This is a genomic window from Psychrobacter sp. Pi2-51 (assembly GCF_904846665.1).
GTDB classification, from domain to species: domain Bacteria; phylum Pseudomonadota; class Gammaproteobacteria; order Pseudomonadales; family Moraxellaceae; genus Psychrobacter; species Psychrobacter glaciei.
In genome coordinates this window covers 1-46,644 of record NZ_CAJHBP010000024.1, presented here as the reverse complement: position 1 = coordinate 46,644, position 46,644 = coordinate 1, and the positions used below count along the sequence as shown (strand labels likewise).

The following is a 46,644-nucleotide window of genomic DNA, read 5'->3' as shown; positions in this document are numbered from 1 at the left end:
TGGGTTATTAATGTGTAATCTACACACTAGTTACTTCCAGCTCGTCTTGATGAGGGCGTATTATAGACGCTTTAAATCTCGTGTCAAGAGGTAATTTCTATTTAGTTTGAAGTAAATGTCTCATCACTCATTCTAAACAGCCTTCCCTTTCGACTAGGGCGCATTATACGGGGTTTTAGAGCTGGGTCAAGGGGTTTGATAGACTTATCTTATCTAAATAGAATCAGTTTATATATTTTAGACATTTGAGCTAGCGCACTGAGAGTATTGTATGCACAAAACATTGCTATCAAATGGCTAGTAGGACGATATAAGCCTTATAGGAATTAAGCAAAGCCAATTCAGAACTGGCTTTGCTTAATATTTAGATTAGAGAGGTATTGATTGATTTAGTCGTTTATTTACCAGCCAAAACCTACACCTACCCCTGCAGATGATTCGTCGTCACTAAAGGCACCACTAAAGGTCAATGACGTATTATCAGAAACTACACGCTGATAACCGATAGCTACTGCTTGCTCGCCTCCTTGAAAGCCCATACCTAGACCTATGCGATTGCGCTGATTCATTCCACTCACACTAGTACCCATGTTTTGAATAGCAGCGCTCATCGCTCCGACTTTATCGATACGCTGATCTTGCTCTTTGAAGCGTGAATCCACATCGCCCCTAAATGAGTTTAAGTTCTGATCGATTGTTGCAAAACGCTGATTGGTATAGTCATTAGCAGTATCTAAAGTTTGACTATCGCCCGCTTGGCTCTGTGCCAGATTGACTGCGTCATGGGAGTCAACACCAGCGGCAATATTGGTAATTCGGCGCTGGTTAGCCGCGCTACCCACCGATACGGTGTTATCAGCACTGGTCTGTGATCCTGCGCCTAACGCGACAGAGTTATCATTAGTCACACTGCTATTAGCACCGATAGCCACTGCATTGGCTGCTTGGACGTTCACCGACTCACCGATAGCAACGGAGTTTGAGGCATTAGTCTCGTTCGCAAAAGTTGGTGAACTATTGGTATCAACTGTTACCGCTGTAGCACCCACTGTTGCGTTGCTACCTAGTACTACTGAGTTACTGGTAGTATCACCAATGATGTTGTCGTTACCAACTGCATAATTGGCGTTACCACCAACAATATTAGGATCTCCAAATGCACCTGAGCGATCACCTGAAATGATGTTGCCATTACCCACGCTGGTAGATTGATCGCCAGTCACTGTATTATTAGTGCCTATGGCGATGCTGTCCTTACCTTTAGATTGAGCGTTAACTCCGATTGCTATCGCACCGTCAGCAGTAGCGCCATTACCGTTATAATTACCTGCATCTTCACTGTCACTAGAGCCATTAACGCTAAAGAATCGAGCTTGGCTGTCTTCGATTTTACTTTCTAATTCAATTTTAGCTTCTTCGCTAATACCTGAATCACCTTTGTCTCCTTTAGCGCCGTCGATACCATCCTGACCTGTAAGTCCTTGAGCACCATCAACACCGTCTTTACCGTTAGTGCCATCAGCACCATCTTGACCACTAATGCCGTCTACGCCATTAGTACCATTCTGACCGTTGATCCCATCAACACCATTAGTGCCGTTTAAACCATCTGTTCCGTTTTGACCTGCTGGACCTTGTGCACCATCTTGACCATTAATGCCGTCTACGCCATTAGTACCATTCTGACCGTCAATACCGTTTGTTCCATTGATGCCGTCAGACCCTGCTAGACCTTGAGGGCCAGTTTCACCTTTATCGCCTTTGTCCCCTTTAGGTCCAGGGGTTAATGCGATGTTGGTTATTTGTCCTTGCAAATCTGTCAACCTGCCATCCACTGCGGTAAATGCTGAACCGACATCACTGTAGTCAGTCTTATTGATACGATAAGTTGGTGCTTGAAAAGCGCCATTAGCACCAAAAGACGCACCACCTCCCAACGCTGTGCTGTAGTTGGTCTCTGTACGCTTGAGCTGAGCCACATTGACCGCATCGGTATCTGTCGTCCCTGCGGCGACGCCTGTGATTTGACGAGTCTGCCAATTAGCAGGATCAGCATTGCTAGTATCACCGACACTCACTGCGGCTAAGGTCGATTGCCATACTGGCGTGGTTCTGGTGTCTGCACCAAAGCCTTGTACGCCTGCGTCGACTGTGGTAATGCTTTGTGACCCTAAGGCGATACTGTTACGAATGTTGGCAGTCGATCCTGTACCCATCGCGATGCTATCGCGAGCGCTGGCGATTGATGAGTTACCAATCGCTGTGGCACGGATATCGCTCGCGGTGGCGCCTATGCCGAGAGCTTCATAGTCTGCTGCTGCGAACTCAAAGATCTGACCACCAGTACCATCGTCTTTAAAGCGTCGACCACTAAAGTCTGTTTGTATAGGGGTGGTCGCAGCAGTAAACTCAGCTTGTACTACTGCACCTACTACTGGCACCTGTGTAAAAAGGCTACCACTACCAACGGCAGTCGCGCCTGATTCTGAAGCTGTGTTACGGCTACCTAACGCTGAGCTATTAAAACCTGAGGCTGTATTACGATTCCCTAGCGCTGAGCTTTCATTACCTGAGGCTTTGTTGCCACGACCAACTGCTGAGCCATCATCACCTGAGGCTACATTATTAAGTCCTACTGCTGAGCTATTATTACCTGAGGCTGTGTTTGAAACACCAACCGCTGAGCTAAGGCTACCTGAAGCGTTATTGATATAGCCTAATGCTGAGCTAAAGTTACCTGAGGCTGTGTTATTACTACCCATTGCTGAGCTGAAACCTCCTGAGGCTTCATTAAAATAACCGACTGCTGAGCTGGAGCTTTTGGAGGCTTTATTAGAGCTTCCAATCGCTGAGCTGGAACTTCCTGATGCTTCATTCGAATAACCTACTGCTGAGCTTGAAAAACCTGAGGCTGTATTATCATTACCAACTGCTGAGCTGAAATCTCCTGATGCTTCATTAAAATAGCCCACTGCTGAGCTGAAATCTCCTGATGCCTGACTATCTACCCCAATCGCTACTGCATTTGTACCTGTCGCGCCGTCATTATTAAAGTTCGAACCTGTACTCGTATCAGTTGAATTGATACTGACGTAACGTGTAGGGTCACCGCTTGACTCTGCGACTTGCTTCAGCTGAGCCACATTGACTGCATCGGTATCTGTCGTACCTGCGGCAACGCCTGTGATTTGGCGTGTCTGCCAGTTGGCAGGATCAGCATCAGAAGTATCACCCACACTCACTGCCGCTAGCGTTGATTGCCATACTGGTGTGGTACTGGTATCCGCACCAAACCCCTGTACGCCTGCATCTACTGTTGTAGTACTCTGACTACCTAAAGCTATGCTGTTACGAATGTTAGCCGTTGACCCTGTACCTATGGCTAGGCTATCACGAGCGCTTGCGACTGAGGTATTACCGATAGCGGTTGCGCGGATGCCACTTGCGGTTGCGCCTATGCCTAAGTCTTCGTAATCAGCATCTGCAAACTCAAAAATTCGACCACCATTACTATCGTCTTTAAAACGTCGACCATTAAAGTCTGTTTGTATAGGGGTTGTCGCAGCAGTAAACTCAGCTTGCACCACTGCATTTGCTACTGCAACTCGTGTATCTTCGCTACCACTACCAATAGCAGCAGCGCCTGCCTCTGATACTGTGTTAGAACTACCCACCGCTGAGCTATTAAAACCTGAGGCTGTGTTGAAACTACCTATTGCTGAGCTAAAACGTCCTGAGGCTTCGTTGACAAAACCCACTGCTGAGCTAAAATCCCCGGCTTCATTTTCAAAACCAACTGCTGAGCTGTAAACTCCTGAGGCTGTGTTATTACTACCTAGTGCTGAGCTGAGATCTGCTGAGGCTTCATTTTCAAAACCAACTGCTGAGCTGTAAACTCCTGAGGCTGTATTACTACGACCTACTGCTGAGCTTGCAAAACCTGAGGCTGTATTACTACGACCTACTGCTGAGCTTGCAAAACCTGAGGCTGTGTTGTTGAAACCTAATGCTGAGCTGTCACTACCTGAGGCTTCATTATCACTGCCTACTGCTGAGCTCGAACGACCTGAGGCTGTGTTACTACGACCTACTGCTGAGCTCGAACGACCTGAGGCTGTGTTACTACGACCTACTGCTGAGCTTTCTATTCCGTTTGATCTATTATCAGAACCTACTGCTGAACTATCATTACTTAATGCAGTATTACCATACCCCACTGCTGAGCTACGTTCTCCCGAAGCGTTATTATAAGTACCTAGCGCTGAACTACGCAGCTTAGAAGCTACGTTCAGACTACCTAGTGCTGAGCTATTATTACCTGAGGCTGCATTGTCGTAACCTACTGCTGAACTGAAACTTCCTGAGGCTGTGTTACGACTACCCATTGCTGAGCTGGAATTTTTTGAGGCTGTATTGTCGTAACCTACTGCTGAGCTGTCACTACCTGATGCTTCGTTAGAACTACCTACTGCTGAGCTGTCACTACCTGATGCTACATTGCCAAAACCACAAGCTATAGCTTGACTACTATTGCCAGTACTGCCACCCGTTAGATTACCACCATCGAGAAAACATACTTCTGCCTGAGCGCTCATTGCTGTCAGTCCTAACGTCATTCCCAATGCGCTACCTATCGCCACCGCGATGGCACGGTGACGCAATATCGCACCTGTCGTACTGGTTGGCACCGTACCCACTTGAGTTAAACGGTTTGATTTGCCACCAGATTTGGCAAGTTCACTCACTGCCATGTAGCAGCCTGTTGAGCGGTTAAAGATAACGCGGTAGACATGGTTTAGCATTAGAGTATCCTGTATATGTAAAGCCACTATCGAAGCAACTGTATGATGACTATCCAAATAGACTGATCGTTGGGCTAGCACTATTAGGCATAGACGTTAGTGTTGATAAACAGTTAAACAAAGAAGCTATTGATTGGGGCATTCCATGAACGGCATGTCCAATAGAAGGTTGAGACATTTTTTTAAAACTTTAAGAGGTGAACCTCTCATCTCTAGAAATATTTATATTCTATTTGGATATAAAAAGAAACGTTATGGACACATATTGGAATATTATATGCTGATTGTAAAGTCATTGTTTTTAATGTGTAACATATAAATATATCCTTTGAAGAATATATCGTGATGCTAGAAAAAAATATTGGCTATGACATGTATGCGTACAGAGTTTTTATTTATTGAAGTTATCTGTTGAATATAGATAACTTCAATGACCTATGTATGACGATATACAAGTTATAAAGAGAATAATGATTTTTTATAAGACACAAAAGAGCCGCTTATTAATAAATAAGCGGCTCTTATAAAATATACTTAGATTTGTTTTAGCATTAACTAACTTAAATGATTAAAGTTTGAAAATAATTAATAGCAGTCTAAAATAAAATATGGAAGACATCAAATTTAGTGTTTAAAATTTGCTTTTATCGTAGTCACGATACCTGACAAAGCATAAATAATACCGATCGCTAAAATACCAACAGGGATGTCATAAAGCACAATACTCATGACTAGTACCCCAATGATAAGAACCACAAACGGTACTTTCTTTTTGTCAAATTCCTTAAAGCTGTAGTATTTAACATTACTGACCATCAGTAAACCGCAAATAACGACCCAAGCCGCGAACAAGAACATTACGAGTGTATCGTACTGTCCTATCCACTGATTATGGTCTATTGCTACCATAACAGCTGAGGTGACCAATATAGCCGCAAGTGGACTTGCTAAACCAACAAAGTATTTTTTGTCGACAGTACCAACCTGCACATTAAACCGTGCCAAGCGGAAAGCACCACAAGCCGTGAATACAAAGGCGCAGCCAAGACCAATACGACCCAAGGGCTGTAGCGCAAAACTATAAATTAAAATAGCCGGTGCAACACCAAAGGCTAGCATATCGGCTAAAGAATCATACTGCTCCCCAAACGGGCTTTGGGCATTGAGCATGCGTGCGACGCGACCATCAGCCCCGTCAAGAATTGCGGATAAAAAGATGGCTAAAGAGGCTTTGTAAAACTCGCCTTGTGTACTCGCCAAAATCGAGTAAAAGCCTGACAATAGTGACAAAGTAGTGATCAAATTGGGCGCTAAATACACACCGCGACTGACCACACGTTTCCCTTCAGCAACTTCTGCCTCAATCACCTCAAAGGTCAAGCCATCGTAGCTGTCATTATCCGCTAAGCGGATATTAAACTCATGCTCATCAACAAAAGGTGGCTGGGTGGCTGCATTATCTTGCAGCAAACCATCGTTTAGAGGCGCATTGTTTGGTTGGCCGATAGGTGGTTGCACGTTTGTCATCTTAATATCCTTGTTGGCCGACATTGCTATTCATTGACCCCGTTGTTTACTAACACCCTTATTTACTGGCGCTATTATTCGCCGACGAGCCAGCGCACATTGGTCGCACTATCAGGCGTTAAGTCTGGGGCATTGGCAACTTTTAGTACTGGCTGCAAGAAACGTAGAATTTCACGCGCATGGTTATCGAACTGCCATGGCGGATTGATAATCAGCATTCCTGTGCCGTTAAGACCTACGGCGATATCGTTAGGATAAATATTTAGCTCACAAACCAACTGACGTCTCATTTCAGTACGTTTTAGCTTTTTATAGAACAGCTCTACCGCTTCAATGTTTTTGATCGGGAACCATAATGCATATGTGCCTTGTGGCCACTTATTATAAGAGTGCACCAATAGGTCGATCAAGCGAGTAAAGTCTTTGTGTTCTTGCTCGTAAGGAGGGTCCAAAAATATGAGACCACGACGTTCTTGTGGTGGAATAACGGCACGAATACCTTCAAACGCATCACGATGATGAATGCCGATTGGCAATTTATGTAGCTGATAGTTAAGCGCATCGTACTCACTGGCTTTGGCTTCAAACGCTTCACCGCGCACGCCTGCATCTGGATTTTTTTCGATATGATGCGCAATCCACCAAGGCGAACCAGGATAGACTTTTTTGTCATAAGTGAAACGGGCTTGCTTGATACCTTCTATATAGTCTTTGACAGCAGGCGGTGCTTTTTCGACATCAGCCTTTACTAAAGATTGGATACCACCTTTAGCTTCTCCTGTCTTGCGCGCCTCTTCACTGGCAAGCGAATACAGTCCACGACCGCCATAAGCATCAAGCACATAAAAAGGTTTGTTTTTTTGCCCCAGCTGGTTGAGTAATTGTACCAATAAAATGTGTTTGACCACATCAGCAAAGTTACCAGCGTGGTAGGCGTGTTTATAGTTCATAAGTTCAAAAGTTTAAATAAGAAAAATTGCATCTATGGTAGCATAGGCAGAGTAAAAGATAACGATGGTTTTGGTAAAAAGGCATCGATTGGCTGTGTATTGTCAGCTAATTGAATGTTTATTGATAACGGCGAGACGAAATGACGAAGATTACTAGCAATCTTGAGGTGACACAATTGGTTGTCGATCAGCCAATCGGTCAGGATAATCCGCCTATGCTGTTTGTCCCAAGTGAAGACTATAGCGATGAGCCGCCAACTCAACACGTCCTGCAAACATCTGACTTTGACGTTGATTGGGAAAACAAGCTAACAGATACGAAGTTTGATAAGTTTGTAGAGGATGGCTGGCTAATCATTGATGATGTCTTTGACAGTACTGCATTATTGGCGCTACAAGCGGAAAGTGGTTTTATTGACTATCGTGATGCAGAGCTGACTGCTGGCATTCGCCTCAGTGATATCCGTGGTGATAAAATCCGCTGGATCACGGAAAATTTCTTTGCTGGTTATTATTATTTGCAAAGTATCAATACACTTGCCGCTTTGTTCAATCGCAGTTTGTTTGCTGGTATTCGTCATAGTGAAGCGCATTATGCTTGCTATCCAGTTGGTTTTGGCTATCAATGGCACAGTGACAATCCGGCTGGTCGTGACGAACGTGTTATTTCGGCCGTGTTTTATCTCAATGATGAATGGGCATCAACTGACGGCGGCGCACTAGAAATCGTCGATACACATGGCCTTCATCATAACGTCATGCCTGTCGCCAACAGATTGATCATATTTGCCAGCGATCTACAGCATCAAGTACAAATCGCTCATCGCCAACGCTACTCTATTGCGACTTGGATGCGCCGTGATGGCTTGGTACCGTTCGTTGAAGACAATATGTAAAGCCCTTAGAAAATACGAAGCAGCGACTGGCTCTATCTTAGCGTTTAATATCAAATATTTATCATCTTAATTTATAATAAAAAAGGTTTATTCATGTCTGACTCCAAGAAAGAAAACCCTACCCATCAGCAAGAAACTCTAGATTTAAGTATTGCGTTATTGGAACGACCTTCCGTCACCCCAGATGATGATGGCTGCCAAGATATGTTGTCAGAACGATTAGCGCAAGCGGGCTTTGACTGCGAGTTTATGTATTTTGGCGATAGAGATAAGACTGGCGAGCATGCTGAAGTCAAAAACTTATGGGCGCGCCGTGGCACAGCCGATCCAGTTATTTGTTTTGCTGGGCATACCGATGTCGTACCAACAGGCGATGAAAACAATTGGACTTATCCACCATTTACGCCAACTATCGCTGACGGTTATCTATGGGCTCGCGGTGCTGCTGACATGAAAACAGGGATTGCCGCCTTTACTGTCGCAGCCGAGCGTTTCGTTGCTAATCATCCTAAGCATAACGGCTCTATTGCTTTTTTAATCACCTCAGATGAAGAAGGCCCATCAATTAACGGCACCGTCAAAGTCATTGAAACCTTAGAAGCACGTCAAGAAAAAATCACCTATTGCTTGGTTGGCGAGCCATCAAGCACCGATACGTTGGGCGATATTATCAAAAATGGTCGTCGTGGCTCATTGGGTGCGGTGCTAACTGTCACTGGTAAACAAGGCCATGTCGCTTATCCGCATCTCGCGTCCAATCCCATCCATGCCGCTATGTCAGCATTAGCAGAACTGACAAACGCCACTTGGGATAACGGCAATGACTACTTCCCTGCGACGTCTCTACAAATTTCTAATATAAATAGTGGCACAGGCGCGACTAACGTCATTCCTGAGACACTCAAAGTCGTGTTCAACTTTCGCTTTTCAACGGAAACGACCGAAGATGAGCTGAAAGCAAAAACGCATGCCATCTTTGATAAGTACTTTAAAGATAGCCAGATTTTAGAGAATCATGCCAGTTATGATATCCATTGGAAATTGTCTGGTCAGCCATTTTTGACCCCAGAAGGTAAGCTAGTGTCTGCTTGCCAGTGTGCGATTAAAGCAGTGACCGATGTTGATACTACATTGTCTACGTCTGGTGGCACATCAGACGGACGCTTCATTGCGCCAACGGGTGCACAAGTGGTTGAGCTTGGCGTGCGTAATGCCACGATTCACCAAGTTGATGAAAAAGTCGAAGTTGATGACTTAGGAAAGCTTGCGCAGATTTATGAGGGGATTTTAGAAAATTTACTACTGGACTAATTGTAGTTATTTAGAGTAAAAAAAGCGCCATCTGATTTAGATTGGCGCTTTTTTATTTATGATTTTGATAGGCATTAATTCAATCACTTAAGTTAATTACTAACTGATAGCTTCTATCAATGCACTTTCATGTTTTTTGCAGCCAATTTTAGATAAAAACTGTCTTTTGGCTACTTATGACACGAATAGCTTTATTCAATACCAATATAAAGATCTATTTGCCCAAACTCTAGATTACCACCGATATACTGCTCAAAATCGACCTGATAAGTTCTAGTATGCTCACAGCTTGGATCGTTAAAGTAAGTCCAAGCATTCTCCCAAGCGTTCATCACTGTATTAGGCATTCGACCTTGTTCAGAGAATACCAAGTATTTCCCTGCAGGAATGCTGACCGTTACTAAATTGCCAGCGCTTTGCTGCTCTTGCTCGCTGTCTACTTTCCAACTTGCCACGACATCAAAAGCGCCTACTAAATCATCGCTCTCATAGTTATGAAAAACACCATAAATGTCTTCACCTTCAGAAAGCTGCTTCACATGGTTTTGATAGAATTTTTGCCATAAACGACCCAATTTAGCAGTGTCATGGCTGATTTCAGCGTTATTAGTGGTACGAGCACTGATGCCTTTGCAAACTATCGCTTCGGATAGCTCTTTAATTTGTGAAGTCATGATAGCGCCTGTCCTGTATATTTAGTCGATTTTTTATTTGAAATAGTACGTAGATTATAGTTAGTTGCTTATAGAGTACGTAACTTATAGTTAGTAGCGAAGTTACTCTAATCCGCTTCATCAATCCAGTTCATTTGAATGGCTTCTAAGATGCCTTCATTTGATTTTTGTGGATCATCATCAAAGCCTTCAAGCTCGGTCACCCAACGATGCAAATCTGTAAAACGTATGTACTGTGGATCGGTCTCTGGAAATTTTTCATAAAGCTCGATAGCGATATCCAAGCTGTCTGTCCATTTTAGTTTTTGTGGGATCATAATGGTACCTTCTTTTTTAATTTTAAGAAAAAATGTTATCGCTTTAATAGCCACCATCCTACCAAAATTCGTCTTATGATTATAGGCAAGTTCGTTAAGCTGTCTCTGTTGCTTCAGCTGGCTCAGCAGATTTGGTAGATTTAACTGCTACTTGGTGTTCATTCCACGTGGTAATCGTATTCGTCATCTGCTCGCCTGTCATATCCAATACCTTTGGTGTGCGCATACCGTTATCGTCTGTAAAAACAAACTTAGTCATGCCGACGCCCATTAGCTGATTTTTTACAAAGAAGCGATGCTCAAAATATACATATTTGTGATCCCATCCTGCGACCGCACTACTAAGCGTCATTTTGTCCAAAAACTTAATTTGCTTAAGATAAATCATCTCTTGCATGGCGATGACCCAGTTTAGGGGCTTAATGCCTTTTTGATGACAGTGCTTCATTACCCATCGCGTAATGTTTAGCTCAATAAAAGATAGGTAGCGATAGTTAGGTAGATGGTCGCGAAAACCCATATCATGCGGCAATATTCGATAATGGCGAACCGTCAGTGCAGTCAATGTCTCTATACTGAGCGTCTCACTCACTGATTGCTGCTTAAGTTGTTGTTTTAGCAAACTAACCATAATAAAAAAACGTATCAACATATTCATAAATAACCTTCTTAACTCTTATTTTGTATAAACTTATTTGATGTAAACAATGATTGAATATAAGCGAGGCGTACCTTAACGCAAAAAAAGCCACCTCAGTGACTTTTTTATTTAAAAGCTTATATTTAGAAGTAAATATTTAACCGCTTACTCTAAAGATTAATGAGCGCCATTGATACTACGTACCATCTCTTCTACCATCTTTTTCGCATCACCAAAGATCATCATGGTTTTGTCCATGTAGAACAAGCTATTATCAAGTCCTGCATAACCCGTGCTCATCGAACGCTTGATAACCATAACTGTTTGCGCTTTGCTGACTTCTAAGATCGGCATACCAAAGATTGGTGAAGTCGGATCATCTTTTGCAGATGGGTTTACCACATCGTTGGCACCGATCACTAAGACCACATCCGTACTAGCGAAGTCTGAGTTAATCTCATCCATCTCAAGAATATCGTCATACGGCACATCTGCTTCAGCCAATAGGACGTTCATGTGTCCAGGCATACGACCAGCAACTGGATGAATGGCAAAACGAACGTTAACGCCTTCTTCTTTTAACAGCTCATACAGCTCTTTTACTGCATTCTGCGCGCGACCTTGCGCCATACCATAACCTGGTACGATCACAACGTTGCTGGCATTGGCCATCAAGAAGCCTGCATCTTCTGCTGAACCAGCCTTGTAGTTCTTTGGCGCGCCATCGTCTCCGCCTGCTGCCACAGCTGACGTGCCCATACCACCGAACAGTACGTTGAGTAATGAGCGGTTCATAGCTTTACACATGATATAAGACAGAATCGCACCTGATGAGCCGACCAGCGAACCTGCGATAATAAGCATTGAGTTGCCGAGGGTAAAACCAATACCCGCTGCTGCCCAACCTGAGAATGAGTTCAATAGTGATACAACCACTGGCATATCGCCGCCACCGATTGGTGCAATCCACATCCAACCAAAGATGACCGCAATCACTGCCATTGCATAAAAGGCAGGTAATGAATCAGTGACGAAATACATGCCGCCAAACCCGATCATCGCAATAAACAGTAGCGCTTGGACAGGTTTGACCCATCCTCCGACCAATGTTTTGGCCCAGCTCTTCGCCGCCAATTTACCGAAAGCAAATACTGACGCTGAGAAAGTAATCGCACCGATAAAGCAACCGATGAACAATTCGACACGAGCAACCGCGCCATGCTGCTGCTCAGTATGCAATACGGTTGCCAAGGCAATCGCAACTGCTGCCAAACCGACGAAAGAATGCATCAAGGCAACGGTTTCTGGCATTTGGGTCATCGCGACCGTTTTTGCCTTCCACATACCGACGACCGCACCCAATACCATGGCACCAATAATCAACCAAAGAACAGGGCCTTCTGCTAAGAAGAATGTGGTCACAACAGCAATCGCCATCGCAGCCATACCAAAGCGGTTGCCACGAATAGCCGTTTTTGGACTAGATAAACCACGTAGGGTTAAAACGAAAAGAATAGCGCCGACTAGGTAAAACCAATCCGCATTTGCCGCAATCATTGTTGAAAAATCATTCATGCGTTGCCTCCATTTTCAGTCGTCCCAGTTTCAAGAGCGGGTGCTTTTTTCACTTTGGGTTTAAACATCGCAAGCATACGCTCAGTCACGGCAAAACCACCAAAGATGTTGACACTGGCTAGAAATACCGCAAAGGCACCCAGCAAGCTGGTTGGTGTAAATATAGAGCCATCAATCGTGACGGTCTGTAGCATCGCACCAACGATGACAATACTTGATAAAGCATTGGTCACAGCCATCAGTGGCGTGTGCAATGCAGGCGTGACGCCCCAAACGACGTAGTATCCGACAAAAATAGCGAGCACAAATACAGTGAAAATCGCTACAAATGGTGTACTACTCATGGCGGCACCGGCTGGCGCGGCAGCTAAAATAGTGGCAATCATCTTATCCTCCTAAAAATTTATTCGTTACTGGCAAATGTATGGTGACAACGTTAGTAGTAACAATGTTGTGATGACAGGCTGTAAAAACTTAGCCAGTCAAACTAGCGTTTGGCCAGTCGTACCTGACTGTCATGTGTCACCGCCAGTGCGCCCTGAATCTCGTCTTCCATGTCTAAGTTAAGTGCCAAGTTAGCTGATGTGTCACTTGCTGAAGCGTCATCGCCAGCAGGCGCAATTAAGGTCGTGATAAAGTTAACCAAGTTGTTGGCATACAAATCTGAAGACTGCGCCGCTAGCATCGATGGAATATTGGCAGCACCAACGATACGCACGCCATTATCCGTAGTGATGGTTTCGTTAGGCACACTGCCTTCTACGTTGCCGCCCGTTCCAGCAGCCATATCGATCAGCACTGAGCCTGCCTTCATTTTGGCAAGCGTTGCCCCGTGTACCAAGCGCGGAGCATTACGTCCAGGAATCTGCGCCGTCGTAATCACGATATCGGCATTGCTTAACGCTTTGTCTACCACAGCGGCTTGATCTTTGACATACTGCTCTGATGGTGTCCACGCATAACCACCTGTAGACTTAGCGGTCTCAGCTTCCTCGGCACTCATCGGCACATCAAGCCATTTACCACCGAGTGACTCCACTTGCTCGCGAGCAGTCGGACGTAGATCACTGGCTTCAACGACAGCGCCTAAACGCTTGGCGGTTGCAATGGCTTGCAAACCTGCAACACCAACCCCTAAGATGATCACCTTGGCAGGCTTAACCGTACCAGCTGAAGTCATAAACATTGGAAAAGGACGCGAGTATTCATTGGCTGCCAGCAATACCGCTTTATAACCGGCAAGGTTGGCTTGTGATGACAAGACATCCATATTCTGTGCGCGTGACAATGTGCGCGGCAATAACTCCATTGCAAAAGCAGTAGCGCCTTTGGCAGCATAAGCATCTAGCTGTGTATTACGATACGGGTCGAGCATCCCAACGACAATTTGACCTGTGGTCAAATGTTCTATCGCCGCAGCAGGTAAGTCATTGACCGTAGTAATAATTCGAGACTGTGTAATGACCTCGGCGCTACTACTGGCAATCTCGGCACCGGCAGCTTGATACATTTCATCAGCATAATATGCTGCTTGACCTGCACCTGACTGTATGACGACTTCAAACCCAAGCTTACGCAATTTTTTGACTGCGTCTGGGGTTATCGCTACGCGACTTTCGCTCGCGATATCTGCACTGATTACACCGATTTTCATACCGTCTCCTTACTTACGTCTTAATGACTACTTTTAATACCCTCAACGCACATTGAAAAAGCACAGGGGACAAAAAAACCTTTGGTCACTACTGGTTTAACATTAACGACCAAAGATTATCAATTTAATAAATGATAGCTGGTTTGCCATCATGCCTTTTTATTATAGAGATATCATCGGCTAACTTTCATTGACTAATGATGACCCACAAGTAAAATAAAAAGTTAGGCATTTACACCATCTGCATAACTTTTATTGTTATATTAAAAATTTTTATTTTTCAACTAACTTGTCAGCCCTTATGGTACATAGGCTAAGAGAATCAGTAACGACCTGTGACATAACTATAAACTACCAGTATACTGTTAAAAAATACAAAACCGCGACGAGTAAGTCAAGTTAAACCTGTGTATATCGTATAATGAGAAAGCTTGACACCTCAATAGGTCGGTCATTGATTTACTATAATAAGGAATAACGATGTATTTTGTACTCTCCCCTGCCAAATCTTTGAATGAAAAAGACACTGTGCCAGTCAATTTAGGCAACTACTATAGTCAGCCTGAGCTGATTGAGCACTCACAGGCACTGATGAAAATCCTGAAGTCGAAAGAGCCGATTGATTTGCAAGAGCTGATGAGCATCTCTGATGACTTGGCACAGCTGAATGCACAGCGCAATCAGGACTGGTCTTGGAGTGCTAATACTCACTTTACGGACAGTAATGCTAAACCCGCAGGCTATTTGTTTGATGGAGATGTTTATACGGGTCTTGATATGTATCACATGGACAAAGACACCGCTATCTACGTCAATGAACATCTGGGTATTTTGTCCGGTCTTTATGGCGTGCTAAAGCCACTGGATTTTATTCAGCCGTATCGACTTGAGATGGGTACTAAGCTTAAAAATGAGCGTGGCGATAATTTATACGAGTTTTGGGGCGAAGAAATCACTGAGATTATTAATAAGCGCATGGCTGATAGCGATGACAAAGTTTTGGTTAACCTTGCTTCTAATGAATACTTTAAAGCGGTAAAGAAGAAAGCCTTGAATGCGGAGATTATCACGCCAAGATTTGAAGATGAAAAGAATGGCCACTATAAAGTCATTAGCTTCTATGCCAAAAAAGCGCGTGGACTAATGGTGAAATATGCGGCAGATAATAAGCTGACCAATGCTGAACAGCTAAAGCAATTTGATTTGGCTGGATACTACTATTGTGAAGATGCTTCTGATGATAAAACGTGGACGTTTAGACGGGATGAGGCGAGTCAGTAGCAGTAATACCTTCAATCAACCTCTGCCTGTGATTAATCTCTAATTGTAAGACCCTAATAAATATAAAGTCTATTAGGGTCTTATTTTATGTATATAGAGTAAGTGACTCATAAAGTATGGCTTTTAAAATTGTTGATGAGAGAACGAATAAATTATAGAGAAATCTCAACCTCTATCTTAATTGGTCTTTTTAGATGAATAGTCACTTTAATATTAATAGACGCTGCTTCTGGCGGCTCATTATCTAAAGCGCCATTGACGATATGTGCTATTTTCATCGCTTCTATATCTTTGAGCTCAAAGCCGCTCGCTTTGGCACTTTTCATAACCTTTTCGTAAATCTCCTTTTCATTGGTATTGCGTTCTTTGTTATTAAACGACAGCTGCATCACTTGTGGCCGTTCAACCCGAGACATGCTCATCTCTTTTTGAGACGTTTGCATACTATTCTGAAATTTATATTCAGCTGAACTAGGAACAGAAAATAGAGCTAACGCTGATACTGCCATCACAATCGATAGTATTTTCATCTGTTAATTCCTTCTGGTTTGATTGGTTGCTTGTGACTCATAGCGAATATATTCGCTATAACAACTATATCTTAATAATCAGTTAATTGAAAATTTAAATTGATATTAGAAATATTAATCAAATTTGATATAGAAAACCCCAGTAAGCTCAGCTCGCTGGGAGTTTTCTGTGTGACGCTAACTATCGTATTAAACGCAAAAAAAGCCCTGCTATCTTTCGATAACAGGGCTTTAATGATTAAACAGACTTTGTACGTTGGTAATACTTCTAGCGAAAAGCGATTTATCGAGGAAGACTAGCGAAAATAGTACCTATTGTACATTAAGCGCATCTGACGAAGAAAAATCGCTTTGCAGCAGAAGTAAAATTACATCATGCCGCCCATTCCACCCATACCGCCCATTCCACCGCCAGCACCCATGCCAGCCATACCGTCATCGCCTTGTGGCAAATCAGTAATCATGACTTCAGTGGTTAGCATTAGACCGGCAACAGATGCTGCGTTCTCTAGCGCTGAACGAGCGACTTTAGCTGGATCAAGGATACCCATCTCTAACATATCGCCGTATTCGCCAGAAGCTGCGTTGTAACCGTAGTTACCGCTACCGCTCTTCACTTCGTTAACTACCACTGAGGCTTCTTCGCCAGAGTTGGTCACGATTTGACGTAATGGTGCTTCCATTGCGCGACGTAAGATATTGATACCAGCATTTTGGTCGTCATTATCACCACGTAGCTCAGACAATGCATTCATTGCACGAACTAGAGCAACACCGCCACCAGGGACAACGCCTTCTTCAACCGCTGCACGAGTGGCATGTAGCGCATCATCAACGCGATCTTTCTTCTCTTTCATTTCAGTTTCAGTCGCAGCGCCAACTTTGATAACGGCAACGCCGCCAGCCAGTTTAGCCATACGCTCTTGAAGCTTTTCTTTGTCATAGTCAGACGTTGATTCTTCAACTTGACGTTTAATAGACTCAACACGGTTTTCGATATCTGCTTTGTTACCAGCGCCATCGACGATAACGGTGTTTTCTTTACCGACAGTGACTTTCTTAGCGGTACCAAGTTGCTCTAGAGTCGCAGTCTCAAGGCTCAGACCAATCTCTTCAGAGATAACCGTACCGCCTGTTAGCGTTGCGATATCTTCTAGCATCGCTTTACGACGATCGCCAAAACCTGGTGCTTTAACGGCACAAGTTTTTAAGCCGCCACGCATGTTGTTCACAACTAGAGTTGCCAATGCTTCATTTTCTACGTCTTCAGCGATGATTAGCAATGGCTTGCTCTGCTGCATGACTTGCTCAAGTAATGGCACGATCTCACGGATGTTGCTGATTTTTTTGTCAACCAATAAGATATATGGGTTTTCAAATTCAGCAGTCAGGCTGTCTTGCTTGTTCGCAAAGTACGGGCTGATATAACCACGGTCAAACTGCATACCTTCGACAACTTCTAAGGTATCTTCAAAGCTTGAACCTTCTTCAACCGTGATAACGCCTTGCTTACCGACTTTTTCCATCGCTTGAGCAATCAACTCACCAATTTTGGTATCTGAGTTGGCAGAGATAGAACCAACTTGGGCAATCGCTTTTGAATCGTCAGCTGGGGTAGATAGCAAATGGATTTGCTCAACAGCAGCACGTACCGCTTTATCGATACCGCGTTTTAGATCCATTGGATTCATGCCAGCGGCAACTGATTTCATGCCTTCTTGCAAGATTGACTGAGCCAATACCGTTGCAGTCGTTGTACCATCACCAGCGACATCGTTGGTACGGCTAGCGACTTCACGGACCAATTGAGCGCCCATGTTTTCAAATTTGTTTTCAAGCTCGATTTCTTTGGCAACCGAAACACCATCTTTAGTGATGGTAGGTGCGCCAAACGACTTATCGATTACCACGTTACGACCTTTAGGGCCTAGTGTTACTCGTACTGCATTTGCTAGAACGTTTACGCCGTCCATCATTTGTTTACGGGCATCTATGCCGAATTTTACGTCTTTTGCCATGTTAAATTACTCCACTATTATAAGTATGAGAATGCAATTAAATGTTTCAATGATATTGTCAAAATGCGCTGAGTATAAATGAATACTCAAAAGGACTAGCCTTCTAACACACCCAATACGTCAGATTCTTTCATGATAAGTAGTTCTTCGCCGTCAACTTTCACGGTTTGACCAGCATATTGACCGAACAAAACTTTGTCGCCAGCTTTTACATCTAACGCGCGAGTTTCACCGTTGTCACGAATCTGACCGTTGCCAGTTGCTAGCACTTCACCTTGTGAAGGCTTTTCTTGAGCAGAACCAGGAAGCAAGATACCACCAGCCGTTTTTGTTTCTTCTTCTATGCGGCGGACAACAATACGATCATGTAAAGGACGAATATTCATCAATATGTCTCCAATAATTTAGTTATTTACAATAAGGGTTTATTTGAATTAATGGTCTCAATACCAATATCTATAAGCATTACCGCTTAAAAGCAGCATTAGATAAGCTTTGAGCTTGTATCAAAAAGTGGGGGCAAGATGGGCTAGCTTCAAGTGTAAACGCCAAAAATTTACAAGATTATTCTAATGATAATTCGGTATTCAGTGTTTTCTGCCATTTAATATTATTTGGCAAATATAATGTACGAACTTTGGAAAAATGAGAAGTGAATATATTGAGGAATTTTGGCTGGATAAAAGGCTGAATGAAAGACTGAATGAAAGACTGAATGAAAGACTGAATGAAAGGCTGCTAAATCGCGGTACTTAATGCGGCACTTAATATAAAACCTATGTTTTATTTGTCTCTTATTTCTGACTTTACAGCAAGTTACCTCTAATCGTTGGATCAAGCTTTATAGCAACATTTGCTACAAGCACTACACCTGCCAGTCTGCTGTTGCTCTTGAAAATGTAACAGAGTATGACCATTATAGAGGCTAGAAACATAAGCTATCAACATAATAAGAACTATCGATAAAAGCTGCTATATCAGCATCATATTAACTAAGGAACATCCATGAGTTTTTTATCAAAAAATAAAAAGTCATCAATAGCCGATTCTAATAACACCACACGCAGCAAGTCCAAACTCTTAACCGCCTTGACCTCGGGCGCCAGTATTGCTGCTATCGGAGCTTTAAGTATGACCGCACCTACCCTTGCCAGCGCAAAAACCATTCAACCATCGAACGCCAATTATAGCTTTACCGTTGAAGACAAATATAAAGGCACGGCTACCCGTACGCTCAACAAATCGGGCAATACATGGAAGTACAATGTCAATGCACGGGTGGCTGGCGTCGCAAGTGCGGCACAAAATAGTACGTTTACCATCAATGGTAACAATGTGATCCCAACTCAGGCCAGTACCACCTATAAGCTCCTAGGTATTGGACGTACACATAAATTAGACTTTAACCCAAGTAGCAAAAAGGTCACCAGTAACTATAGAGGCAAAACCTCAACCATGAGTATGGCGCAGCAAGCCTTTGATGATTTGAGCCTTGAGGTGCAAATTCGCCAAGATTTACTGAACGGTAAATTCTCAGGTAATTACTATATGGCGAAGAAAGATAAAATTGAGAAAACACCCTTTAAAAAATCTGGCAATACCAAAATCACTGTGCCAGCTGGTACCTTTGATACCGTGCGTGTCGATCGTATCCATGATGACAATAGCCGCTCTACCAGTTTTTGGTTAGCGCCAAGCTTAGATTATTTACCGGTAAAAGTAAGTCAGATTAACGATGGCAAAAAAATGGATTTAGAATTAACCAAAGTCAATTAAGGCTTTTATCACACTAGTAAAAAGACGAAAAAAAGCGGCGCTCTAATGCAGAGCGCCGCTTTTTTATGCTGGTAAATCAAGAATGAACGACTAGCGAGAACGAGGCTGCTTAACGACATTATTCATCGATGGCAGACGCTTTAGTAAAATAAATAACCAAACATTGATTGCAAATAGTAAGACAAAATCAAGTAAATAGACTAGAATTTCAATCACGCTGCTACCATAAAAACGAGTAAACAGCACGACCCCACTAGCCCCTAAGTATACTAAGGTCAGCATACTGCCAATCAATAACATATAGGGCGAGCGGCCGCGTAATATCACTGGTGTCAAGATAAAAGCCGGAATCAACCACAGCGTTTGCCAAGCAATGCCACCAATGATATCAGGGCTAGTCGGATTAAAAACACTGATCATAATCGGCAAGGCCAGTAACCGGTATGCCATCCAAACCAACCACGTGAGTAGCAAGCGTTGACGCATCGGTGCAATAGGCTTGCCAGCGTCAGTAGCTTTTTCTATTGGGGCATTAGCCTCGTTATCAGAACGGTTAATAGCCATTAGAAGTATCTTTTCCTTATAAGCAATATATCAGTGCGGCTTAGCGACCAAAGTTAGCCTGTGCTAAAGCCGTCGCCGTAATGGCAAGTCTACGACCTTGCGCAATTGCCAGTTCACGCTCATCAGCAGATACCGGTTGATCATGCAACGCGCCGCTAACATGACTCACACCATAAGGCGTACCACCACGATTGGTACGATTGAGGGCGGGTTCTGCATACGGTATACCCACGATCATCATGCCATGGTGCATCAACGGTAACATCATGGTCAGCAGTGTCGTCTCTTGACCACCGTGCATCGAGCCGGTCGCTGTAAATACCGAAGCTGGCTTGTTTTGTAGGTTGCCTGCCAACCAAAGGGTGACCGTATTGTCCCAAAAGTATTTCATGGGCGCGGCCATATTGCCAAAGTGCGTCGGGCTACCAAGTGCCAGACCGCTGCAATCTTTGAGATCATCCATCGTGCAATACAAATCACCGTCGTCCGGTATCGCAGGCTTGCTTGCCGTGGTTTCGGGTGCAACGGTAGGCACAGTACGGATACGTGCGGTCATGCCAGCATCCTCAATCCCTTGTGCAATCGCATATGCTAATGTCTTAGTCGTACCATAACTCGAATAATAAAGCACCAAAACATAAGGGGTGGTCTGACTCATTAGCAAAACTTCCTCATAAAATCATCGACGTTATTGTCTTTAGCAGTATTCGCAGTGTACCAGCGTTTTACGCTGCCATTAGGCTGTCAATTTTTGCGCAGCCACTTCTATGCCCATGTATCGTGCAGGATTAAACACCAGAATATATGTGCACATTATGCCCCAGTCATTGACTGACATGCAAACAAACGCTGCTTGACATTGTAGCGAGCCAAACCCGTTAACGGTTGCCGCTGTGCATTTTGACACAATTATTTGGCAGATGCGGATAGTACATTTTTGTTACACTATTGTCACTCTTATCGCTGCTAAATGGTCGACATGGAAAACTTATTAAAAAAAATCCCATTTTTACACCAACGCTGGTTTCAGTTCTTACGATTTTTGATTCGGCATTTTTTTGAAGACAACTGCCAACAAAAAGCGGCGTCACTTACCTATACGACCATGCTATCTATTGTACCGATATTAACGGTGCTACTGATGATTTTATCCTCAGTACCAGCATTGGCTTCGGTCAGAGCACAGATTTATGAGGTGATTTATAGCAACTTGCTGCCACAATCAAGCATGCAGGTCAGCGAGTATATCAATAGCTTTGCGGAAAAATCATCAAACCTCACCATCATCGGTGCGATGGTGTTGTTTTTTACGACCATCATGACTTTGACAACCATTGAGCGTGCTTTTAACCAAATCTGGCGCGTAGAAAATCGTTCAGGTGGTATCAAAAGCATGCTGCGCTATTGGACCATCGTTACCCTAGGGCCGCTGGTTTTGGGTACGGCATTTATCGCTTCAAGTACCGTGCAAAGCCTGAGTTTTTTAAACCGCCAAATTGCGGGTTATGGCATTGATTGGTCTTTTTGGGTACAAGCCGTTTCAATTGGCATCACCATCGCTGGTTTTATCGGGATGTATTGGTTTATCCCAAAAGCTCGCGTGCCAGCAAAAAATGCAGCGATTGCCGGTATCTTTGTTGCCATCGTCTTTGAGCTGATGAAGCATCTTTTTGGTACTGTGATGGCAAACTTTACCAGTTACGAGGCGATTTATGGTGCTTTTGCCGCGCTACCTATCTTTTTATTATGGATATATTTGTCTTGGAATTTAATTTTATTAGGGGTTGAGATTAGTTATACCTTGACGATTTTTGAAACTGAGGAAGTCTACCCGCGCCATCCGCTGCTTAGCTTGTTAGACATGCTAAATCTCGTGTATACCCATCACTTAGAGGGTGAAGCGGTTAGCGAGCAAGCACTGCGTAATGTGCTGGGCCGCAAAGAGCTACCGAAGTGGTATACCTATATTAACTATCTGCAAGATAGCAATCTCATTACTATGACCGAAGACGATGACTATGTGCTTAAAAAAGACTTGCGCAACATGACATTATGGGACTTTTATCGTACATTGCCTTATCCGCTACCTATCAAGGACGAGCTGGACGAGATGAATCAAGAAGATCAGAAACCTTGGCTAAGCTTATTGGTTACTCGATTTGAGAATACTGAGGCGTTTGCCAAAGCACAGCTAAACTTACCATTGGGCACCATCTTCACAAACAGCGAGCCTCGCAAAAAATCAGCAAATGACGACGCTGACTCTCATCCTCATAAGAGAGACAAACTGTTTAGAAAAACGATGACTACCCCAACTCAGCAATTAGCCAAAGATACTTCAGATGTTCATAATGATGTCCCGCATTTTGACCCTGTGGCGTATGATAAAGACAGCGATGTAGACTGCGACAATCATGACCATGAAATTGTTATTCCTAAAGACACTGGCGAACAACCAGTAAAAACCGATGCTGGTAGACGCGAAGGTAAAAACACTATCATTACTGAAGCAGACAATCCAAAAGCAATATGAGTAACATCAGTAATTGAGCGGTAATAGTACGGTTAGCAAGGGAAACCCACCCCGGCTGGATGTCATGCTTGCCGTAATTTCTTATATTGAACTGATGATGAATTTTAACCAACCAAGCCATATAACTGTCAAATAACTATTATTTTGGATACCTCAATACCTATGGCAGCCAATGACCATGCTAAAAACAGCCTCTTTACCCGCGCTGTCAATACAGGACAAAACGGATTAAAAAATCTCGCACAGTTATGGTCGCTAAAGACGCTAACCGACTTGCCTGATCGCTTTAGAAACCTTTGGGAGCATTTGATTGGCTCTTATTGGTTTATCCCGACTGCTTGTGTACTCGTGGGTATAATACTCGCACCTATCTTAGTCACGATTGATGAGCACTTTGACCGTGAAACCGTCAGGGAGCTCAGTTTTGCCTTTACGGGCGATGATGATGCGGCACGCGCAATTATGACCGCGATTGCAGGGGCGGTACTTGGCGTCGCAGGCACCACGTTTTCGATAACTATTGCCGTACTATCGATGGCCTCCTCGCAATTTGGGCCGCGATTGTTACGTAATTTTTTGACAGATACGCCAAACCAATTTGTCCTTGGTGCGTTTATCGGTACCTTTAGTTATAGTTTATTGGTCTTAAAGTCGATTCATAAGTATGACGTTGCGTTTGGTGTGCCGCAATTAGCAGTAACCTTTGCCATTATCATGGCGATTATCTGTGCCTTGTTATTGGTATATTTTGTCCAACATATGGTACATGCCATTCAAGCATCACATGTCATTCAAAATGCCAGCAACGATGCGATTAAAAGTATTTACCATTGGTATAGTGACCAGTGTGATATCACACATCAGCGTGATGTTGAAGACAATGACGTTGAGCAGTTTTACGCTTGGCCGAAGACGACTATCTATTCGCCAAGCTGTGGTTACTTACAACAAATTTATCTAGAATCGTTGATCACATTGACACAAGACTACGGTGGCGTGGTGCAACTCCATGCCAATCTTGGCGATTTTGTCACTGACAAAAACGTTATTGGCTATTTTTATCAACGCCCAGCTGATCATCCAAACAACCTAAAAAGGACGAAGACAGCACACTTGGCTGTTATACCGCGTACACCCGATGGCATTTTTTGGCAGCGCTTTGCCACCTGCATACGTATTGAGCAGCGCGTAACACACTCTAATGATATCGCTTATAGTCTAGGACAAATGACCGAGATAGCCGTGCGTGCCCTGTCTCCTGGTATCAATGATCCCAAAACGGCGGTTAATTGTGTACAGTCACTGACCACTTGCTTGAGTATTATCATGCGTCGTCAACCACCAAGTCCTTATCACTTTTATACGCCACCAACGCAAAACGACGACGCTGATACTGGCAGTGAGCAACGATTTACAATGCTAGCTGTCGTCACTCATACGCCAAGAATATCAGACTTTATTGATACCTCACTTGGTGAAATACGCCGTTACGCGACTGCCGACTTGATGGTATTAAAAGCCCTCTGTCAGGCAATGGTCGATCTGAACTACGCTCGAGTAAATACAGCACAACAGCAAACCCTGCTGCACGAACTGAAATTGGTTGCGCGCGCAGGCGAGGAAAATCTGAGCTATATCGAATTAATCGATGATCTAAAAGCCATGTGCCAACAGGCAAAGCAATTTATCCTTGACGACGACGCTGCCCATCAATATTTTGCATATGTTGGTGAGTTTGCTGCCCACATTGATAAGGCGTTACAGACAGAATCAAGCTAATGATCTGAGTTATTGGCACATCGAATGCCAGCAGATAAGAACGAACACTCTATTTACGCAACACTCATAAGCTTTTGGCTTAGAGATATCTTTACATTTACCCTGAGACTTCTTTCATGGCATCTACCACCAGTCTGACCATCCTTGAAATCAGCGCGATTTTTTTATCTATTACCGCCTTATTGACCTATGTTAATCATCGCTTTATTGGTTTGCCCACCACCATTGGTGTCATGGTCATCTCCATTCTCTTATCTATCGGCGCGATTTTTTTGGGCTTTTTAGGCTTTGACCAGCTCATTGATTATGAGGTCAGCTTATTAGAGCAGCTTGATTTTACTGAAGTACTACTCGATGGCATGCTTTCTATGCTGTTATTTGCAGCAGCGTTGCATGTCAATATTAGTGATTTAAAACGTTATAAATTACCCATTGGTATTCTTGCAGGTATCGGCACCATAGTGTCATCGTTACTCATTGCCACTGCCCTGTATTTTATGCTGCCCCTATTTGACTTTGGCCTACCCTTTCTGTGGTGCTTATTGTTTGGTGCTTTAATATCACCGACTGATCCGATTGCGGTCATGGGTATCCTTGCATCGGCTGGTGCGCCAAAGAGCATCGAAACGGTCATCGCTGGCGAGTCCTTATTCAATGATGGCATCGGCGTCGTTATTTTTGTCTTGCTGCTTGGGATTTTGTCTAGCGGTGATATTCCGACCGCCAATTACGTGGCACATACCTTGGCTGTCGAGGCTGGTGGCGGTGTTGTCTTTGGCTTAGTGCTCGGTGCGATTTTGTATTATTTATTAAAGAGCATTGATAGTTACCAAGAGGAGGTGCTATTAACCTTAGCAGGTGTCATAGGCGGCTACGCGCTGGCCAGTCATTGGCATTTATCAGGGCCCCTAGCTATGGTAATGATGGGATTAATGGTCGGCAACCGCGGTCGCGAGCTGGCAATGAGTGATAAGACTCGCCACTATATTGATTTGTTTTGGGAGTTAATAGACGAGATTCTCAACGCTATTTTGTTTGTTTTGATTGGTCTTGAAGTTGTGATAATCGCCTATTCGGGTAACTTATTTATCGCAGGTGCTCTGACCATTATCATCGCTCTGCTAGCAAGGCTGATCGTGGTTGGCATGACTACTAAGACCTTTAGCCGTCAACTTAACTTGCCAGCTGGTGCATGGAAAGTGCTGACATGGGGCGGATTGCGCGGTGGTATCTCGGTTGCCCTAGTACTGCAATTGCCTATGGGCACAGAGCGCGATATCTTATTGGCACTTACTTATGCCGTCGTCATTTTCTCCATCTTGGTACAAGGGTTGAGCGTCGGCAAAGTCGCCAAAAGCATTCGTACAGATGAGAAAACCGTTGAGCTATAGTCAAAGAACTCTAAAACGCTACGATACTGCTGATATTAATTTTTTGTAGCCTCTGTCTGCACAGGCACAGCAAGCAAGAAAAATTGATATCAGCAGTGCGTGATTTATTGATATTACTTTTCACTGACTATGTAAACAATAAAAATATCAATTATAAAAGCTTGTAGATAATAAAAACCCAGTATAAAGCCATTAACTTTATGCTGGGTTTTTTAATCAGTATCTATAGTCAAGGAATTTTAGAATCACTACAAGGCGACCGACCGCAGATATAGTCGGTTCAATTTTAAAGTGGTACAAGGCAACCGAGTGTAGATGTATATTTAATACCTCAAGCGAGGTTAACGCTGTAACGCTTTTATAGTGGATTGACTATAGTACACTGAGTACATCTAGGACGGGCAACACCGTAGCAGTTTAAAAGTGCTCTGACTATAAAGCTTTATATTAGACCTTTTTGCTTCATATTACGATACACCACAATAACGATGACAATGTTTAAAATAAAAATAGCCAGCTTAAACCAGTCAAAGGGACGGGCGATCAGATAATACAGTTCTATGGGAATAAATATTCCGTAGCCGATGACGCTGAACCAATAGGCCCATGTCTTATCTTGCCACAAGCCATAAGCTTCAATGAAACGTATCGCTGCATAGACAAATATAAATAATAGAAATAAAGGCCAATTTTTACTTGCCTGCTGGGCAATCCGCACGGTGCTGTCGATTTGCGGTGCAAGGAAATGACCAAAGTTCTGCTGCCAAGTTTCTGTGGCAGTGGCGAGCCAACGCTCAAGGTCAGTATGCCATAACCATAACGCGACTGCCCCGAGTAGCGCACTGACCCCTTTAGCCACTTCATAGACGGCCACCGCTTTAATCGACTCACTAGATTCACCGCGCAACCTATCGTCATGACTTGACCGGTCATGGCGATTAGCCTTCGAAGATGTCTGTAAATCCTCGTCCCGTTGGGGAAAATTAGCCAAAGAACGTCTCCACGACGCGCCCTTGCAATTTCTGATTAAAGAACGGCGTGTTTTTACCATTTGACAGCATCGATTGCGCAGTGACTTGCCACTCGATATTCGGATCGACCAATACGGCACCGCCAATGTGTTCATATTGCGTGCTAATGCCAGCGATTTTTGCAGGATTCAGACAGATTTTATCGACCAACTGCTCTAGCGTTAGCACGTCATCATTGACCAGTTGACATGCCAGCGCCATAAAGGTATCAAAGTTTGAAATACCGGGCGTACAATCGGCAAAGGGCGCTTTTTTGGCAGTACTGTTCAATGGCTCATGATGACTACAAATCGCATCAATGGTGCCATTTTTTAATCCACGACGGATGGCTTGCTGATCTGTATTACTGCGCAGTGGCGGTAACACGTAAGCTTGGGCGTTAAAACCCTCTAAGTTGTCATCGGTTAAATACAACTGATGCATGGCCACATCACAGGTAACCGGCAACCCTTTATCCTTCGCCCAGCGCATTAGCTCGATGGAAGACTTACATGACAATTGGCTAAAATGAGCGGCTATTCCAGTCTCTTCGACCATCAATAGCTGAGTAGACAAGGCCACAGTCTCTGCAATCCATGGAATACCTTTTAGTCCATGATATGAGGCAATATAACCCTCATGCGCCACCCCATCTCCTGACAGACTGGACTCGTCAGGATAAAAGAATACTTTCATCCCAAAGGTTGCAGCATATTCTAAAGTACGCAGCAATACCAAATCATTGGCAAAAGGTCTACGTGCATTAGAGACCGCAATACAGCCCCCTTTTTTGAGTCCTGCGATATTAGACGGACGCTCACCTTCCAAACCTGCCGTTAGTGCACCCAGGATATGCAAATAAATACCGCCATCTTCAAGCGCGCGCTCACGCAAACCTTTTAACAGCGAGCCGTTTTCTAAGATAGGATTGGTATCGGGTGGCGTCACTACATGCAAAAAACCATTGGCTCGAGCAGCGCAACCTTCTGACTTTAGCGTACCGTGTTGTTGTTGGCCTGGTTCACGTAGACGGGCACATAAATCAACCAACGGTGGCAGCAACCACATCTCGCGTCCAGCTTCTAGGCTGGCCAGCTTAGTTCTCGCAGTATCTGAAAGTGATGCTTTAAAAGTATCAGGGAGATGGTCAATGAGCGGTGCATCAGTATTGAGCATAGTAGACATGAGCGTTATTACCGTATCAATAAAATAAGTGAGAATAAAACAGCGCGGCAGCGATTACTTACTAGCTGCTTGATGAGCGCGTTGACCTTCCATCGCAAGCGACAATACCGCCATACGAATAGCAATACCGTTATTCACCTGCTTTAAAATCACAGATTGTGCCCCATCGGCAACGCTAGAGGCAATCTCCACCCCACGATTCATAGGTCCTGGGTGCATCACCAACGCATCAGGTTTAGCAAGTGCGACCCGCTCTGGAGTGATGCCATAGTGCTTATAGTATTCATTTGATGACGCCAGTAATGGCGAGCCAATACGCTCGTTTTGAATTCTCAAGCCCATAATCACATCGCAGTCTGTCACGCACTCATCCATATTTTCATAAACTTGTACACCAAAACGCTCAATACCTTTGGGCAATAATGTACGTGGTGCGCAGACGCGAATATCTGTAACCCCTAGCGTTTGCAAGGCGCTGATGTCCGAGCGCGCGACGCGTGAATGCTTTATATCTCCAACGATTGCCACCGATAATTCTTCAAAAGGACGCGGCGCTTCACGGTGAATGGTGAGCATATCCAGCATGCCTTGGGTCGGATGGGCATGCCAGCCATCACCGCCATTGATGATAGCAATGTCTGGTGTGACTTCGGTCGCCATAAAGTGGGCAGCGCCTGAAGCAGAATGGCGTACGACAAAAATATCCGCTGTCATGGCTTGTAGGTTCCACAAGGTATCTCGCAGGCTTTCGCCTTTTTTGGTGCTAGAGCGTTCAATATCAATATTGAGCACATTAGCACCTAGGCGTTTTTCTGCCACTTCAAAGGTCGTGCGCGTACGCGTTGATGGTTCAAAAAACAGATTCATCACCGTGTAGCCTTCCAGCTCAGGACGATTGATTAGTTGTCCATTATCATCAAAAAATGTCTCAGCTTTGGCAATAATCGCCTGCAATTGGGCTTTATTTAACCCTTCTACGCCCAAAAAATGCCGGATGCCGCCATCTATATTAAGCTGTGGACGACTCAACGAGGTATTTAGTTTTTGATGAATAGTATCGGGGTCGAATTTGGCATAATCTGTCGGTGAGATGGTGTGTGTTGCGCTACTATCAATAGAATTTGACATAATGACAAGTCTTTATCGTTGGTTTATATGAGTCAATAATAACGGATTATTCATCTTTGTTTGTTCATTTATAGCGGATACGCACAGATACAGGGACATTTAGGCGCTTATTTGCTACAATTTACCCTAATAGTATAAGCGATGTAAAACAAGTTCGGCAGCGCTATTAGATAATAGTCATAGACCTATACCCACCACAATAAAAAACCAGTACTCTAAAACTATCAATGAATAATAACAGAGATAGTGTAGCTGATTTTGTGTGTGGGACAAAGACACCGTACCACCTATTTAAATATTTACCTGCTCCAAGAGTGGCTAATGCTACCTGCAAACTGCTTTAGCGCTTATCTTTTTTCAAATTTCTAGGCCATTTATTAGGAAGCCTCATGACGACCTTAGCACACTATTTAAACGCCAATGCGACCAGCCCTGCACTGAATGACGTCATTATGACGGTCACAGACGTTGGCAAAACTATTTCGCAGTTGCTTAGAAAAGGAGCGTTGGCAGATATCTTGGGTGAAGCCGGCAATCAAAACGTCCAAGGCGAAGAGCAAAAAAAACTAGACGTACTGGCAAATGATTTATTGCTTGATGCGTTGGCAAAAAATACTCATTGCGCAGGTGTTGCCTCAGAAGAGCTTGATGATGCTACCGCCGCCAATGCTGATGGCAGTCTTTTGGTATTGTTCGACCCCCTTGATGGCTCATCAAATATCGACATCAATATGGCAGTGGGCACTATTTTCTCTATTTTACCGTATGAGCGTCAAGGTCAGACAAGTGAAAATAGCGATTATTTGCAAGCGGGTAATAAGCAGCTAGCAGCTGGCTATTTGTTATACGGCACCTCTACCGTCCTAGCATTGACCATAGCAGATAACGTTGTCATGTTTAGCTTAGATCCAGACACCAATGATTATGTACTCATTGAAGACCATGTCCAAATTGATGCTGATACAAGCGAGTATGCGATCAATAGCTCAAATTATCGCTATTGGCGCGCGCCCATGCAACAGTATATCGATGAACTGATTGCTGGCGAAGCTGGTGTGCGTGGTCGCGATTTCAACACCCGCTGGGTTGCCGCCATGGTTGGTGATGTGCACCGTATCTTATGCCGCGGTGGTCTCTTTACTTATCCGTTTGACACCAAATACGCTCACAAAGCAGGAAAATTGCGCTTGATGTATGAGGCCAACCCAATGAGCTTATTAATCGAGCGTGCTGGTGGCGGTGCTACTGATGCTGTCCATCGTATCCTAGATATCGAACCGACGGATATTCATCAGCGCGTCCCAGTGGTACTCGGTAGCAAGAATGAAGTCAATTATATTAAAGACTTACATGTAAAGCACACTGATAAATAAGTCAGCTGAACCAGTCCGGTAACACTCATTATAATGTCCATTATTGATGTGGATTTATAATGAGTGTCCAAATTCTCTATCTTTTTTTCTAAGCGATCCATTATGGTAGCAAATCCCACCGAGCTGATTACCTCAGATAAAAATACGACGGTCAAACTGGTCAAGGCACTATTGGCGCAAGCTCGACAGCGTAAAAAACAAGGTCAAACTGTCATCGAAGGGATTCATCTCATCGATGCAGCTCTGCGTAGCGACTACCCGTTTACCCAAATATTGCTAGCAGAATCCGCACATCAGCATTCTGAGGTGCAGCAGGTTTTAACTCGTCTGCCGACTTATACGCCTATTCTAACGCTATCAGACTCGCTATATGAGAGTATTCGTAGCTTGGGTACGGGTATCGATATCATGGCGCTTATTAATATACCGACGCCTAGCTTAGCGATAATCAATGATGACTGCCTGATTCTGAATGATGTCCAAGACAGTGGTAATGTTGGTACCCTACTACGCACCGCAGCAGCAGTTGGCATCAAGAACATACTCTGTACCGATGCCACAGCGCAAGCATGGTCTCCTAAGACGCTAAGAGCAGGTATGGGTGCGCAGTTTGCCCTAACTATCTATGAAGGTCTAAGTGTGCAAGACATCTTAGATTATGTCCAAGTACCACTTTTAGCGACCAGTTCACATACCGATACGATTATTTATCAACATGACTTAAAAGAGCCAATCGCTTGGATTATGGGACATGAAGGTCAAGGCGTTTGCGATGAACTGATGCAGTGTGCCACCCCTATCGCTCTACCACAGCCCAATGGCCAAGAAAGCCTCAATGTCGCCATTGCAGGCTCATTATGCTTATATGAAACGCTACGTCAAAGAAGCTACTCCTAAAGCGCACTGTCATTTATGTAGTACAGATAAAAGATTGATAAAAAAAAGACTGAATAAATATGTTTATTCAGTCTTTTTTTTATTTAGATCTTATTCACTCAACTCTACATACACATCAGTTTTGTGCTTCCATAAAGCTTGCAGAATAGTTATTCGGTGCATTAAAGTTAGTAAAACTAATACTAATAGATTTTTCCAGTCCATTCACACAATGCCACCACCCGATAGGAATGAATAATGCGTCGCCAGCTTCAATAGTGATTTCAACTGGGGTCACATGCCGCATCAAAGGATGTTTCTTCAGATCGAAAGTAGGAAAATCCACTTCACTATATACGTGCAAATCATTGTATAACCAAGGTACTTGCCATGCTGGAATCAATGTTACTTTCTTAGCACCATATACTTGAACCAGCATATTATTGGTCAAATCGTGGTGTAGCGGCGTAAATGTTCCTTTGGGTCCCATCCAAAAATACGTACTAAAGGCCGCATCATTGTCCAAAAGCTGTCGATAACCTTTACCAAAATCACCAATGTCATCAAGTGCCGGTTTAATGGTTTCAACGTTTTGTTGCGTGTTATTAGCAGTCATATAATAGTTGTTACTTTCACCGTCATTTTCTATCATATTGACAAATTCAGACATCAGCATTGATTTACGATACTTATCAGAATGACGTTCAAAAAGCGCATCATTCTCGCGGTTGAACTGCACCTGAATTTCTGCATCTCCCAACGTATCTGCAAAATACTGCGGGCTCCATTTTTTTAGTGCTGGCCAATGATCAATGCCTTTTTTTAGTACCACAGGCTTATGTTTACTATAGTAATCTTTAATAAACACCTCAAACGGTGGCGTATCGATCACATCAATTTGCTTGTTATAACCAGGATCTAACTTGGCCAAGTCATCGCAGGTGCTAAGCAGCCATTCTCGTTTTTTTAGGAGCTTAGCGGCTTTAACGCCTGCCTGTAGGTAAGGACTTTTAGAAGCCGTTTCTATTTCTAGTAATATCTCCGCATGACTAAACCCTTGCTGCGTCAATACGTTCGCAATACTGTTTTTACTCGTGCCTTCAAGCAAATTGGTAGCGACCCATTCTTTCCAGTTATTTGGTAGCCTACGAATAGGTTGTTTACTGTCGTTTGCTGCTACCTTCAAATCATCACTCAGTGCGACTTTTATTTGAGCATCTGAAAAGCGATTATCCTTTAGTGTTTGAACGATTGTCTCTGCTCGAACACCGCGCATCATATTCGTTGTTACCCAATCATTCCATTCCTGAGGTAAGCGTTCTGACATGTTTAATCCTGCCTCCATTAGTATCTCCTAATCCCTTAACGTACTAATTAATTGGTCTATCATTTAGTCATCTGTAGTCAGATCAATCTAAAAAAATACAAATCAAATGATAGTATCAGTATAGTAGCTGACATTTATCGATTTGACTAGCGTGTGCCCTCATTTTGATAGGTCTTATAAAATCGAGATAAACTCTAAGGCGTATTATCACTTTGAGAATAATAATAAAAATAAGCTAAATTACAGCGATATAAAAAGTGGCATAGAAAATATCAGCATCTAAAATATCCCATAAAAAAGCCCCCGATTCATTGAATCGGAGGCTTTACGATTTATCATAGATTAAGCGATATCAGATGCTTAATCGTTCAAGCTTACACCTTGCTGGTTAGCTCAGGCAATGCTTCAAACAAATCAGCTTCTAAGAAGTAATCCGCAACGCTAGCGATAGGCGCTTCTGGGTCATTGTTGATAGCAACGATGACTTTAGAGTCTTTCATACCAGCTAGATGCTGAATAGCACCTGAGATACCAGCAGCGATATATAGATCCGGTGCAACGATTTTACCCGTTTGACCGACCTGCATATCGTTTGGTACATAGCCTGCATCAACAGCAGCACGTGATGCACCAACCGCTGCGCCTAATTTGTCGGCTAATGGCTCGATGTACTTAGTGAAGTTCTCACCATTGGCCAATGCACGACCACCAGAGACAACAATACCAGCTGAGGTCAATTCAGGACGGTCAGATTTCGCCATCTCTTCGTTAACAAAGCTTGATTTACCTGTTTCTTGTACGTTATCGATTGCTTCAACTGTGGCTGAACCACCTTCGCTCGCGACTGGATCAAATGCGGTCGTACGTACAGTCAATACCACTTTATCTTCTGATGTTTTAACAGTCGCTGTTGCGTTGCCTGCATAGATAGGACGCTCAAAAGTTTGCGCATCTACGACAGCAGAGATTTCTGACAACATGCTCACATCAAGTAATGCCGCAACACGTGGCATGAAGTTTTTGCCAGTCGTCGTAGCAGGTGCAATGATATGGCTGTAATCACCAGCAATATCAGCAACCAATAGCGCTATGTTACCAGCCAATTGATGCTCATAAGCCGCATTGTCGGCCAGTAGTACTTTAGCCACGCCTTCAGCTTTTGCTGCTTCATCAGCCACTGCTTGCGCGCCGCTACCGGCGACCAATACATGGACATCACTACCCATTTGTTTAGCAGCAGCGATAGTGTTTAAAGTTGCCTTTTTTAGACTGGCATTGTCGTGTTCTGCATATACCAAAATTGCCATTGTTTTTATCCTTTATTTGTTCGTATCATCTATTCATGTGGTCATCTGTTCATAAAATTATTCGTACGCTTAGCTTTAAAATACACGAGCAGCGTCATGATAATTTTACGCAGAATACGCTATAACAAAGTACTAGATTACTTTTGCTTCGTTTCTTAGCTTATCGACCAATTCATCAACTGACTTCACTGTAATACCAGCTTTACGTTCAGCAGGTGGCACAACTTTAATAATCTCTTGCTTAGAAGCCATATCAACACCAAAATCTGCTGGCGTTTTTTCATCAAGTGGCTTTTTCTTCGCTTTCATGATGTTAGGCAGTTTGGCATAACGTGGCTCATTCAAACGCAAATCAGTCGTAATCACCGCTGGCAAGTCAAGTGCAAGCGTTTGTAAACCACCATCGATTTCACGCGTGACGTTAACTTTATCGCCTTCAACTTTCACTTCTGAGGCAAACGTACCCTGACCAATGCCCATCAATGCGGCTAGCATCTGACCAGTTTGGTTGTTGTCGTCATCAATCGCTTGCTTACCTAATAGGATAATATCTGTAGATTCAGACTCAGCAATGCTTTTCAGAATCTTAGCGATTTGCAGTGGATAAGGCTTGGCATCAGTCAATACTAAAACACCACGATCAGCACCCAATGCTAGCGCTGCACGGATTTGCTCTTGTGACTCTTTTGGACCAATAGACGCAACAATGATTTCATCAATCACACCCGCTTCTTTTAGACGAACGGCTTCTTCTACTGCAATTTCATCAAAAGGGTTGATTGACATCTTAGTGTTAGATAGATCCACGCCAGAGTTATCAGCTTTTACACGAACTTTTACGTTATAATCAATGACACGCTTGACCGCTACTAATGCTTTCATACGTTCCTCGTTTATTAATGTTATGAATTAAAAAATTGTCAGTTAAGAACCAAAGGTTCATCTTTTAAACTGTCGTTCAAATCGTCGTTCAAAGTGCTACTTAAGGTCGTTACTGCCTCAACAGCAAATTAATAGTCAGAAATGCCAAAACAATACCAAAGGGTATCGGTCTACTATTCCCTACTCATCAAATCTGTTAAAGCTAAGCCAACCGTTATTATCAGACCTATCTATCTTGCGCGAGCAGCGCCTTAAGGTCAAGGCAGTGCCGTGAATAATGCGTCATAAATTTGTCACTATTCTTAAAAAAATAGTTTATAGACCTATTATTTACGGTTTCATTCTAATAAGGGGCTTAACCTTTTGCCCTTTATAGCATTATCATCGCATTACTTACTTAACGTTTTGTTATTATTTATCACCTCAATGCTTTTTATGCCCTTAAAACAATTTATAAAGTGCTTTTATCAGGCTTAATCAACAAATCACTATCACGAATATCATCAAACAACGACCAATCGGGAATGGTGTTATCATTTTTAATGACACTCATGTCCCCTGTGGTTTCCATAATAACTGCAAAGACTTCGCTCTTGGATTTGAGCCCATTTTTGCGTAGTACTTCTTGCACATCACTGGTACTCAAATTCGCTTCTTTTAGGTTATCCAAAAAATATTCACCATGCGCCATTAATATGATGGCCTGATTATCAATCAAGGATTTCAAGGGTTTGACTTTACGTCTGATAGCTGAGATAACCCCTTGAATCATAAATAGCACAGCAACGGCGAATAAGCCTTGTAACAAAGACGGGCTATCGGACAACACTGTTGAGGCCAGTATGCTACCAATACCAACTGTCATGGCAAAATCATGGCTCGAGAGCTTAGAAAAACTTCGTAGCCCCATCAATCGCGTAAATAACATGAGTCCTAAATAAAACCCAAGCGCTGATAATGAAATACCCAATACTTGCTGCCATTCAATTGAAAACCATGTATGCCACTTCATAAAACACCCTCTTTCCTGCATTTTTATTACGTAAATACGTTACATTATCTGGAATCATCGACCGTTCAAACCGCTAGTATTTAACGACAGTTATTTTCAATGTGAAATAAATGGCACAAAAAAAGCAACCTGATGAGAGGTTGCTTTTCTTTAAAGTCTAAACAGTATTTTTATTGTTTTAACAAACAAAGAAATCTATACATCTTATTAAAATTAACATTGCTGAGAATACTGTTAACAGTGATACTCAACAGCCGTTAAAATTAGATGGCTTCGATTTGCTCAGCTTGTGGGCCTTTTTTGCCATCACCTAAGATGAAAGATACTTTTTGGCCTTCAGCTAGGGTTTTGAAACCGCCACCTTGGATAGCGCTGTAGTGAGCGAATACGTCTTGTCCGCCATTGTCTTGAGCGATAAAACCAAAACCTTTAGCTTCATTAAACCACTTTACAGTGCCTTCAACTTTATCTGACATAAATTTTCCTGACTCTTTAACTGTTGGCGAGACGTGTGTCATCACCGATTAATTGATATATACCCTAGATTCTTTGCTGAATGCGACGGCTCAAACTCATAATATATCAAAGAGATAACTTATGGTTTTTGCCTAAAATCCATTGAGTACAGCTTGATTATAACAGTTTTTTTTGACTGCAACATATTAAATTACAGAGTTTTGTAAACAATATAAGAAGCCTTTGATAACCCTTTGGCATCATATTTTGATGGCTCGTTATCTCTTCTAGACCCTGTTTATTACTGTCAATTTTAATATTCTTGTTATATATATTCAATAATAAAAATTAGATTTCACCATTTTTTGCATACATTTACTGTGCTATAGGTAGCCATGGTGAGGTCAACACCAGTAAACAAAGAGCAAAAAATATCAAAGAAAACGATTGGCTATAAGCAATATATTTAGCTGGTATGACCAAATCTTTGGGTGAATCTGGGATACCTTTACGCTTTAACAATCTGGTGCCGTAAACCCAACCAAACACCGTATAAATCCCGTATGCCGCAGGTACTGCAACCGCTAACGGCGTTAGATCGATCACGTATAACATCACCACAGAGATAAAAAACCATGAAGTGTCTAGCAGCGAGCTGATTTGAAAAAACTTAGATTGTGGCAGCTTGCCATCGGTGCCTTTGAGCATCTCACCTTCGATCCAAATCAAAACAGCCACGACAGCACTAAGAGTAATATACACGAATTGCGGCGTTAGCCAGTCTGGAAAAGATATTTGCACAACATACAACCTGTAATCTATGGAAAAAATAAGAAGAGAAACAACCACCGACAACCACCGACCAACCACCGACATAGTCATGTAACTGAACCGACGCTTGCCTACATTGGGTGTGGGTTACTGGTTTTCAACCGCTATAATGAGTGAAAGGTAATATCGAACCATCACGCACTACTGATAGCAATAAAAACCCCGTGCTATCACTTGATAACACGGGGTCTGTTAAGACTTATTAAGCCTTACCATCATAAGTATTGACTTAGTTTTTGTCTTTATCAATGATTTTATTACCACCAATCCAAGGCATCATGCCGCGCAGTTTAGCACCAGTCACTTCGATTTGATGCTCAGCGTTGTTACGACGACGAGCCGTCATTGATGGATAGTTGGTTGCGCCTTCACTGATGAACATTTTTGCGTATTCGCCAGACTGGATGCGTTTTAGCGCATTACGCATAGCTTCACGTGATTGCTCATTGATGACTTCAGGACCAGTCACATATTCGCCATATTCAGCGTTATTACTGATTGAGTAGTTCATATCAGCGATACCGCCTTCATACATGAGGTCAACGATAAGCTTAAGCTCATGCAAACACTCAAAGTAAGCCATTTCTGGCGCATAGCCCGCTTCTGTTAGCGTTTCAAAACCCATTTTTACTAGCTCAACAGCACCGCCACAGAGTACGGCCTGCTCGCCAAATAGATCAGTTTCAGTTTCATCTTTGAACGTGGTTTCGATGATACCTGAACGACCACCACCAACACCAGCTGCGTAAGACAAAGCTAATTGCTTGGCTTGACCTGAGGCGTCTTGATAGATAGCGATCAAATCTGGAATACCGCCACCTTTGGTGAATTCGTTACGAACCGTGTGACCAGGTGCTTTTGGAGCAACCATGATGACATTAAGATCGCTGCGAGGAACAACTTGGTTATAATGAATCGCGAAACCATGAGCAAAAGCTAACGTAGCCCCTTCTTTGATGTTAGGCTCAATCTCATTGTTATAAAGCTCTTTTTGGAACTCATCAGGAGTCAAAATCATAACCACGTCAGCAGCTTTAACTGCATCAGCAACTTCAGCAACCTTTAGACCAGCGTTTTCCGCTTTTTTCCATGAGCTTGAGTTTGCACGTAGACCAACAGTCACATCGACGTCTGAATCTTGTAGGTTAAGTGCGTGTGCATGGCCTTGTGAACCGTAACCAATAATCGCAACTTTTTTGCCTTGGATAATCGATAGATCGCAATCTTTATCATAATAAACGTTCATAAATAGAGTCCTTTTCCTCAATCATGGCGTGCCATGGATAGTAAACGCCTATGCAGTAGCCATTATCGTGAAATGGTCACTAACATAAGCGTTATGTTAATGGTAAATAGATAGATTATAACTAAAATTGTTTTGATTAACTATTCAGTTGCTCAGCCACTAAGCGTATTAAATACTCAGTGTTTTTTCTCCACGTGCAATACCAATCACACCCGAACGTACCACTTCTAAGACACGTTCTCGACCGATAGTATCGATAAAACCATCTAGCTTAGCCGTATCACCAACGATCTGAATCGTATAGAGATTGGCATTAACGTCAACAATTTGTGCACGGAAAATATCTGCGCTGCGTTTGATCTCTTCACGTACGCTACCCGTTGCGCGAACTTTGACTAGCATTAACTCGCGCTCAACGTGAACGGTGTCTGATAGATTAAGCACTTTAACCACTTCAATCAATTTATGCAATTGCTTGGTGATCTGCTCAATTCTTTCAGGAGAAGTAATCGTCGTCACTGTCAGACGCGAAATACTCGGATCTTCCGTTGGGGCGACGTTTAAGGTTTCGATATTATAACCACGTTGTGAGAACAAGCCGACTAACCGCGACAACGAACCCGCTTCGTTTTCCATCAATACCGAAATCAGATGTTGTTGTTGCATTAGGTACGCTCCCCTTTGGTTAACCACATATCACGCATCGTCTGTCCAGCGATTTGCATTGGATACACATGCTCATTACGATCGACATAAACGTCAATAAATACCAGCTTGTCTTTCATTGCCATGGCTTCTGCAATTTGTGCTTCCATGGTGGCAGGATCGGTAATCTTGATACCGACATGACCATAACTTTCAGCTAGCTTGACAAAGTCTGGTAATGAATTCATATAGGATGACGCATGACGACCTTCATACAGCATGTCTTGCCACTGTTTTACCATACCTAACTGAGCGTTGTTTAGGTTCAAGATTTTGACTGGTAGATTATATTGCAGGCATGTCGATAGCTCTTGAATATTCATCTGAATAGAGCCTTCGCCAGTAATACAGACCACATCACGATCTGGATTAGCAAGCTTGGCTGCCATTGCATACGGTAAGCCAACACCCATCGTACCTAAACCACCCGAATTGAGCCACTGACCCGGCTCTAGATAAGTATAGTAAAGCGCGGCAAACATCTGATGCTGACCGACGTCACTGGTGATAATGGCGTTGCTGTTGGTCACTCTGTCTAGTGCTTGTACGACACTTTGTGGCTTGATGCCGTTTTCGGTACTGGTGTCATAACGCAGACCATGACGCTTACGCCATTCATTAATCTGTGACCACCAATCTAATAGGGCATGCTGCTCCAATTCTTTATCTTCACCGATAATCTCCAACATATCCGTAAGAACCGATTTTACGTCACCAACGATAGGAATGTGGGCAAGAATAGTCTTGGAGATAGAAGCTGGATCGATATCGATATGAATAATAGTCGCATTCGGGCAGAATTTTTTGACATTATTGGTGACACGGTCATCAAAACGCGCACCAACTGCCAAAATAACATCTGCATGATGCATGCTCATGTTGGCTTCATAAGTACCGTGCATACCGAGCATACCCAAGAACTGACGATCAGAGCCAGGGAATGTTCCCAAACCCATTAGCGTATTGGTCACTGGCAAGTTTAGACGATGTGCAAGTTCGGTCAGCTCTTTATGGGCTTTACTCCAAATCACGCCACCACCGGCATAGATAACAGGACGCTGCGCTGATAATAAGGTCTCAACTGCTTTTTTAATTTGGCCGCCATGCCCTTTCACTGAAGGCTGGTACGAGCGTATAAACACCTCATCTGGGTATTCGTAGGCATATTTTTCGCTAGGCGCGGTCATATCTTTTGGTACGTCAATGACGACAGGACCTGGACGACCAGACTGCGCAATAAAAAAGGCTTTTTTGACAATCATTGGAATTTCGCTAGCATGGCGTACTTGAAAGCTATGCTTCACGATAGGACGAGAGACCCCGATCATATCGGTTTCTTGGAACGCATCTTCACCGATTAGGCTGCTCGGTACCTGACCTGAAATCACGACCATCGGAACTGAGTCCATGAAGGCGGTGGCAATCGCAGTTACTGTATTGGTAGCACCAGGACCTGACGTGGCCAGCACGACACCTGTGTTACCAGTTACTCGCGAATAAGCATCTGCCATATGGCCAGCTGCTTGCTCATGACGCACTAAAATATGTTCGATGTTTTCTTGCTGAAACAACGCGTCATAAATGTGCAGCACTGCGCCGCCTGGATAGCCAAAAATATATTTGACACCCTCATCCGTCAACGATTGCACCAGCATCTCAGCACCAGATAGCATCACAGGCTGCTTGCTACCTTCAGCAAGACGTTGTTGCTTTTCTTCAAAATTTTTGGCGGCATTACCTGTTTGGGTATGTCCCGTCATATTCGGACTTTGCGTGGTTTGCGTCACTGTCATCACCTTTTTTTGCGGCGAGAATTTGCATTATTTTATAAAAGAAAACAACCACGTTTGGGCGTTATTTTAAATCTTATAAAAATGATTGCCAATCCTTGTCCATATCAAGAATGTCTGCCCACTATATTTAAGCAATCGCGTCGTACAACGCAAGATAATACTCAAACACAGCAATGTATTTGGGGTCAGTTTTGTGACAGGAGTTTATCGATATACCATGACAAGATACGAATGCATCTATAAAAGAGGCTTATTACTTATGAGCGATAGTGTTTATAAAAGAGGCGCTGCTATAGCTAAAGTCATAAAATAATTCTAATAGCCAATACTACGTCCTAAGATCATCTGATCTTATAATAGGCTAATAAAAAACATCATAACCAAATATTGTTTTGCATTTAATGCAAGCAATACAACCGCAAAAATCCACACTTAGCGTATTTCAAATAATAAGTTTATCTTAGTCATTGTAGACAGATAAGTCCGGAGACAACATATACAGTCGTTAATAATAATCGCTATGATCATCATTTTTGCCATATCATTATCACAAAGAAAATAAAACGACGTAAGCTACCGATAAGTAACCCGCAGTTCTCATTCTCAAGTGCCACGGCAATATCATAAAAGCCGCTCACTGACCAATCAACTGCTATTATATTCAATGGTTTGAGTCCTATTGTCAAGAAAAACTTCTAAAACCCACCCCTAACTATTAGTTATTAAATAATGTACATTCATAAGCATTATTTGCTAAAATCAAACGCTACTGTATTCATATTGTTATTTATCGATGTAAATACTGCCTTTAAATAAATATCTACCTTCATTTTTTACCCCCCTAAGAGGACCGCTACTATGGCATACACGTCTACCATACATACCCCTGCCAAGCTGCTCATCAGTATCAGTACTGCGTGTATGATAATGCTGTCAATGAATGCCAGTCATGCTATCCAAGTGTATAAATCGATTGGTACGCATGGTGAAGTGAAGTACAGCCAGCATGCACCGCAAGAAGGCAGAAATATTGAAGTGATCGAGTTTCGTAGCGATGGTAGACAGAATAACGCAGGTCAGCTAGCGGGTAAAACAGAGGCTAACCAAAATACACCTACTCAAAGTGCAGAAGAACAGCGCGTTGCCCAGCTAGAAGCACGTATTAAGGATCAAGAAGCGCAGGCTAATGCGCAGCGCTGCCAATCACTGCGTAATAACCTAACCAATCTAAACGTTGGCGGGCGCATCTATGAGATGGATAGTGATGGCAAACGTGAATACTTAGATGGTCGCGAAATCGAGCTTAAGCGTGAGCGCGTGCAACAAGCCATCACTCAGTATTGTAATGGCTCTACGACCTAGTTTTTATTTAATACGGCACACTACCCTATTTAATTTTTATTGGTAATCAATTGCATGACATGACGAATGGCCGCTGGCATATCTTGCGCTTGTAGCCCGCGCTGTCCAATCAGTAGCGAGCTATTATGCTGGTAATGGTCAGTATCATTCACCAAGGCGTCTCCTGCTAACGCATGCAGCAGAACCGCTTGGTGTAAGCAGCGCGCTTCGTCTTCTAGATCTTGTTGTGCCAACAACCCAGCAATCACCCCAGACAATACATCGCCCATGCCAGCGGTGGCCATGCCAGCATTACCTACGCCGCAAACATAAATATGCGCTTGCGAACCCTTCTGCTCTAATATCCTTTGCTCCAGTACCAATGAACCAGCGCCTTTTAGCACCCAATCACCGCCATAAGTTTTAGCACACTGTTTTATAGCTGCTAATCGGTCATCTTCTACTACACTAATTTTCTTATCAAGCAACCTAGCCGCTTCACCACTATGCGGCGTCAAACAAACCTGATGATCCATGCTGTGTTGTCGCAGCTGAGCGATGAATTCGTGTTTATGAGGATGCTCACGACTCTCCATCTGCAATGATGACAAATGATAAAGACCGTCGGCATCAATGACCAGTGGCTTTTTCTCTGTTATAGCAGCCTGAACATAACTGATGAATAATGCTTGTGCCTTTTTATCACGCCCCAGTCCCATGCCAATGGTAACAACGCTAGCTTCTTTAATTAATGCCTTCACCCCTTCTTTATCGTGCAAATCAATTGTCATCGCATCGGGTAATGACGTTAATAAAGCCTCATGAAAGGCATCGTGACAAGCCACGGTAATTTTGCCCGCACCTGTCGCCATGACACTACTGGCAGATAGTATGGCTGCACCGCCCATACCTTGCGAGCCATCAATGCGATTACCACCGATGACCAAGACGTGACCATAGCTGCCTTTATAACTGTTCTGTCGACGAGCATTTAAAGCGTGCGCTACAGTCACTAGAGTGGCGGCTGAGTTGCTTGACTGAGTCGGTATTAACGGTATATCAATCACGCTCCCGCTATAGTCCATGCCATCTTTAGTATGTAAGCCGAATTTACGGGCAATCAAACATAACGTCACGTCAGCTTGTATGGCAATGCGCTCAAATACTTGACCAGTAGAAGCCACTAAGCCACTCGGGATATCAACGGCAATTGCCAAAGCATCATTGGATTGCGTGACCTTGTTAAAGGCGCTAATAGCCTGCTCATAAACCCCTTCAGGTGCACGGTCCAGCCCGATACCAAATAATGCATCGATATAAATATCAGCTTGCCAGTCCGTTTCTCTTATCTCACTTTGACTGGCACTACTATCCTCAAAGCGTTGATAATTTACCTTAGCAGATAGCGCTATTTGTTGCGCTTGCTTAGCATCAGATACAAGATCGTGCTTGTCTGCTTTATTAGCAGTTTTTACTTGATTGTCTGTCTCCATATCATCAATAGTATAGCCGACTGTGATTACTTTAACCTGCCAACCTGCCTGCTGCAGGTAGTAAGCAATAAGCCAACCGTCACCGCCATTGTTCCCCTTTCCTACCCAGATACTCGCTCGTTGCTGACAAGCATTACGTCGATAGACTTTATGATCAGCTGAGGCACGAGCTTTCAGATACTTTTGTTCATAGAGCTGTTCTATATGCTGCGCCATTTGCCAAGCAGCTTGCTTCATTAATCCAAAGCTATCATAACCTTCTGCAAACCATGCTTGCTCCATAGCGTAGACTTGCTCGCTGCTATATAGGGCTATCGGTCTCGTTGTGTCTGATGAAAATACATTGGATTGAGTTTGCATACCGTTCCTCGATTATTTTTATTGGTTTTTTATCATATCAAAACTTGCTGGTTACTCGCTTGTCTAAGCTTAGCAAAAGCTCACTTTGACTTATGTATCAATATGAAATGTGAGTTTATTTGCTTTTATACTTGCGCTCTTAGCTCACTGGCTTATCATATCGGTATTCACTCTATTGCCTGCTATCACACATGAATAATCCTTCTAAAGTAAACTTATCTAACTCTTCAACTCAGCAGATATCAGCTCAGAAAACGTCTCCTGAGCCTAACCCTGCGCCCGAAAAAAAGATTACTGTGAGTAATAGCCCAACGTTTGCTACCACCGCAGAGGTAAAGCAATGGATCAAGGCTCAAGCACAGTCTTTAGGGTTTGCCGACTGTGGCTTCTTATCCGTACATCATCCTTTATTTACCCAACAAATTGAACAATTGCAACGGTGGCTGGATAAAGGCTATGAAGGCCAATTGCAGTTTATGCATAACAATCACCATCTACGTGCGCATCCTGCCCAACTGGTAGAAGGAGCAAAAACCATCATCAGCGTGCGTATGGATTACCTCACTCAGACACCAACCCCGCGTGCGGTCACTGATGATGATCATCCCAATCAGGGTATTATTGCGCGTTATGCCAGAGGCCGCGATTATCATAAGACGATGCGCAGCCGCTTAAAACAATTAGCCTTAAAGATAGAAGCGATGCTTGCCGAATGGCAGCATCTGGATATTGGGGCTGAGGCAGAATTTATTTTCAGGCCTTTTAGTGACTCTGCCCCTATCTTTGAGCGTCCTATTGCAGATGCAGCTGGACTTGGCTGGACAGGCAAGCATACGCTACTGCTAAACAAACAAGCGGGCTCGTTCTTTGTGCTGGGTGAGTTGTTTATGAGTCTTGAGTTACCGGATGATGAACCAGTAAAAGAGCACTGCGGCAGTTGCAGCGCCTGTATTGATATCTGCCCAACCCAAGCGATTGTCGCGCCCTACGAGCTCAATGCTTCTGCCTGTATTTCTTATTTAACGATTGAGCATGATGGCATCATTGATACCAAATATCGTCGCGCAATTGGCAATCGCGTCTTCGGTTGTGACGACTGTCAGCTCATTTGTCCGTGGAATCGCTACGCCAACCTTACAACCGTAGAAGACTTCACGCCACGGCATCAGCTTGATAACAGCAGTTTGCTTGAGCTGTGGCAATGGCAAGACGCAGAGTTCATGAAAAAAACTGAAGGCAGTCCGCTCAGGCGCACAGGCTATGTGAACTTTTTGCGCAATATCGCCATTGGACTTGGCAATGCTAATCCCAGTATAGAAATAGTCTCTCATCTACAATCTAAGTTAGGCTTGCATAACGACATGCTGGACGAACATATTAATTGGGCGCTTACCGAACAAACTGAAAAATTAAATATCAATAATCGGTAAACCTATTCCTTTTAGACACAAAAATGCCTCTTATTAAAGAGGCATTTTTTATTTTATTAGACATGCTAATGCTAATTAAGCTTAGAAGTTATGGATTAGAAATTACGGCTTTGGAATGCGCAATACTTGACCAGGATAAATTTTGTCTGGATCAGACAGCATAGGCTTGTTGGCTTCAAAGATTTTTGTATAATCACCAGATGAACCATAAACATCTTTAGCAATCTTAGATAGGCTGTCACCAGATTTTACGGTATACATCGTAGATTCAGGCGCGTCTTCTTCGATATCAATGTTATCAATGACTTTAGCGACGTTTTGAACATTACCAATAGCGATAATGGCTTTTTCACGGTCAGCCTGTGTTTTGGCGTTACCACTGATTTCAGCGGTATCCGTCGAACCGTTATATTTGATTTTTAGGTTACTGATATTGAGGTTCTGCTGCTGGATGCGACGCAGCAGAATGTTAGCAACCGATTGTGCTGAAGGCTCACCGCTGGCGACAGGCGTACTAGCATCTGCTTTGGTTTCTGATTTAGCATCATGCTTTTCGTCGTCACGATTAAAAATCTTATCACCGATGTCTTTTGCAAAACTAAACATACCCATATAACTGCTCCTTGAAATACTATTATTTATTATTAATCGTTATTCTTTTAATGGTAATT

At 43.2% G+C, this 46,644-nt stretch carries 40 protein-coding genes; 11 read left to right on the top strand and 29 right to left on the bottom strand.

Translation table 11 applies throughout. The features are described from left to right. Positions 1-401 precede the first annotated feature (401 nt). From JMY08_RS11535 to JMY08_RS11525, 3 genes are all read right to left on the bottom strand, one after another. A complete protein-coding gene (locus JMY08_RS11535) occupies positions 402-4,802 on the bottom strand; it encodes an ESPR-type extended signal peptide-containing protein (protein ID WP_201593452.1) in 4,401 nt (1,466 codons plus the stop codon). Positions 4,803-5,426: 624 nt separating this feature from the next. Beyond that, positions 5,427-6,329, bottom strand: a complete 903-nt coding sequence (gene pssA, locus JMY08_RS11530) for a CDP-diacylglycerol--serine O-phosphatidyltransferase (protein ID WP_227679668.1) — start codon at positions 6,327-6,329, stop codon at positions 5,427-5,429. A gap of 74 nt (positions 6,330-6,403) precedes the next feature. Beyond that, a complete protein-coding gene (locus JMY08_RS11525) occupies positions 6,404-7,279 on the bottom strand; it encodes a 23S rRNA (adenine(2030)-N(6))-methyltransferase RlmJ (protein WP_010196880.1) in 876 nt (291 codons plus the stop codon). 140 nt (positions 7,280-7,419) lie between these two features. On the opposite strand from JMY08_RS11525, the gene JMY08_RS11520 reads away from it, so the two are divergent. Together JMY08_RS11520 and dapE are read left to right on the top strand one after the other, a co-directional pair. Beyond that, positions 7,420-8,175: a 2OG-Fe(II) oxygenase gene (locus JMY08_RS11520; RefSeq protein WP_201593451.1), complete on the top strand. Its 756-nt coding sequence runs from the start codon at positions 7,420-7,422 to the stop codon at positions 8,173-8,175. A gap of 93 nt (positions 8,176-8,268) precedes the next feature. Beyond that, a complete protein-coding gene (gene dapE, locus JMY08_RS11515; RefSeq protein WP_201593450.1) occupies positions 8,269-9,486 on the top strand; it encodes a succinyl-diaminopimelate desuccinylase in 1,218 nt (405 codons plus the stop codon). A 191-nt stretch (positions 9,487-9,677) separates the two neighbouring features. On the opposite strand, the gene JMY08_RS11510 is transcribed toward dapE, so the two are convergent. From JMY08_RS11510 to JMY08_RS11485, 6 genes are all read right to left on the bottom strand, one after another. Continuing rightward, positions 9,678-10,160: a GyrI-like domain-containing protein gene (locus JMY08_RS11510; RefSeq protein WP_194621003.1), complete on the bottom strand. Its 483-nt coding sequence runs from the start codon at positions 10,158-10,160 to the stop codon at positions 9,678-9,680. A 107-nt stretch (positions 10,161-10,267) separates the two neighbouring features. Further along, a complete protein-coding gene (gene iscX / locus JMY08_RS11505) occupies positions 10,268-10,477 on the bottom strand; it encodes a Fe-S cluster assembly protein IscX (RefSeq protein WP_010196865.1) in 210 nt (69 codons plus the stop codon). 94 nt (positions 10,478-10,571) lie between these two features. After that, positions 10,572-11,135, bottom strand: a complete 564-nt coding sequence (locus JMY08_RS11500; RefSeq protein ID WP_201593449.1) for an acyl-CoA thioesterase — start codon at positions 11,133-11,135, stop codon at positions 10,572-10,574. Positions 11,136-11,294: 159 nt separating this feature from the next. Continuing rightward, complete coding sequence (locus JMY08_RS11495; protein ID WP_010196858.1) at positions 11,295-12,692, bottom strand: NAD(P)(+) transhydrogenase (Re/Si-specific) subunit beta; 1,398 nt, start codon at positions 12,690-12,692, stop codon at positions 11,295-11,297. Beyond that, the gene (locus tag JMY08_RS11490) at positions 12,689-13,036 is read right to left on the bottom strand and encodes a proton-translocating transhydrogenase family protein (protein WP_201574529.1); all 348 of its coding nucleotides are present in this window, start codon (positions 13,034-13,036) and stop codon (positions 12,689-12,691) included. Before JMY08_RS11490 ends, JMY08_RS11495 begins: the two co-directional genes overlap by 4 nt. A 143-nt stretch (positions 13,037-13,179) precedes the next feature. After that, positions 13,180-14,346 (bottom strand): NAD(P) transhydrogenase subunit alpha, encoded by a 1,167-nt coding sequence (locus tag JMY08_RS11485; protein WP_201593448.1) that lies wholly within the window; start codon positions 14,344-14,346, stop codon positions 13,180-13,182. 480 nt (positions 14,347-14,826) lie between these two features. Here JMY08_RS11485 and yaaA point away from each other — a divergent pair, with 480 nt between their 5' ends. Continuing rightward, entirely contained in the window at positions 14,827-15,627 is an 801-nt protein-coding gene (gene yaaA / locus JMY08_RS11480) for a peroxide stress protein YaaA (protein ID WP_189586344.1), read from the top strand. Between the two features lie 152 nt (positions 15,628-15,779). Here the strand turns inward: yaaA and JMY08_RS11475 are convergent, their stop codons facing one another. The 3 genes from JMY08_RS11475 to JMY08_RS11465 form a co-directional block, all read right to left on the bottom strand. Next, positions 15,780-16,157: a hypothetical protein gene (locus JMY08_RS11475; protein ID WP_201593446.1), complete on the bottom strand. Its 378-nt coding sequence runs from the start codon at positions 16,155-16,157 to the stop codon at positions 15,780-15,782. Between the two features lie 368 nt (positions 16,158-16,525). Next, complete coding sequence (gene groL, locus JMY08_RS11470) at positions 16,526-18,175, bottom strand: chaperonin GroEL (protein WP_189586337.1); 1,650 nt, start codon at positions 18,173-18,175, stop codon at positions 16,526-16,528. Between the two features lie 95 nt (positions 18,176-18,270). Further along, entirely contained in the window at positions 18,271-18,564 is a 294-nt protein-coding gene (locus tag JMY08_RS11465) for a co-chaperone GroES (protein WP_025652227.1), read from the bottom strand. Between the two features lie 616 nt (positions 18,565-19,180). Here JMY08_RS11465 and JMY08_RS11460 point away from each other — a divergent pair. After that, positions 19,181-19,951, top strand: coding sequence for a DUF3108 domain-containing protein (locus tag JMY08_RS11460; RefSeq protein ID WP_201593444.1), 771 nt, complete (start codon positions 19,181-19,183; stop codon positions 19,949-19,951). Between the two features lie 90 nt (positions 19,952-20,041). On the opposite strand, the gene JMY08_RS11455 is transcribed toward JMY08_RS11460, so the two are convergent. Continuing rightward, positions 20,042-20,515, bottom strand: coding sequence for a hypothetical protein (locus JMY08_RS11455; protein ID WP_194621007.1), 474 nt, complete (start codon positions 20,513-20,515; stop codon positions 20,042-20,044). Positions 20,516-20,555: 40 nt separating this feature from the next. Next, positions 20,556-21,173, bottom strand: coding sequence for an NAD(P)H:quinone oxidoreductase (wrbA, locus tag JMY08_RS11450; protein ID WP_201593442.1), 618 nt, complete (start codon positions 21,171-21,173; stop codon positions 20,556-20,558). 321 nt (positions 21,174-21,494) lie between these two features. Here wrbA and JMY08_RS11445 point away from each other — a divergent pair, with 321 nt between their 5' ends. The 3 genes from JMY08_RS11445 to JMY08_RS11435 all read left to right on the top strand — a co-directional run bounded on the left by JMY08_RS11445 (position 21,495) and on the right by JMY08_RS11435 (position 26,218). Next, complete coding sequence (locus JMY08_RS11445; protein ID WP_201593440.1) at positions 21,495-23,048, top strand: YihY/virulence factor BrkB family protein; 1,554 nt, start codon at positions 21,495-21,497, stop codon at positions 23,046-23,048. A 162-nt stretch (positions 23,049-23,210) separates the two neighbouring features. Next, positions 23,211-24,827 carry a DUF2254 domain-containing protein gene (locus JMY08_RS11440; protein WP_201593438.1) on the top strand — a complete coding sequence of 539 codons (1,617 nt, stop codon included), beginning with the start codon at positions 23,211-23,213 and terminating at the stop codon, positions 24,825-24,827. Between the two features lie 116 nt (positions 24,828-24,943). Next, entirely contained in the window at positions 24,944-26,218 is a 1,275-nt protein-coding gene (locus JMY08_RS11435) for a cation:proton antiporter (protein WP_201593436.1), read from the top strand. Positions 26,219-26,660: 442 nt separating this feature from the next. Here the strand turns inward: JMY08_RS11435 and JMY08_RS11430 are convergent, their stop codons facing one another. From JMY08_RS11430 to JMY08_RS11420, 3 genes are read right to left on the bottom strand one after another with little or no spacing between them, the layout of a single operon-like run. After that, the gene (locus JMY08_RS11430; protein ID WP_227679667.1) at positions 26,661-27,209 is read right to left on the bottom strand and encodes a DUF2127 domain-containing protein; all 549 of its coding nucleotides are present in this window, start codon (positions 27,207-27,209) and stop codon (positions 26,661-26,663) included. Then, positions 27,202-28,413, bottom strand: a complete 1,212-nt coding sequence (locus tag JMY08_RS11425) for a dihydroorotase (protein ID WP_201593434.1) — start codon at positions 28,411-28,413, stop codon at positions 27,202-27,204. Before JMY08_RS11425 ends, JMY08_RS11430 begins: the two co-directional genes overlap by 8 nt. Positions 28,414-28,467: 54 nt before the next feature. Continuing rightward, on the bottom strand, positions 28,468-29,541 hold the full coding sequence (locus tag JMY08_RS11420) for an aspartate carbamoyltransferase catalytic subunit (RefSeq protein ID WP_010196811.1): 1,074 nt from the start codon (positions 29,539-29,541) through the stop codon (positions 28,468-28,470). 389 nt (positions 29,542-29,930) lie between these two features. Here JMY08_RS11420 and JMY08_RS11415 point away from each other — a divergent pair, with 389 nt between their 5' ends. Together JMY08_RS11415 and JMY08_RS11410 are read left to right on the top strand one after the other, a co-directional pair. Continuing rightward, the gene (locus tag JMY08_RS11415; protein ID WP_201593433.1) at positions 29,931-30,914 is read left to right on the top strand and encodes a class 1 fructose-bisphosphatase; all 984 of its coding nucleotides are present in this window, start codon (positions 29,931-29,933) and stop codon (positions 30,912-30,914) included. A gap of 102 nt (positions 30,915-31,016) precedes the next feature. After that, positions 31,017-31,811, top strand: a complete 795-nt coding sequence (locus JMY08_RS11410; RefSeq protein WP_010196807.1) for a TrmH family RNA methyltransferase — start codon at positions 31,017-31,019, stop codon at positions 31,809-31,811. Between the two features lie 115 nt (positions 31,812-31,926). Here the strand turns inward: JMY08_RS11410 and JMY08_RS11405 are convergent, their stop codons facing one another. The 10 genes from JMY08_RS11405 to JMY08_RS11360 form a co-directional block, all read right to left on the bottom strand. After that, positions 31,927-33,117: a cupin-like domain-containing protein gene (locus JMY08_RS11405; RefSeq protein ID WP_201593432.1), complete on the bottom strand. Its 1,191-nt coding sequence runs from the start codon at positions 33,115-33,117 to the stop codon at positions 31,927-31,929. 374 nt (positions 33,118-33,491) lie between these two features. Then, complete coding sequence (locus JMY08_RS11400; RefSeq protein ID WP_010196802.1) at positions 33,492-34,424, bottom strand: electron transfer flavoprotein subunit alpha/FixB family protein; 933 nt, start codon at positions 34,422-34,424, stop codon at positions 33,492-33,494. Between the two features lie 132 nt (positions 34,425-34,556). After that, positions 34,557-35,306, bottom strand: a complete 750-nt coding sequence (locus tag JMY08_RS11395; RefSeq protein ID WP_010196801.1) for an electron transfer flavoprotein subunit beta/FixA family protein — start codon at positions 35,304-35,306, stop codon at positions 34,557-34,559. A 451-nt stretch (positions 35,307-35,757) separates the two neighbouring features. Then, entirely contained in the window at positions 35,758-36,318 is a 561-nt protein-coding gene (locus JMY08_RS11390) for a DUF421 domain-containing protein (protein ID WP_201593431.1), read from the bottom strand. Between the two features lie 263 nt (positions 36,319-36,581). Then, a complete protein-coding gene (locus JMY08_RS11385) occupies positions 36,582-36,794 on the bottom strand; it encodes a cold-shock protein (protein ID WP_010196799.1) in 213 nt (70 codons plus the stop codon). A 355-nt stretch (positions 36,795-37,149) separates the two neighbouring features. Next, the gene (locus JMY08_RS11380) at positions 37,150-37,575 is read right to left on the bottom strand and encodes a hypothetical protein (protein ID WP_010196781.1); all 426 of its coding nucleotides are present in this window, start codon (positions 37,573-37,575) and stop codon (positions 37,150-37,152) included. Between the two features lie 259 nt (positions 37,576-37,834). Beyond that, on the bottom strand, positions 37,835-38,851 hold the full coding sequence (ilvC, locus tag JMY08_RS11375; RefSeq protein ID WP_010196778.1) for a ketol-acid reductoisomerase: 1,017 nt from the start codon (positions 38,849-38,851) through the stop codon (positions 37,835-37,837). Between the two features lie 168 nt (positions 38,852-39,019). Beyond that, complete coding sequence (ilvN, locus tag JMY08_RS11370; protein WP_010196775.1) at positions 39,020-39,517, bottom strand: acetolactate synthase small subunit; 498 nt, start codon at positions 39,515-39,517, stop codon at positions 39,020-39,022. Further along, complete coding sequence (locus tag JMY08_RS11365) at positions 39,517-41,349, bottom strand: acetolactate synthase 3 large subunit (protein WP_201593430.1); 1,833 nt, start codon at positions 41,347-41,349, stop codon at positions 39,517-39,519. The genes ilvN and JMY08_RS11365 overlap by 1 nt, the downstream gene beginning before the upstream one ends. 527 nt (positions 41,350-41,876) lie before the next feature. After that, positions 41,877-42,014, bottom strand: a complete 138-nt coding sequence (locus tag JMY08_RS11360) for a hypothetical protein (RefSeq protein WP_201593428.1) — start codon at positions 42,012-42,014, stop codon at positions 41,877-41,879. A 193-nt stretch (positions 42,015-42,207) separates the two neighbouring features. Between JMY08_RS11360 and JMY08_RS11355 the strand changes: the two genes are divergently transcribed. Next, complete coding sequence (locus JMY08_RS11355; protein WP_010196759.1) at positions 42,208-42,711, top strand: DUF4124 domain-containing protein; 504 nt, start codon at positions 42,208-42,210, stop codon at positions 42,709-42,711. 29 nt (positions 42,712-42,740) lie between these two features. On the opposite strand, the gene JMY08_RS11350 is transcribed toward JMY08_RS11355, so the two are convergent. After that, the gene (locus JMY08_RS11350) at positions 42,741-44,543 is read right to left on the bottom strand and encodes an NAD(P)H-hydrate dehydratase (protein WP_201593426.1); all 1,803 of its coding nucleotides are present in this window, start codon (positions 44,541-44,543) and stop codon (positions 42,741-42,743) included. Between the two features lie 191 nt (positions 44,544-44,734). On the opposite strand from JMY08_RS11350, the gene queG reads away from it, so the two are divergent. Further along, complete coding sequence (queG, locus tag JMY08_RS11345) at positions 44,735-45,973, top strand: tRNA epoxyqueuosine(34) reductase QueG (protein ID WP_201593424.1); 1,239 nt, start codon at positions 44,735-44,737, stop codon at positions 45,971-45,973. 102 nt (positions 45,974-46,075) lie between these two features. On the opposite strand, the gene lysM is transcribed toward queG, so the two are convergent. Next, positions 46,076-46,585, bottom strand: a complete 510-nt coding sequence (gene lysM, locus JMY08_RS11340; protein ID WP_010196747.1) for a peptidoglycan-binding protein LysM — start codon at positions 46,583-46,585, stop codon at positions 46,076-46,078. Positions 46,586-46,644 lie beyond the last annotated feature (59 nt).

Coding starts and splice junctions, on each gene's coding strand:
- wrbA (WP_201593442.1), bottom strand. CDS start 21,173: ATGAGTCAGACCACCCCTTATGTTTTGGTGCTTTATTATTCGAGTTAT.
- queG (WP_201593424.1), top strand. CDS start 44,735: ATGAATAATCCTTCTAAAGTAAACTTATCTAACTCTTCAACTCAGCAG.
- groL (WP_189586337.1), bottom strand. CDS start 18,175: ATGGCAAAAGACGTAAAATTCGGCATAGATGCCCGTAAACAAATGATG.
- ilvN (WP_010196775.1), bottom strand. CDS start 39,517: ATGCAACAACAACATCTGATTTCGGTATTGATGGAAAACGAAGCGGGT.
- ilvC (WP_010196778.1), bottom strand. CDS start 38,851: ATGAACGTTTATTATGATAAAGATTGCGATCTATCGATTATCCAAGGC.
- JMY08_RS11425 (WP_201593434.1), bottom strand. CDS start 28,413: ATGTCTACTATGCTCAATACTGATGCACCGCTCATTGACCATCTCCCT.
- JMY08_RS11400 (WP_010196802.1), bottom strand. CDS start 34,424: ATGGCAATTTTGGTATATGCAGAACACGACAATGCCAGTCTAAAAAAG.
- lysM (WP_010196747.1), bottom strand. CDS start 46,585: ATGGGTATGTTTAGTTTTGCAAAAGACATCGGTGATAAGATTTTTAAT.
- JMY08_RS11510 (WP_194621003.1), bottom strand. CDS start 10,160: ATGACTTCACAAATTAAAGAGCTATCCGAAGCGATAGTTTGCAAAGGC.
- JMY08_RS11500 (WP_201593449.1), bottom strand. CDS start 11,135: ATGAATATGTTGATACGTTTTTTTATTATGGTTAGTTTGCTAAAACAA.
- JMY08_RS11475 (WP_201593446.1), bottom strand. CDS start 16,157: ATGAAAATACTATCGATTGTGATGGCAGTATCAGCGTTAGCTCTATTT.
- JMY08_RS11490 (WP_201574529.1), bottom strand. CDS start 13,036: ATGAGTAGTACACCATTTGTAGCGATTTTCACTGTATTTGTGCTCGCT.
- JMY08_RS11445 (WP_201593440.1), top strand. CDS start 21,495: ATGGAAAACTTATTAAAAAAAATCCCATTTTTACACCAACGCTGGTTT.
- JMY08_RS11435 (WP_201593436.1), top strand. CDS start 24,944: ATGGCATCTACCACCAGTCTGACCATCCTTGAAATCAGCGCGATTTTT.
- JMY08_RS11440 (WP_201593438.1), top strand. CDS start 23,211: ATGGCAGCCAATGACCATGCTAAAAACAGCCTCTTTACCCGCGCTGTC.
- JMY08_RS11520 (WP_201593451.1), top strand. CDS start 7,420: ATGACGAAGATTACTAGCAATCTTGAGGTGACACAATTGGTTGTCGAT.
- JMY08_RS11420 (WP_010196811.1), bottom strand. CDS start 29,541: ATGTCAAATTCTATTGATAGTAGCGCAACACACACCATCTCACCGACA.
- JMY08_RS11495 (WP_010196858.1), bottom strand. CDS start 12,692: ATGAATGATTTTTCAACAATGATTGCGGCAAATGCGGATTGGTTTTAC.
- pssA (WP_227679668.1), bottom strand. CDS start 6,329: ATGACAAACGTGCAACCACCTATCGGCCAACCAAACAATGCGCCTCTA.
- JMY08_RS11365 (WP_201593430.1), bottom strand. CDS start 41,349: ATGACAGTGACGCAAACCACGCAAAGTCCGAATATGACGGGACATACC.
- JMY08_RS11460 (WP_201593444.1), top strand. CDS start 19,181: ATGAGTTTTTTATCAAAAAATAAAAAGTCATCAATAGCCGATTCTAAT.
- JMY08_RS11485 (WP_201593448.1), bottom strand. CDS start 14,346: ATGAAAATCGGTGTAATCAGTGCAGATATCGCGAGCGAAAGTCGCGTA.
- JMY08_RS11525 (WP_010196880.1), bottom strand. CDS start 7,279: ATGAACTATAAACACGCCTACCACGCTGGTAACTTTGCTGATGTGGTC.
- JMY08_RS11385 (WP_010196799.1), bottom strand. CDS start 36,794: ATGTCAGATAAAGTTGAAGGCACTGTAAAGTGGTTTAATGAAGCTAAA.
- JMY08_RS11405 (WP_201593432.1), bottom strand. CDS start 33,117: ATGTCAGAACGCTTACCTCAGGAATGGAATGATTGGGTAACAACGAAT.
- iscX (WP_010196865.1), bottom strand. CDS start 10,477: ATGATCCCACAAAAACTAAAATGGACAGACAGCTTGGATATCGCTATC.
- JMY08_RS11535 (WP_201593452.1), bottom strand. CDS start 4,802: ATGCTAAACCATGTCTACCGCGTTATCTTTAACCGCTCAACAGGCTGC.
- JMY08_RS11355 (WP_010196759.1), top strand. CDS start 42,208: ATGGCATACACGTCTACCATACATACCCCTGCCAAGCTGCTCATCAGT.
- JMY08_RS11390 (WP_201593431.1), bottom strand. CDS start 36,318: ATGAAGTGGCATACATGGTTTTCAATTGAATGGCAGCAAGTATTGGGT.
- JMY08_RS11415 (WP_201593433.1), top strand. CDS start 29,931: ATGACGACCTTAGCACACTATTTAAACGCCAATGCGACCAGCCCTGCA.
- JMY08_RS11395 (WP_010196801.1), bottom strand. CDS start 35,306: ATGAAAGCATTAGTAGCGGTCAAGCGTGTCATTGATTATAACGTAAAA.
- JMY08_RS11455 (WP_194621007.1), bottom strand. CDS start 20,515: ATGGCTATTAACCGTTCTGATAACGAGGCTAATGCCCCAATAGAAAAA.
- dapE (WP_201593450.1), top strand. CDS start 8,269: ATGTCTGACTCCAAGAAAGAAAACCCTACCCATCAGCAAGAAACTCTA.
- yaaA (WP_189586344.1), top strand. CDS start 14,827: ATGTATTTTGTACTCTCCCCTGCCAAATCTTTGAATGAAAAAGACACT.
- JMY08_RS11410 (WP_010196807.1), top strand. CDS start 31,017: ATGGTAGCAAATCCCACCGAGCTGATTACCTCAGATAAAAATACGACG.
- JMY08_RS11350 (WP_201593426.1), bottom strand. CDS start 44,543: ATGCAAACTCAATCCAATGTATTTTCATCAGACACAACGAGACCGATA.